A 57671-nucleotide genomic window follows, 5' to 3' on the forward strand; every position below is an offset into this window, starting at 1 on the left:
CCTTGGTGAAAAAAGAGGAATTGAAACAAAAAGCACTGGAAATCGGCCGTGTGCCGACACACTTAAAGCTGGAAATTGAAGATTATGGTGATGAACGGAAAAGGTCGTATTTTTGCTGGATAGATCCGCAGGATGAACACAAAGGGATCATCGTAGAGCTTGGACCGGACGGACAGCTGGAAGGGCTTTCTCGAGATGTTGAGCCTGAAAGCAGTGAGAAGCTGTCCGAAGACCAAATAGAGGATATCTTGATTCAGTTCGTGAACTCTCATTATCCTGAAGCTCCGTCTGCGTTTGTCCGTGAAGAAAATGATGAGGCATTTGATGACAAAGTAAGGTTTTCATATGTTCAAATGGAAGACGGACTGCCGCTTCCTATGAGCGGTTTTATGGCTGATGTCTCCTTATCAGGGGAGGTGGTGTATTTTCGGTATTACGGAAAAGCGTGCAATATAATCAAGCCGGAACAGGTCGTAGATGAAAAAGAAGCAATGGCTTATTTCAAGAAAGATGTAGATGTCACTCTCCTATTTGAGATCCTTCATCGCTCTGTCTACAAAAACGGAGACGATCAGCCGCATTTGGTGTATGAGTTTGAAAAGGCGGGCATTGCTGTACCTGCAGATGTAAGTGAAGAGAAAGAAATATGTGATGATGATTACGTGGAGTCAGAAAGCTTTCCCCTTCCCTTATTCGAAGACATTCACGAAAATGCAGACCCTGGCAGCATGATCGGCTTGAACAGCGGACTGGTAAAAGTAAGGGAAGCAGATATAGGAAGTGGAAGAATCGGGATCGTCTGGCGGAATCCGGATGTTCCTGTGTATCAACCGGCGGATAAAAGCATGGATAGCTGGTTTAGAGGACGGGTTCACCAAGTGCTGAAAACCACCCATAACAAAGAAACCGGAAAACTCGAAGGTGTTATGTCGTTTATAGACGAAAAAGGGCCGAATACCGTAAGCGAGGAAGAGTGCGAAAAAATCGCCATTCGTTTTCTGTTCGCGTTATTCCCGAATGCTGATCAATATTTTAAGATCAAATACGATAAACAGGGTGAAGAAGGTTCGTCAGCCGGCTTTACGTTTGACGTGCACTGTAACGGAGTTCCGCTTCGGTTTGGGCAGGTCAGAATCTGCGTCAGCCGCCAGACTGGGCGCATTACCGTTTATATGGGACCGGACATTGACCCTGAAGTGCTCAAAGCTGTTGACCCAGTTCCATCCATTTCACCGGAACAAGCCAAGTCTATCTTTTGGCGCCATTTTAAAGTGGAGCTTGGCTGGGAGAGAGAATACGGAGAAGATGAAGAAAACAGCTATCGTCTCGTCTACAAGCCGGTATATCCGAGATTGATTGATGCCTATACTAGTGAGGCTGTCATAAGTGCATTGTAAAACAGTCAAAAGTCACATATTTTCGGCGTGTGTACTGGCTGATGCATGAAAAAAGTAATAGAGAGAATGTGGAAATCCAGTTTCCTTAATAGAAAAGGACCTTTCTTCACTTTAAAAGAAGAAGGGTCTTTTTATATAATAAACAAGGTTCTCTTTGTCGTAGACTCTTTGAAAGGATGACTTCATTGGTAAACAAACAGCTGAAAAAGAAGGCGCAAGAGATCGGAAATGTACCGCCGCACTATGAGCTTGAGATAGAAGATTATGCTCAAAAACAAAAGAAGAAGGGGCATGCATACTTCATTTGGAAGGACCCTGAAGATCCGGAAAAGCAAATTATCGTAGAACTCGCGAGCGACGGCGCTTTGCTCACATTTTCAACAGCCGCCGGCCTCGAGCAGGACAAAAAGCTCCCAGATGCCGAGCTGAAGCTGACAGCTCTTCAGTTTGCCGCAGCCCACCATCCGGCCACATTTATGAAATTTCATTTTCAAGCCAAGGAAGAACGAGGGCATCACATCCGGTTTGTTTATACAAAAAAACAGCTGGGCCTCTCGCTCCCCAATTCAGGATTTTTAATAGATATCACACGCAGCGGACAGATTGTCCATTTTTTATATTACGGAGAAGGGAACAAAGCCGACATCCCAAAGGAATTCGTAGAGAAAGAGAAGGTCATTTCTCATTACGTCAATACAATGTCTTTACGGCTTATGTATGACGTCATTGATGATGAACAATTGCCCAGACTCGTCTATGAACCGATTTTGCCGGGTTACAACTATCCAGCGGATGTAGACGAAATTGTGCCTGACCAGCACATATCGGATGAAAGAACGGAAAACGGGGCGCCTCTCCCGCCGCTTGAAAAAAAAGAAGAAACCGATATATATGAAATGCTGGGACTTACTTCTGATATGAAAAAAGTCGGTGAAAGGGACTTCGGAGATGAACTTGGAAGCACTTGGCGCAAAGGTACTGCACCCGAGCGGAAGGATTTAAGCATAGGAAGCTATTTTGCAACGAGAAATAAAAATACAATCAAAATGAAGACTGATAAAAAAACAGGGAAATTAAAAGCAGCTATTTCCTTCATGGACAATCAAGTTTCCGGCCAATACTCAACGGAAGAATGCCAAGAGACAGCGCTTCAGTTTTTGTACGCGCTCTATCCAAGAGCAGATGAGTTTTTCAGAGTGAACCCAATCCGAATCGATGAAAGAGGCAGGGTCCGCAATCATTTTTCTGTCTGGTATAAAGGAATACCGCTGCGGTTCGGTGCTGCCCGCATCATTGTCAACCCGGAAACCGGAAAAATTGACGCTTTTATGGCTCCGGATATAGACCCAGAGCTATTAGAAACAATCAACCATAAACCGGATGTTTCAGCCGACGAAGCGAGAGAAGCATTTTTATCTGCGTTTGATGTGAGGCTGGAGTGGCAGCCTGATTTTTCAGCAGGCAGCCATCAGCATTATAAGCTTGTGTATAAGCCGATTTATCCTCCATATATTGACGCGCATAAAAGAAAAAAGAAGAGGCTGTGAGGGTGTCTAGTCAGGTATCATTTGCAAGTGGGGGTAATCCTTGAACCGTTCCCAATCCCCGCCCCACTCAAATCCGAGTTTTTTAGCGATGGTGACGACCTCCAGCCAATCTGATTTCCCGTTTTGATTGCCGTCGTAATCCATATCCCATAAGATGCTGCCATCCTTTTTCTGAAGAGCGAAATCAATCGCCAAACCATAATTATGATACGATTCCCCTCCTTTTGCGTAGGTGACAATATTCCCTTTTTTTGTGCGTCCTTGCTTATATAATTCGTCTTGTTCCTTGAAGGATCTGAATCCTTCAGTAATCACGATCGAGATGCCTTTATTTGATGCGGCAGCCTTGAGGGTGTCGGCATTCTGCTTCACAATCGGATCAAGAGCGGAAGGAACAGGCCTGTCCTGCAGAGCGGTTTGAGAGTGCCATGCGTGCCGCACATATGAAAAACAAAGGTCCGCCACAAACAGGAGGCATAAGATGAAAGATGTTTTTGCTATTAATTTCATACCGTTCTCACTTTCTCATGAGTTGCTGAATGTTATGTTTTAAGCCATTGACTCTCTCTAAAAGAGACTAGCTATGATAAAATATAACATAAATAGTAGCAGGAGGAAGGAGGCAGATCATTGAGAGCAAAGATTCCATCTGAAGAAGTGGCGGTAAAACTAAACGAATGGTATAAACACATTCGTGCGTTTGAAGCAGATCAAGCAGAAGCATTAAAGCAGGAGATCGAGTACGAATTAGAAGACATGGAAGAAAATCAGGATTTACTATTATATTTTTCTTTGATGGAATTTCGGCATCGGATCATGCTGGACAAGCTGATGCCGGTGAAAGACAGCGACACCGAGCCTCCGTTCTCTGACATGCTGAATGAAATTGAAAGCAATCAGCAAAAACTGACGGGCTTATTAGAATATTATTTTTACTATTTCAGAGGGATGTACGAATTTAAGCAGAAAAATTTCATTTTAGCCATTGATCATTATAAGCACGCCGAGGAAAAGCTGGAGTATGTGGAAGATGAGATTGAAAAAGCTGAATTTCTTTTTAAGGTCGCAGAAGTGTACTATCACATCAAACAAACGTATTTTTCGATGAATTATGCAAGCCAGGCGCTTGATATCTATACGAAATACGAACTGTACGGCCGCCGCCGCGTGCAGTGTGAATTTATCATTGCCGGAAATTTGACGGATGTCTATCATCACGAAAAGGCGCTCAAGCACCTGTGCAGCGCTTTGGATTATGCCAGTCAGCTTGAGGAAGCATACATGATTGCTGCGGCTCATTATAACGTAGGCCACTGTAAGTACAGCTTGGGAGATCTTAGCGAAGCGGAGGGCTATTTTAAGAAGGCCGCCGCCATTTTTGAAAAGCACAAATTTCAGCAGACCGTTCAAGCTGTATTTTCACTGACACATATCTACTGTAAAGAAGGAAAATACGACAAAGCAATAGAGACGTATCAACACGGGGTTACAAGCGCGGCAGAATGGGCGGATGACATGTACTTAACAAAATTCCGCCTTATTCATGAGCTTTATCTTGGCAGCGGCGACAGGAAGGTGCTCGAAGAATGCTTTGACCTTTTGGAATCCCGCCAGCTTTTCGCTGATGCAGAAGAGCTGATGCAGGACGCGGCAGAACGCTTCAATCAGCAGCAAAATTATGAGTCCGCCGCTTTCTTTTACCGCAGGCTGATGGACATAAAAAAGACACTTGCCGAGCAGCGCTTCCAATAAGTGATGGCAGAGAACCGAAAAGGTTCTCTGCTTTTTTTATGCTGTTTTCAACCCGGGAAAACAGGGTATTTTCCAGTACACAAAGGAAAATCAGAGGAGGAAATCATTGATGTATAAAGATTTAATCGGGAAAACAGCCATCGTAACAGGCTCTTCAAAAGGAATCGGGAGAGCCATTGCGGAACGCTTTGGACAGGAGAAAATGAATGTGGTTGTGAATTATCACAGCGACCCGTCAGGAGCCAATGAAACAGTGGACATCATTAAGCAAAACGGAGGAAAAGCCGTCGTAGTCGAAGCGGATGTGTCAAAGGAAGAAGGGATTCAGTCGCTAATGGATGCCGCTTTGGAGCACTTTGGCACGCTTGATGTAATGGTGAACAATTCAGGCTTCAACGGTGCAGAAGCCATGCCGCATGAGATGAGCCTTGAAGATTGGCAAAGAGTCATTGATGTAAACGTAACAGGGACCTTTATGGGGGCAAAAGCCGCGCTCAATCACATGATGAAGAACAATATCAAAGGAAACGTGCTCAATATCTCAAGTGTTCATCAGCAGATTCCGCGCCCAGTCAATATTCAATACTCAACTTCTAAAGGCGGCATCAAGATGATGACGGAAACGCTGGCGCTTAACTATGCAGACAAGGGAATTCGCGTCAACGCAATAGCACCGGGCACCATCGCCACAGAGTCCAACGTCGACACGAAAAAAGAAGAAAACAGACAAAAGCAATTGAAAAAAATTCCGATGAGAGCCTTTGGACAACCGGAAGAAGTGGCGGCTGCAGCGGCTTGGCTCGTATCGGGAGAAGCGAGTTATGTGACCGGTACAACACTGTTTGTCGACGGCGGAATGACACTCTATCCGTCTCAGCTCGAGTAGAAAGAAAAACAGGGGGAGTGCGGGATGAAAAAAGACTGGTGGAAGGATGCAGTCGTTTATCAAATATATCCTAGAAGTTTTCAGGACAGTAATGGAGATGGGATCGGGGATTTGCGGGGAATAATTTCTCGGCTGGACTACATAAAGGAGCTTGGGGCAGATGTGATTTGGATATGTCCCATCTATCCTTCTCCAAATGTTGATTACGGTTATGATGTAACTGACCATAAGACGATTATGGATTCTTACGGCACGATGGAGGATTTTCATGATCTGCTTGACGAGGTGCATCAGCGCGGCTTAAAGCTTGTCATGGATTTTGTCCTAAACCACACTTCAGTCGAGCATCCGTGGTTTAAAGAAGCGGAGCTGGACAAAAACAGCAAGTACCGCAGCTATTACTTATGGCGCCCCGGCACAAAGAACGGCCCGCCAACGGACTGGGTGTCAGACTACGGGCGTCCGGTTTGGCAATATGAGGAGCACACTGGCGAATATTATTTGCACATGAACGCCGTCAAACAAGCTGACTTAAACTGGGAAAATCCTGACGTTCGCCAAGCCGTATATGACATGATGAAGTTTTGGCTCGATAAAGGGGTCGACGGCTTGCGCATAGACCAGCTTCATCTGATCTCAAAGAAAGAGTTCCTTCCTTCATATGAGGACTACGTCAATCAGCGCGCAGAACCGAAACCCTTCCAGCCGAACGGCGAACGTATCCATGACTATTTAAAAGAGATGACAGATGAAGTATTTTCACAATACGATGTCATGTCGGTCGGCGAGGTTGGCTCTGTCACACCGGAGGAAGGCTTGACGTATACGGGAACTGATAAGCATGAACTGAATATGATTTTTCACTTTCAGCATATGGAGCTTGACCAGCAGCCGGGAAAAGCACATTGGGATCTGAAGCCCCTGGAGCTATCTGATTTAAAATCCGTATTATCAAAGTGGCAGAAGACGCTTGAACATAAAGGCTGGAATACACTATTTTGGTGCAACCACGACCAGCCGCGGATTGTTTCCCGTTTCGGAGATGAAGGGAGATATCGCAAAGAGTCCGCGAAAATGCTTGCCACTGTCCTTTATTTTATGAAAGGCACACCGTATATTTATCAAGGAGAAGAAATCGGCATGACAAACGCGCCGTTTATGAGAATTGAGGACTACAAAGATATCCAAACGATCAATATGTATCATAAACGGGTGTTTGAAAACGGCTATGATCCTGAAGAAGTGATGGCTTCTATCTTGGCCAAAAGCCGGGATCATGCCCGGACGCCGATGCAATGGAGCAGCGGGAAGAATGCCGGATTCACGGATGGTACGCCATGGCTGAAGATCAATCCGAACTATACATCCGTCAATGCTGAGGAAGCGGAGGCAGACCCCGATTCCATTTTAGCCTATTACAAAAAGGTGATCAGCCTGAGAAAGCAGTATGCAGATCTCATAAAAGGAAGCTACGATCTCTTGCTCCCAGATGATCCGCAGCTGTTTGTATACGTTAGAGGGAATGGCAACCAGCAGCTTTTGGTGGTAAATAATTTTTCAAAAGAGCAGGCTGTATTCCACTGGCCGGAGCTTTGCAGCAAGGACCAGGCGTCCCTTCTTCTCAGCAATTATAAAAACAGTGATATTGCTGATGAAATGGTGTTTCAGCCTTACGAGAGCAGAGTATATCTTTTGAATGAAAGAGAATAAGAAGTCAACCCGGCGCAGTTTGCCGGGTTTTTCAGTACATATATTTGCGCTGTAAACGGAAATAATAAAAACATAACGTTAACATAAAATTAATCTTGCAAAACGTAATGACTTCGGTTTATTATTATATAGGATTACAAAATCGTTATCATTTTGATTTAAAGTCATTGTGAAAAAGAGGGGATATTCGTTATGTTTAAAAAATGGAGCGGTTTGTTTGTGATTGCAGCGTGCTTCTTATTGGTCGCGGCATGCGGCAACTCATCAACAAAAGGGTCAACGGATTCAAAGAGTGATAAACTGCACATTGTCACGACGTTCTACCCGATGTATGAATTTACGAAACAAATTGTGAAAGATAAGGGCGATGTGGATCTATTAATTCCATCTTCAGTCGAACCGCACGACTGGGAGCCGACGCCGAAGGATATTGCAAGCATTCAGGACGCAGATTTGTTCGTTTATAATAGCAAATACATGGAAACCTGGGTTCCTTCAACCGAAAAAAGCATGGGCCAAGATCACGCGGTTTTCGTAAATGCGAGCAAAGGCATTGATTTAATGGAGGGCTCTGAAGAAGAACACGAACATGAGCATGAACACGAACACGGAGATCACGAAGAGCATGAACACAGTCATGAAATGGACCCTCATGTATGGCTCAGCCCTGTTTTAGCGCAAAAGGAAGTTGAAAATATTACTGCGCAAATCGTGAAGCAAGACCCAGATAACAAAGAATACTATGAGAAAAATAGTAAAGAATATATTGCAAAACTGCAGGATCTTGATAAACTATATCGTACAACCGTAAAAAAAGCGGCGAAAAAAGAATTTATCACACAGCACACAGCTTTTGGCTATTTGGCAAAAGAATACGGCCTGACTCAGGTTCCGATTGCGGGGCTTTCTCCTGAACAAGAGCCGAGTGCAGCTGACTTAGCAAAACTGAAAACGTATGCCAAAGAGCATGACGTGAAAATCATATATTTTGAAGAAGTTGCATCCTCCAAGGTTGCAGATACGCTAGCCAGTGAAATCGGCGCGAAAACAGAAGTGCTGAATACGCTGGAAGGCTTAAGCAAAGAAGAACAGGATAAAGGTGTAGGGTACATCGACATCATGAAACAAAACCTCGATGCCCTGAAAGATTCACTATTGGATAAATAAAAAGATAGTGTGCGCCGGAGGGTGCACACTATTTCTTTGTGAGAAAGGAAGATTGACATGAATCTCGTCTCATTGAAAGATATCGTGTTTGGCTATTCCCACACGCCTGTGTTGGATAAAGTATCTCTTGATATTGAAAGCGGCGAGTTTGTCGGCATTACAGGACCAAACGGCGCTTCTAAATCAACGCTGATAAAAGTGATGCTCGGCATGCTGAAACCGTGGGAAGGCACAGTAACAATCAGTAAAAAGAATGCAGACGGCAAACGTCTCACTATAGGGTATGTCCCGCAGCAAATTTCTTCATTTAATGCAGGTTTTCCGAGCACCGTGCTTGAGCTTGTCCAATCCGGCCGGTACACAAAAGGGAAATGGTTTAAACGTTTGAATGAAGAAGATCATATCGAAGTAGAAAAAGCCCTGAAAATGGTGGAAATGTGGGAGCTTCGCCATCGGAAAATCGGTGACTTGTCGGGCGGCCAGAAGCAGAAAATCTGTATTGCCAGAATGCTTGCCAGCAATCCCGATCTCTTAATGCTGGACGAACCGACCACAGCGGTTGATTATGACAGCAGAAAAGGGTTTTACGAATTCATGCACCACTTGGTGAAAAATCACAATCGCACAGTTGTGATGGTCACTCATGAACAAAATGAAGTACAGCAGTTTTTAGATAAAGTGATTCGATTAGAGAGAGGAGAAAAAGGCGGATGGAAATGTTTGACTTGGAATTCATGCGACGAGCTTTTCTAGCAGGCGGCATGATCGCCATCATGGCCCCGATTCTAGGGGTATACCTTGTGCTTAGAAGGCAGGCCTTAATGGCTGACACACTCTCGCATATTTCACTGTCGGGTGTGGCCATCGGCTTTTTCCTCAGCACCAATATTACCGCGGCGAGCATAGTCGTTGTGACCGTCGGCGCGGTCGGAATTGAATACATGCGGCGGGCATATCGGACATACTCGGAAGTATCGATTGCCATTTTAATGGCGGCGGGTCTGTCCTTCGCGATGTTTTTAATCAGCCTTTCGAAAGGCGCGGCCACTATGAGCATTGACCAGTACTTATTCGGGTCGCTCGTGACGGTTAACCAGCAGCAGGTCTATATTATCGGCATCATTACATTGTTGATCCTGCTCTATTTTATCGTATTAAAAAGGCCGCTTTACTTGCTGACATTTGATGAAGCAACAGCCAAAACGTCCGGAATCAATACAAACATTCTGTCGATGTCATTCAGTATTGTCACTGGTCTTGCGATCTCAGTTATTATTCCGATTATCGGTGTACTTCTCGTATCGGCACTGCTCGTATTGCCGGCAGCTTTCGCCATTAGAATCGCCAAAGGCTTTAATATGGTATTTATGTCAGCCATCCTCATTTCCTTATTCAGTGTATTTATGGGGCTGACATCGTCTTATCAGCTCGGCACACCGCCAGGGCCTTCCATTACCCTGCTATTAATTGTTCTGCTCTTGATCGGATTTGCAGTTCAAGGGATATGGACGTTTATCAAAAAAGAAACCCAGCGTAAAAAAGGGCGCAGGTAAAAATAAAAAGCAGTTTTTCCTTCAGGAAAAACTGCTTTTTTTATAGAAATAACTCTGCAAGACGCTCATATGATTCTTTTTTCGCCTCGAAGTCAAACACATTGCAAAGAACCATCATTTCATTTGTTTCATAGCGGTCAGCCAGCTCTAGAAGCTGCTGTTTTACAGTGCTTGGAGAACCGATGACCATGCGTTTTCTGTTTTCTCGTATTTGGTTTTTATCTGATTCGGTATAGTGGTATGCTTTCGCTTCCTCAATGCTTGGCACCCTGCTGTCCAAGCCTTTCCCGACGCGAAGAAGCCACAAATCTTGGCTTAACGCGAGCTCCTCTGCCTCTTCATCTGTTTTTGCGCAAATGACAAAGATCGTAAACAGTGCGGCTGGAGATGTGAAATGGGCTGATGGCTGAAAGTTTTCACGATAAACGCGAAACGCGCTTTCCCCTCGTTCGGGGTTGATAAAATGTCCAAATACATATCCGATTCCCTGATGGGCCGCTCGCCTTGCGCTGTTTTCCCCCAATCCAAGCACCCAAAGCTCCGGCACTGTATCAATAAGAGGCGCTGCTTTGATCCCGGCATACGGATGCCCGGCGGGAAGCGAATCGGTCAGAAAATAAGAGACATCCTGAAGCTGTCTGTTAAAATCGGTTAAGCTTTTTTTGATGCCGTCGGTTAAGGCGAGCCGGGTTTTCGTCGTTCCGCCCGGCGAACGCCCGAGGCCGAGGTCAATCCGGTTCGGATACAAGGCCTCAAGCTGGCGAAAGGTTTCGGCCACCTTAAACGGGCTGTACTGAGGCAGAAGCACACCGCCAGACCCGACACGAATCTTGTTGGTGTGAGCCGCGATGCGTGCGATCATAATTTCAGGTGCCGTGCTTGCCAGTCCTTTCGTGCTGTGGTGTTCGGCAAACCAATAACGCTTATAGCCCCACTCTTCACTTCGTCCAGCCAGCTCAACCGAATGCTGAAGGGCTGTCACGGGGCTTTCTCCTTTAGAAACAGGTGCCTGATCAAGTATGCTTAAATGAATCAAAAGGCCGCTTCCTTTCCGTTGCTTTTTAGAATGTGATACAAGAATAGGCAAAATGACTCGCTCACGTCAAATGGTTTGTTTAAGATCCGTCATTCATATGATTTGCTAAAGATATATCAAATATGGGAGATTTTTTTCGAGGATTTTCGTCAATTATTCTAAACTTTTACGAAACTTTGATATAATAAAAAACGTATATATTAATAATTTACGGCATTCAAGTTACGTTTGTACGTAAAAATAAATGTGACTATCTTCACATTTCGATGATTAGGAGTGAATCGTGTGGCAATTTCTTTAGAAAAAGGTCAGCGAATTGATTTAACAAAAGGAAAAGCGGGCCTGTCAAAATTGATGGTCGGTCTCGGCTGGGACCCTGTTTCATCAGGCGGCGGCTTTTTTGGAAAGCTGCTCGGCGGAGGCGGACCAAATATTGACTGTGACGCATCAGTGCTGATGCTGGAAAACGGCAAGTTCACTGATAAGAAAAATGTCATTTATTTTGGAAACCTGAAAAGCCGCTGCGGCAGTGTCAAGCACACAGGTGACAACCTGACAGGCGACGGAGCGGGCGATGATGAGCAGATTTTAATTGATTTGGCGAAAGTGCCTGCCAACATTAATAAGCTTGTATTTGTTGTGAATATTTATGATTGCGTAAGAAGAAAACAGGATTTCGGCATGATTCAAAATGCTTTTATCCGTGTTGTTGACCAATCAAATCATGAAGAAATGCTCAAATACAATTTGAAAGACAATTATGCCGGCAGAACAAGCCTGATTACGGCTGAAATCTACCGCCAGGACGGCGAGTGGAAATTCGCGGCGGTCGGCGAAGGCACAAACGATACGAGATTAGAAGATATTGTCAACCGATACGTATAAAAGAAAAAGGAGTGGATGAAACATGGCAATTTCATTGGCAAAAGGACAAAAAGTAGATTTAACAAAAACGAATCCGGGTCTTTCAAAGGTTGTTGTCGGTTTGGGCTGGGATACGAATAAGTATGACGGCGGACATGACTTTGATCTTGACTCAAGTGTGTTTCTTTTAGATGCGTCTGGAAAATGCGCATCTCAAAATGATTTTATTTTCTATAACCAGCTTGAAGGCGGAAACGGTTCAGTCGTTCATTCAGGCGATAACCTGACAGGCCTTGGCGAGGGTGATGACGAGAATGTAAAAGTCAATCTCAGCGCCGTACCTGCCAATATCGACAAAATCTCATTTGTTATCACGATTCACGAAGCGGAAGCGCGCAGCCAAAACTTTGGACAAGTGTCAAATGCGTTTGTGCGCATTGTCAATGAAGAAACAAATGAAGAGCTTATTCGTTACGATCTTGCGGAAGATTTCTCTATTGAAACGGCAATTATCGCTGGAGAGCTTTACAGACATAACGGCGAATGGAAATTCTCCGCTATCGGCTCAGGCTACCAAGGCGGTCTTGCCCGCATCGCAACAGATTACGGCTTGCAAGTCGGTTAAGACATATTACGAAGAGCAGAAAGGAGAGAGGCAGTATGGCCATTCAATTAGCAAAAGGACAGCGTGTGGATTTAACGAAAACAAATCCGGGACTCACAAAAGCGGTGATCGGTTTAGGCTGGGATACAAATAAGTACTCAGGCGGACACGATTTTGACCTGGATGCTTCAGCCTTTTTAGTGGATGCGCATGATAACTGCGTGAATGATCTCGATTTCGTCTTCTATAATAACCTTGAGCATCCGAGCGGCGGTGTCATCCATACGGGTGACAACCGCACCGGAGAAGGCGACGGAGATGATGAGCAGATCATCGTTGATTTTTCAAAAATCCCTGCTCACATTGAGAAAATCGGCATCACAGTTACCATTCATGACGCGGAAGCACGCAGCCAAAACTTTGGACAAGTGTCAAACGCGTTTGTACGCGTTGCAGATGAAGAGACTCAGAATGAGCTTCTTCGCTTCGATTTGGGGGAAGATTTCTCCATTGAAACAGCCGTTGTCGTATGTGAGCTGTACAGACACGGAAACGAGTGGAAGTTCAATGCGATCGGCAGCGGTTTTTCCGGCGGCCTTGCTTCATTATGCCGGAACTACGGTTTGCAGGTGTAAGCGAGTGACAAATAAAGCAGTCACCGTTTTGAATTAATAGGAGGAAAAAACTTGGAATTTTTACATCACATCATGTCTACGTATGCTTCATTTTTCGATTGGGAAATGTGGGGGGAAGTTCTGACTGATCCGGTTTCTTGGGGTCTGATCGGTTCCCTTGTTGTGCTGGAAGGCCTTTTATCGGCCGATAACGCGTTAGTTCTTGCGGTAATGGTGAAACACCTTCCGGAAAAACAGCGTAAAAAAGCGTTAACGTATGGTTTATTCGGAGCATATATTTTCCGATTTATTTTCATCGGACTCGGTATGCTTCTCATTAAATTCTGGTGGATCAAGGTGCTTGGCGCGCTTTACCTGGCTTGGCTCGTCATTAAGCACTTTTGGATCGGAGAAAAAGAAGAGGAAGCAGACGGTATTAAGAAAAATTCTTGGATGGTCCGTACATTCGGTATCTTCTGGGCAACTGTTATTTCAGTTGAACTGATGGACCTTGCCTTTTCTGTGGACAGCATCTTGGCCGCGTTTGCGGTATCTGAAAAAGTATGGGTTCTTCTGATCGGCGGTATGCTTGGTATTTTAATGATGCGTACAGTGGCAAAAGTATTCCTTGTGCTGATCGATAAAATCCCTGAGCTTGAAAACACAGCATTCGTGTTAATCGGAATTATCGCGCTGAAAATGGCAGGGAGTGCTTTCCATTATGAAATGCCGCATTCTGTATTCTTCATTATCATTATCGCTGCATTTGCGGTAACATTTATCATTCACTATATCAACAAACAAAAGCAGGTGCGCGAACAAACAGCTGCGTCAAAAGAAGAATAAAACAAAACAAGGAGGGAGTTTCATGTCCTTCCTTTTTTGTTACAGAAAAGAGGGTGACTGGTTTGCGGTATTTTCACTATTTATCAGCGCGTCAAGAAGAGCATGTATTTTATCAAGTGCCGAAACAGGTCACGAAAGAGGCGCCGAAAAAGTGGCTTGAACAAGCGCTGGGAGCCCTATTATATATGCCTGCAACCCGCCACGACATCGGCGCTATGATTACTGAACAAAAATACGAGGACCTTACGTCCGTTGTGTTCTGCTTAGAGGATGCGATTGGGGATCATGAAGTCGAGCAGGCTGAACATAATCTTAACATTCAGCTTGAGCGTATAGAACAGGCAATTCAGCAAAACAAAATAGAACCGGAAAATCTTCCGCTCATGTTTGTAAGGGTGCGTTCTCCGAAGCAGATGCAGGAGCTGGCCGGCCGCTTAAAGCACCTTCTCCATTTGTTAACCGGTTTTGTGTTTCCGAAATGTTCAGGAGTCAACGCCCGTGACTATGCGGAAACGCTGAAAAACATCTCTCGCGATAGGAGAGCGCCGATTTATGGAATGCCGATTTTAGAAACGCCCGATTTGCTTTCAAAAGAGACGCGGACAGAGGCTTTCGGAGAGCTGAGTGCGGTACTGCATCAATATCAGGACTTGATTTTAAACGTGCGAATCGGTGCGACTGATTTGTGCGGGTTATACGGCATCCGGAGAAAGCCGGGGCAAACCATCTATGATATTCGCCTGATTGCTGATTTTATGGCAGATGTCATCAATTATTTCGGCCGGACGTTTGTTGTTTCTGGACCGGTCTGGGAATATTTCCAGGCAACGCAAAAGCCTCACCTTCTATCAGGACACCAGCCTGCTGAGCTGAATGAGCATGTCAAAGGTTTGGTGAAGGAAACAGAGCTTGATATCGCTAACGGGATTCACGGGAAAACGGTCATTCACCCGTCTCAGCTTAAAGCGGTAAACAGCCTGTATGTTGTATCAAAGGAAGACTATATGGATGCGTTAAGCATTATTCATCACGGAAACGGTTCAATCGGTGTGATGAAAAGCCATTTTTCCAACAAAATGAATGAAATGAAGCCCCATATGAAATGGGCTGAGAACATCATAATAAAATCAGAAATCTATGGGGTGTATCATGAAAACCGATCTTTCTCCGATTTGCTCAACGAACAGCAAACCACTTCAAATATTGGACAATATGGCGGTTGATCTGTCGGTCACTGACAATCCGCTTTCTATTCCGGAGCAAGTCTTATTTGAAATGGCGGCGCGTGTAAACAAAAAAAGGGGTTTTTTATTTGTCAGCAAAGTGCTGGGAAAGCATATTCCAGTTCATCCGCTGAAGCCACTTTTGGCGTCAGGGCTGCTTGCTTTGGAGTACGCTGAACGAAAAACGGGGCGTGAGCTGAAGGAGAAGGCTGACATTCTGAACGGGTTTCTTTCAGGAACGGACAGCGGCCTTCGTAATGCTTATCGAACATTGCAAAAGCAGCGCGTGGCACTAGAGGGGGCGCCGCTTGTGATCGGGTTTGCGGAAACGGCGACAGCACTTGGACACGCGGTTTATGACTGCATTGAGAATGCGTCGTATGTCCATACAACACGTGAACAAATACGAAACAACGAGCCTTCCATTACATTTGTCGAGGAGCACTCCCATGCGACCGACCAGCTGTGCTATGCGGAACCTCATATGATCAACAACAATTGCCCGGTGATTCTCGTGGATGATGAAATCACAACAGGAAAAACCGCATTGCATATCATTCGGGATATACAATCGAAATTTCCCCGCAAAGAATACGCTGTTTTGTCTTTATTGGATTGGCGGACTGAGGAACACAAACAAGCTTATGCTGAAGCGGAACGGGAATTAGGGGTTACCATATCAACAACAGCTTTACTGTCTGGGCGCATTTCCTTTAAGGGAGAGCTTTTGTCAGAGTCCATCTATGATTACAAACCGAAGCCGCAGGAATCAGCAATAAACAGAACAGACATCGACTTGTCCGGCTTCTTTGCAACCTTACCCTATCAGCCGGCCACATTCGCAGACGAGCATTTTTATGTGAAAGAAACAGGGCGATTTGGCTTAAAGGCGAGTGACAGGCAGGCCGTTCACGAGGCCTGCCGCCTAGCTGCGCAGCATGTGGAACAATATCGGAAGGGGAGAAGAACGCTTGTGCTCGGAACGGGAGAGCTGATGTACATCCCTATGAACATCGCAGCGCATCTTCACGGCTCTATTTCTTATCACTCTACTACCCGCAGTCCGATTCACCCTGTTGCCAAAGAGGGCTATGCTGTGCAAAACGGATATTCATTTATGAATCCCGAAGATGAGGAGGTTCGTCATTTTATCTATAACCTCCCCGCCGGAGCGTATGACGAAGTCTTTTTCTGTCTTGAAAAGACCGTTTCGGATGAGGCGTTACAGCCGATTTTTCATATATTCAAAGAAAAAGAAGTGCCGCATATCCACATTGTAACCCTTTCAGGAAAGGCGTGATCTGAATTGACAGAGATAATTGACCGGATTGGAAGCTATCCGAAGGAGGATGTCACCTTTCTATTAAAAGATTTGTCCGCCGTTTCGATTGAAAAAAGCACGGAAGAACGGGAACGGTCGATTCAAAGCGGCACCCATTACTCTGAGATGCTGCCGATCGAATATAAGCCGACAGATGAGTATATGAAACTGTTTTATGCCTCGCTTGATGACAGTAAACAGAAGGTTGCGTTGGCGGCCGGAGCTGTGGCGGAGCAGCTTTTCGCCAAACACGGCAACGATACGGTTTTGTGCAGCCTGGCAAGGGCGGGCACGCCGATCGGTGTATTGATCAAACGGTACATCAAAATGAAGTATCACATCTCAGTTCCGCACTACAGCATATCGATTATTCGGGACAGAGGAATTGATGAAAACGCCTTGCAGTATATGCTGAAGCATCATCCAGACGGAAAGATCGCTTTTATCGACGGCTGGACAGGCAAAGGCGCTATTACAAAAGAACTGAACCGATCCATCCAACAGTTTAACCAGCGCTGGAATACGAGACTTTCCTCAGAAATTGCGGTGCTTGCCGATCCGGGTGATTGCGCGGACATCTACGGAACGAAGGAGGATTTTCTGATTCCGAGTGCCTGCTTGAACTCTACAGTATCGGGTCTTGTCAGCCGCACGGTCTTAAATGAAAAATGGATCGGGCCGGATGATTTTCACGGGGCGAAATATTACCGTGAGCTGAGCGAAGAGGATGTTTCTGTATTCTATATTGAAACGATAGCCGAGCAATTTCCGTCTATTTTTAAAGAAGCAGAACGCCTGGCGATTGGCTTGCAGCGCGCACGTATGAAACCGGATTGGAGCGGCTTGGTTTCCATTGAGACGATCCGAGAGCAATTTGGCATCAACAATACGAACCTGATCAAACCGGGAGTCGGAGAAACGACCCGTGTGCTTCTTCGCAGAGTGCCTTGGAAAATACTAATTCAGCCTGGCGCTGAAGAAACGCTGAAACATATTCTTTTACTGGCAAAGGATCGGGGAGTGCCTGTAGAAGAATACGAGAACATGTCTTACAGCTGCTGCGGGCTGATTCGTCCGGCGGAGAAAAGCCTATGAACGCGTTTGCCAGCGATTTAGACAGAACATTAATTTATTCAAGGCGCATGATCGGCACGCCCGATAAGGAAGCCGGGATTGAGCTGATTGAAACATTAAATGGGCGGGAGCTTTCTTATATTTCCTCAGCCGTAAAAGAACATATAAATCAGATTCAGAAGGATCACTATTTTATTCCCGTCACCACGCGTACAAACGAACAGTATAAGAGAATCCTATGTTTCCAGCAGGACATTGTGCCGGAATATGCGGTGACAACAAATGGCGGGTGCATCTTAAAGGACGGCGAGCCTCTGAAAGAGTGGGACGAGCTGATGAAAGAGGAGCTGACGTCGTGTCTGCCGATCGAGGCCATGCTGAGGGAAATTGCAGGTCTCTCGTTATCAGATGCGGTAAAAAGAACCCGAATCGCCCATCACTATTTTGTGTATCTCATTTTACATGAGGAAAAAATACCGTACATCGATATATCCGCTGTGAAAAAGTGGGGAGCCGATAAGGGCTGGCAAGTATCCCTGCAGGGGCGAAAGCTTTACTTTATTCCCAATCCGCTTAATAAGTGGAAAGCGATCGAATACCTGAAATCCAGGCTTTCTCTTGATGAAATCTATACGGCTGGAGATTCTCTGCTTGACCTTGAACTGATCCGGGAAGCCGATTTTGGCATCGCACCCGCGCACGGCGAGGTATTAAGTCACGATCCGAAACTTCGCAAAACGGCTGCAAGCGGCATGCTGGCGGGAGAAGAAATCACAGCGTTAGTTTTATCGCAAATATCCAAATTAAAACACGTATAAAACACAAAAAAAACCAGAAAGGAGGATATGATGAGACAAGAAGAGTTAACTATCCATAAAGCTGTTCCGGCTCATGGCGATTGGAAAAGTATGCTGTTTCAGCCATTGCCGGAGCGGGATCACTATGAGAATGAACAAGGTCTTTCTTTTTCGCGGCTTGCCGGGCAAATACTGGGCACGCCCATTGATGAGACCGACTACTTTAACGAGCTGTATGATCTTTCTGTAAACGATCATATTTATGTCCTGAGCGAAACGCTTGATAAAACAATTGCTCCCGAAACATTTCAGGCGCTTCAGCATATTCATTCCATCAATCAGCAGGAAAAAGGCCTTTCGGTCAGCCGCTTTGTCGCCTTTCTGGACGGGGAACAGCTGATTGCGAAGCATTCCAATCCCATGTTGCACCGCCATATAAGAAAAGCACTGATGACGCTGTTACATACCTTTGCCGAAAATCATGAGCAGGGACTGAATCACCCTGATTTTCGCAGAGTGCTTCTTGATGTTTCAAAGTTTTCCTTGAACCACCTGAATCCTTGGCTGGAAAAAGCCGATATAGAGCGGGAGATGCCGAAGGTGGTCTGGTATGGAGACGCGACGAAAAGTCAGCTGTATTTCTTATATTACTTGATGCTTGTCGGCTGTGATGTCCTATTGTTCCATCCCGCGGGAACCGATCAGCTGACGCTCGTTGATCCTAAGCAGGAGCTAAGCTTCACGGAAAAGCTTCCGGATGTCTCAGACCTTCAGCCATTCCCGAAAGAAAAACCTGACCGTAAATCAACGGTGGCGTATCGATCGACAAAGGAATTTGAGCATGTGCTGAATCACGAGGAATCCATGCTGTACAAGCCTTGGCAGTTCAGAGATCACACACCGGTTTCCGTGACGCTGAAAACGACCTATGATGAACTGTTTTTAATTGCGAAAGAACGTGCGTTTATTCGCCCGAATTTTAAAGCCGATAAACACTCGATCGACATTCCGAATGTGTTTGCCAAAATTATGGGCGTGTCGAAGGACAACAAAGAATATTGGAACAGACTTCATACAATGGCGGATTATCCGGAAACAGAAATGGTTCGAAGCTTTCCGCTTACAGAAGAAATCAGATCGAACTATCAATTTCATTACAGCCACGCGCTTGATCATGAAGGAAACATTGATCCGGAAAAGCTGATCGCAAGCAATGTATGGCAGTACAAACAGCTTCCGGCAGGCATTCAGACCGCGATCGCCAAAACGATCTCGAGAATGTGCAGACACCCGCGGCTGAAGGCATTGCATCAGGAACAGGTCAAGGATGTTCAGATCTACTTGTTTAAACAAACAACAAACCTTCCCGCTAACCTGCTGAAATTGATTCAAATGTTCGACTATGCGCAGACCGTTCCGAAACTGGTGCTGTATCATACGGAAATGAACGGTGAGCTCACACGATCAGACGCCGCAGCCCTGCTGTTTTTGAATGAAATCGGCATTGATATCGTCATTTATAATCCTCCCGGACATCAAGACATTGAGCATTATATCGAAGAGGATCAGTATGATATTCACTGGCTGGACGACATGGTGTTTCAGCAGGACTATAAAGAGCCCTCGCTCGTGAAAAGGCTGTTCAGAACGATTACCCAAAAGTAAGGAGAGAAGAAAAGCATGACAACAGAAAATCAAAATCCGCTTGTTCTCGATAAAAACGAAGAAATTTCTCAGCAAAAGGCAGACGATATCCGCCTGCAGCTCCGCCAGGAACCAGAGGTGCAGCGCCTCGCCCAGCAAATTGACGTGAAAAACCAAATGGAGCTGCTGGAGTACGGAAAGGAGCCGGCTGTTGAAATTTCCAAGTTCTCTGACCGCATCTTGGGGATGATGAAAACAACAAGCGTGACAGATTCAGGCACGATGCTGACTCAGCTTGGAAAAATCATGGACCGCTTTGACAAAAATGATTTTGACGAACCCAAGGGACTGATGGCCAAAATCTTTAAACGCGGCGGCAGCATGATTGAGAAAATCTTTAAAAAGTATCAGACGCTTGGCGGAGAAATTGAAAAAATCAACGTTGAGATTTCCAAGTATAAAGATGAGATGACAAAAACAAACTACACGCTAGATGAAATGTATGAAAACAATATCAACTATTACATGGAGCTTGAAAAATACGTTGTTGCCGGTCAAATGAAGCTGGAAGAGATGCAGTCAATCCTTCCTTCCTATGAAGAAAAAGCGGCAAGCGGAAACCAGCTTGCGCAAATGCAGCTTGATACGCTGCGCAACGGCATTCAGGCACTTGAGGAACGTGTTTATGATCTTGATATGGCGCGAATGGTGGCGCTTCAAACCGCACCGCAGATCCGTCTCCTTCAGCGCGGTAATGCTAAGCTGATCGGCAAGATCAACTCTGCTTTTATTATCACGATTCCGATTTTCAAAAACGGCATTATTCAGGCCGTTACAGTGAAACGCCAAAAGCTTGTGGCTGACTCTATGAGCGAGCTTGACCGCCGGACAAACGAGATGCTGAAACGCAATGCGGAGAACATCTCGAATCAGAGTGTTGAAATTGCCAGAATGGCCGGCAGACCGAGCATTGATATAGAAACGATCGAATCCTCTTGGAACACGATTGTCAGCGGCATGCAGGAAACAAAACAAATCGAAGAAGAAAACAAACGCCTCCGGGAAGAGGGCGCAAGACGAATTGCCCAGCTGCAGGATAATATTAAAAAAGCAGCATTACAGCAATAAAAAGATCCCCGCTTGTGAATCATAAGCGGGGTTTTTGATTGACATCAATTAGGTAATGACAATGTGTAAAGACAGGTGTAAACTTAAACGGTAATCATTTTGCATATCAGAGGTGTTGGCTATGGGAAAACAACAGCCTATATCCCAGCGTAAGCTGCTGGGTGTCGCCGGTTTAGGGTGGCTGTTTGATGCAATGGATGTCGGAATATTATCGTTTATTATCGCCGCGCTCCACGTGGAGTGGAATCTTTCGCCCGAGGAAATGAAATGGATCGGAAGCGTGAATTCCATCGGCATGGCTGTGGGTGCGTTTTTGTTTGGATTGCTGGCTGATCGAATCGGCCGTAAAAAAGTATTTATCATTACCCTTTTATGCTTTTCAATCGGAAGCGGGATATCAGCTTTCGTCACAAGCTTATCGGCATTTCTCATTCTGCGTTTTGTAATTGGGATGGGACTTGGCGGCGAACTGCCTGTCGCTTCAACGCTTGTTTCGGAAGCGGTTGTGCCTGAAAAACGGGGCCGGGTCATTGTGCTTCTCGAAAGCTTTTGGGCTGTGGGCTGGCTGGCAGCCGCGCTTATTTCCTATTTTGTCATTCCAAGCTTCGGCTGGCAGGCGGCTTTGCTTTTAACCGCACTGTCGGCATTTTATGCGCTGTACTTGCGGACAGGATTGCCTGATTCGCCGAAGTACGAATCGCTTTCTATGAAAAAGAAATCGGTTTGGGAGAGCGTTAAAAGCGTTTGGGCGAAACAGTATGTACGGCCGACGGTGATGCTGTCGATCGTCTGGTTCTGCGTTGTCTTTTCTTATTATGGCATGTTTTTATGGCTGCCGAGTGTGATGCTGTTAAAAGGATTCAGTATGATTCAAAGCTTTGAATATGTTCTGCTGATGACGCTTGCTCAGCTTCCGGGCTATTTTTCGGCTGCGTGGCTGATCGAAAAGGCGGGCCGGAAATGGATACTGGTCATTTATTTGATCGGAACAGCGGGAAGCGCGTATTTCTTCGGAACGGCAGATTCCTTAGGTCTGCTGCTGACGGCTGGAATGCTGTTATCCTTTTTTAATCTGGGCGCGTGGGGCGTGCTGTATGCCTATACACCGGAGCAATACCCAACAGCGATTCGCGCGACAGGATCAGGAACCACAGCAGCGTTTGGAAGAATCGGCGGCATTTTCGGCCCGCTGCTCGTCGGAACACTCGCCGCCCGCCATATTTCGTTTTCAGTGATTTTTTCGATCTTTTGCATTGCCATTTTACTGGCGGTCGTGTGTATTTTGATTATGGGGAAAGAAACGAAACAAACTGAGCTTGAATAAACAAAAGCACCTCATCATGAGGTGCTTTTTACATGGAAACCGGCAGCTTGCGGTTTGTTTTTTCTGCTTGTTTGATTTGAAAAAGCAACTTATTTTTCCAGTAAAGGAGCTTGAAGTCATAAGAGGAAGAAGGATTTTCGATTTAATAAAAGCGTTTTCAATAAAAAAGGCTTAATTTTACCTGTAAAATATAATAATAAAGGAGGATTACAGAGTATTTAGAAGCATAATTAAGGTCTTGGGGTCACAGGGATGTTTATCATGAAATGGTACAGAATAAAAGAGAATATGCGGTTTGTGTGTGTTGTTACATAAGTGTTACGGTAATAAAGATTGCTTAATATGGAGGGAAAATATGAGTGTAGATGAGAAACCGATTAAGATAAAAGTCGAGAAAGTCTCTAAGATTTTTGGGAAACAAACCAAGAAAGCAGTTCAAATGCTTGCCGACGGAAAAAATAAAAAAGAGATCCTGAAAGCAACCGGATCAACCGTTGGGGTTAACCAAGCAGATTTTGATGTATATGATGGTGAGATATTTGTCATCATGGGTCTATCAGGGAGCGGTAAATCAACTTTAGTACGGCTGTTAAACCGGCTTATTGAACCGACTGCCGGAAACATTTACATTGATGGTGACATGATAACAAATATGTCTAAAGACCAGCTCCGGGAAGTCCGCCGGAAAAAAATCAGTATGGTCTTCCAAAAGTTCGCTTTGTTCCCGCACAGAACGATACTTGAAAACACAGAATACGGACTGGAGCTTCAAGGTGTAGACAAACAGGAGCGCCAGCAAAAAGCGCTTGAGTCGCTTAAACTTGTCGGACTTGAAGGATTTGAACACCAATACCCTGACCAGCTTTCGGGCGGGATGCAGCAGCGTGTCGGCCTTGCCCGCGCTTTGACGAATAATCCGGACATCCTTCTGATGGACGAAGCGTTTAGTGCGCTTGATCCATTAATCCGTAAAGACATGCAGGATGAGCTTTTGGATCTGCATGATAATGTCGGAAAAACGATTATTTTTATTACGCACGACCTGGATGAAGCGCTTCGCATCGGCGACAGAATCGCGCTGATGAAGGACGGAAACATCGTTCAAATCGGCACGCCGGAAGAAATCCTCATGAATCCATCCAACGAATATGTTGAGAAATTCGTTGAGGACGTTGATTTGTCTAAAGTATTAACTGCCGGCCACATTATGAAGCGCGCTGAAACGGTGCGGATTGATAAAGGGCCGCGCGTTGCATTAACACTGATGAAAAACCTAGGGATTTCATCTATTTATGCAGTCGATAAACAAAAACAATTGTTAGGTGTCATTTATGCGGCTGATGCGAAAAAAGCAGCCGAGTCTGATTTATCCCTTCAGGATATCTTGAATAAGGAATTTACGACTGTACCAGAGAATACGTATCTGACTGAGATTTTTGACGTTGTTTCTGACGCGAATATTCCAATTGCGGTTGTAGATGAAAAGCAAAGAATGAAAGGGATTGTCGTAAGAGGCGCGCTGATTGGCGCACTTGCAGGCAATAACGATTATATCAATGTTGAAGGCACTGCTGAGCAAACACAAGATCCTTCTGTACGGGAGGTGAAGTAAATTGGATAGACTGCCTAGAATACCTTTAGCAGACATCATTGACCGTTTTGTTGACTGGATTACGATAACGTTTGGCGGATTCCTCGATGGAATCGCAAATGGCTTGGCCATTTTTGTAAACGGGATTGTAACCGGGCTTGGATTTATTCCTTCTATTTTGTTAACGATTATTTTCGCAGCTCTTGCATGGTGGATCAGTACGAGAGGAATTGCGCTGTTTACTTTAATTGGCTTTCTCGTTATTGACTATTTAGGATATTGGGACCCAATGCTGCAAACGTTAGCGCTGGTTGTCACGTCCGTCATTATTTCAATTGTGGTCGGTGTGCCGATCGGAATTTGGGCATCTCAGAAAGAAACGGTTCGCCGTATCGTAACGCCTATCCTTGATTTAATGCAGACAATGCCTGCTTTCGTATATCTTTTGCCGGCAATTTTCTTCTTTAATATCGGTGTTGTGCCGGGTGTTGTTGCGTCTGTTATCTTCGCAATGCCGCCGACAATCCGTATGACGGTTCTCGGTATTAAACAAGTGCCTGCGGATCTGATTGAAGCAACTGAAGCGTTTGGTTCTACAACAGCTCAGCGTTTGATTAAGGTTCAGCTTCCGCTTGCAACAAAAACCATTCTTGCCGGGATCAACCAAAGTATCATGCTTGCATTATCAATGGTTGTTATCGCAGCAATGGTCGGTGCGCCTGGGCTAGGTTCAGAAGTATACAGCGCCGTTACACAGCTGAAAACAGGGGTCGGTGTAGAAGCAGGTATCGCTATCGTTATCGTTGCGATTACGCTCGACCGTATTACACAAAATATTAAAGTGAAGAAGAAAAGCAGGGGGAATGCCTGATGTTTAAAAAAATCATCGGTATCGGTGTTTCCGCCATGCTTGCACTCTCACTTGCGGCTTGCGGATCAGAAAACGACGAAAATGCGTCCGCGGCTGAACAGGTGAACAAAACGATCATCGGGATTGACCCCGGTTCAGGTATTATGAGCCTGACTGATCAAGCGTTGAAGGATTATAACCTGAACGACTGGACACTGATTTCATCGTCAAGCGCTGCTATGACTGCTACGCTCAAAAAGTCATACGACCGGAAGAAACCAATTATTATCACAGGATGGACTCCGCACTGGATGTTCTCCAGATATAAATTAAAATATCTTGATGATCCGAAAAAAACTTACGGCAGTGCTGAGGAGATTCATACGATCACCAGAAAAGGCTTCAGCAAAGAACAGCCGAATGCCGTTAAGCTTCTGAGCCAGTTTAAATGGACGCAAGACGACATGGGTGAAGTGATGATCAAGGTGGAAGAAGGCGAGAAACCTTCCAAAGCCGCTGCTGATTATGTGAAGAAGCACAAGGATCAAATCGCGGAGTGGACCAAAGGCGTGCAAAAGGTGAAGGGAGACAAAATCAACCTTGCCTATGTGGCGTGGGACAGTGAGATTGCAAGTACAAACGTTATGGGCAAAGTCTTAGAAGACTTGGGCTATGACGTGAAACTCACTCAGGTAGAAGCTGGTCCGATGTGGACGGCGATTGCGACGGGAAGCGCGGACGCATCCCTTTCCGCATGGCTGCCGAATACCCATAAACCATACGCTGTCAAATATAAAGGCAAATATGATGATGTAGGCGTCAGTATAACTGGCGTGAAGATGGGTCTTGTTGTGCCTCAATATATGAAAAACGTCAACTCAATTGAAGATCTGAAGAAATAATGAAGAAAGCAGCCTGTTCGCAGGCTGCTTTTTTGATTTAAGAAGCATTGGCTGATGCGAGTGTATCGGCTTTTTGGAACGTTTTTAACACAGCGTTTGCTAAAATGTGAATCCCGGTAAACATCGCGTTTCTGTCAAAGGTCATATGCGGGTGATGGAGTCCTGGCTGAAGTCCGCAGCCGAGGCCAAGCATGGTCGTTTTAAGATTCGGCACTTTCACGGCATAAAAATGAAAGTCTTCACCGCCGGTTGTGACAAGCGGTTTATCGAGCTGATCAGCTCCGATAACGTCTGTGATCGCTTCAGCCATAATGCCTTCAGCTTCTTTATTTTGCGTTGCTGCCGGAAGGCTGTGTTCTTTGTGAAGTTCAATTGTCGCATCGAATGCCGCGGCAGCCGCTTCGCAGGCTCTTTCTGTTTCTGCGATCAGCGTCTCCATGGCTTCATTTGTTTGCGCCCGCAGGTCAAGGCTGAAGGTCGCTTTTCCGGGAATGATGTTGGAGCTGTCGCCGCCGGCTTGAAGCTTTGTCATTTTGACTGTGTGCGGAATTTTCGGATCGATGTGAATCAGTCCCAGCTTATGGACGAGGAATGCCGCGATTTCGATGCTGTTTTTGCCAAGGTGCGGCCGCGCGCCATGAGCTTCCTCTCCAATGATTGTGCCTTCGATGTGCTGGCTTGACCCGTGCAGAATGGATGGGGCGCAGCGTCCGTTTTGGGTTTCCTGAATTGGACGGACGTGGACGCCATACAAATAGTCGACGTCATCAAGCACGCCTTCTTCTATCATTTTTAGAGCGCCGCCGCCTTTTTCTTCTGCGGGCTGAAAGATAAAACGGATCGTTCCGCTCGGAAGCTGCGGCTGTTTTTTCAGCAGCATTAACGTACCTAAAGCCATTGTCATATGCGAATCATGTCCGCAGGAATGATTGGCGCGAAATGTGCCGTTGACCTCCTGCCATAATGCATCAATGTCAGCACGGACAGCTACAACAGGCGAACCCGAGCCCATTTCACCGACAACTCCGGTGCAATCTGAAAACGTGCGCGTGCGGCACCCTGCATCTTCGAGTTTTTGTTTAAGAAATGCAGTTGTCTCATATTCTTTCCAGCTGACTTCTGGATTGGCGTGAAGATGTTCAAAGATGTCCATTACGGTTTGTTTCATTTCTTCTGAGAGTTTTTGCATGGGAGAAAAACCTCCTTCTTTCCTTTTTTTATATTGAAACAGGTAGATAGGCTGTTTATAATATAGCACATATTTATATTTTTCAGAATAATAGGTATTTTCTAAAAAGAGGGGATGGATCGAAATATGAGTATGCCAGCAGCCGAAACACAGCCGAAGAAAAAACGTACCGCCTTTAACATGCCTGACGCCTATGTCCTCTTATTTATCATCGCTTTCATGTGCGCCGTTGCTTCGTATATTGTGCCGGCGGGAGAATTTGACCGTGTGACGAAGGGAGAGGTTACCACTGCGGTGCCGGGAAGCTACCATTCAATTGAACAGTCTCCGGTCAGCCTGATCAGCTTTTTCACTTCTCTTCAGGATGGGATGGTCGGCTCAGCCCCTATTATTTTTCTGATTTTATTCACAGGCGGCACGATCGCTATTTTAGAAAAAACAGGTGCCATCAACGGACTGATTTACAATGTCATCAGCAAGTTCCGCACAAAGCAATTATTATTTATTTGTATTGTCGGTGCGTTGTTTTCTGTTCTTGGAACGACCGGAATTGTCGTGAACTCAGTGATCGGATTTATCCCCATCGGCCTTATTGTCGCACGCTCCTTAAAATGGGACGCGGTCGCGGGTGCAGCTGTTATTTATATAGGCTGCTATGCCGGGTTTAACTCTACCGTTTTATCACCGTCCCCGCTTGGCTTATCGCAATCGATTGCGGAGCTGCCTCTGTTTTCGGGGATCGGCCTTCGTGTGGTCATATACATATGCTTTTTGCTGTCTTCTATCATTTATATCTATTGGTATACAAGAAAATTAAAGAAATCAAAGGATGCCAGCGTGCTAGGCACAAACTGGTTCCCGGCGGCAGGATTGAGCGATGCGAATCAAGAAGAAGATAAGTCTGTCCCCTTTACCGTTCGCCATAAGCTGATTTTGGGAGTCGCGGGTTTGTCACTGATCGGATTTTTGTACGGCGCATTGAAGCTTGGCTGGTCAGATTCCCAAATGGCTGCGACATTTATTTTTATTTCGGTCCTTGCCGGATTCATTGGAGGACTTGCGGCAAACGATATTGCCAAAACTTTTATTACCGGCTGTCAGAGTCTAGTATACGGTGCGCTGATTGTCGGGATGGCGCGGAGCATTTCTGTCATTCTTGAAAATGGAAAGCTGCTGGATACAGTCGTCAATGCTTTGGCTTCGGTGTTGGACGGATTCAGTCCGATGGCCGGCGCAATCGGCATGTATATCGCCAGTGCTTTGCTTCATTTTCTCATCTCTTCAGGATCGGGCGAAGCGGTTGTGTTCATTCCGATTTTGGCACCGCTCGCTGATTTGATGGGAATCACGAGACAGGTCGCGGTGGAAGCGGTTATGCTTGGAGAAGGGGTTGTCAACTGTGTGAACCCGACGTCCGGCGTTTTGATGGCAGTGCTTGCCGCCAGCGGAATTCCGTACGTCAAGTGGCTTCGGTTTATGCTGCCGCTCGCTCTGATTTGGTTCTTAATCGGGCTTGTGTTTATTTGTATCGGTGTCTTGATCAATTGGGGGCCGTATTAAACATTGCTGCCCGCCGGCTTGTACGGCGGGCTTTTCATTTATTCGTTGCAGAAGCGCAGGCTGTTATTGTAACATGTAAGCCATAAGCCATTCGTAAAAGTGCGGGAGGAAGGTCATGAATAATCTGCATAACAGACTTTCAGGCGTGAATGGGAAAAATAAGAGAGTAAAAGAAAAAGAACAAAAAATCTGGTCGGAGATCGGCATGTTAGCCGGGGCGATTGCGCTGCTGGATGTGATCATCCGCGGCATTATGTTTGAATTTCCGTTTAAAGAATGGGTCGCGAGCCTTGTGTTTTTGTTCATTATCATCTTATATTACTGCATCAGGGCATCTGCTTCTGGAATGCTGATGCCGAGAATAGACACCGAGAAAGAACTGCATAAACGGGTGAAGCAGCAGTTCACAGAATCAATAGCTGTCGCCTTTGCGGTAGTGGTGCTTACGATGTATGACAGGGGGATTCCCCATACATTCTTCGCTTGGCTGAAAATGTTTCTCTTATTTATCGTCTGCGGCGGCGTTCTGTTTCTGCTACGATTCGGGATCGTGAAGCTGTCTTACAGAAGATCGGTAAAAAAGGAGTCTAAGAAGAAATCATCATAGAGGATGGTTTCTTTTTTTGTTCATAAATCAGACAAATCTTTTCTCTTGCAAAAGTTTGTGAAATGTTGCACAATATAAATGTGAAATACTTCACAAACAGTCATCGAAGAAAAACATACCCTGGAAGGATGATTAATGATGAATAAACATGTAAATAAAGTAGCTTTAATCGGAGCGGGTTTTGTTGGAAGCAGTTATGCATTTGCGTTAATTAACCAAGGGATCACAGATGAACTTGTGGTCATTGATTTAAATAAAGAAAAAGCAATGGGCGATGTAATGGATTTAAACCACGGAAAGGCGTTTGCGCCGCATCCGGTCAAAACATCTTTCGGAACATATGAAGACTGCAAGGATGCTGATATTGTCTGCATTTGCGCCGGAGCAAACCAAAAGCCTGGTGAGACACGCCTTGAATTAGTAGAAAAGAACTTAAAGATCTTCAAAGGAATTGTCAGTGAAGTCATGGCGAGCGGATTTGACGGCATTTTCTTAATCGCGACAAATCCGGTTGATATCCTGACTTATGCAACATGGAAATTCAGCGGCCTGCCAAAAGAGCGAGTGATCGGAAGCGGTACAACACTTGATTCTGCGAGATTCCGTTACATGCTGAGCGAATACTTTGGCGCAGCGCCTCAAAACGTGCACGCGCATATTATCGGTGAACACGGCGATACTGAGCTTCCTGTCTGGAGCCACGCAAATGTCGGCGGTGTGCCTGTCGGTGAACTCGTTGAGAAAAACGATGCGTACAAACAAGAGGAGCTAGACCAGATCGTAGATGACGTGAAAAACGCCGCTTACCATATCATTGAGAAAAAAGGTGCGACTTATTATGGTGTTGCGATGAGCCTTGCCCGCATTACAAAAGCCATTCTTCATAATGAAAACAGCATTTTAACTGTCAGCACCTATTTGGAGGGACAATACGGCGCAGATGACGTATACATCGGCGTTCCGGCTGTCGTAAACCGCGGAGGTATCGCAGGCATCACTGAGCTGAACTTAAATGAGAAAGAAAAAGAACAGTTCCTTCACAGCGCAGACGTCCTTAAAAATATTTTAAAACCTCATTTTGCAGAACAAAAGGTCAACTAATCGCAACTATAGAGTAAAGGGCTGATTGTCAATGTGGGAGCAGTTGTATGATCCGTTTGGAAACGAGTATGTGAGCGCACTTGTGGCGCTCACTCCGATTCTCTTTTTTCTCTTAGCTTTAACCGTTTTTAAGATGAAAGGCATTCTTGCGGCATTTCTTACCCTAGCCGTCAGCTTTTTGGTTGCCGTTTTGGCATTTCATATGCCGGTTGAAAAAGCCGTTTCTTCTGTTTTATTAGGCATCGGAAGCGGTTTGTGGCCGATCGGCTACATTGTCCTGATGGCAGTGTGGCTCTATAAAATCGCTGTGAAAACCGGGAAGTTTACCATTATTCGTTCCAGCATTGCCGGCATCTCGCCTGACCAAAGATTACAGCTATTATTAATCGGTTTTTGTTTTAACGCATTTTTGGAAGGTGCGGCCGGCTTTGGTGTTCCGATTGCAATCAGTGCGGCGCTGCTCGTCGAACTTGGCTTTAAACCGTTAAAGGCGGCTGCGCTCTGCTTAATTGCGAACGCTGCCTCTGGAGCCTTCGGCGCGATCGGGATACCGGTGATTACAGGCGCGCAAATTGGAAACTTGTCTGCTCTTGAATTGTCACGGGCATTGATCTGGACACTGCCGATCATTACATTTCTGATTCCGTTTTTACTCGTGTTCATATTAGACCGGATGAAGGGGATCAAACAAACCTGGCCTGCCTTGCTGGTTGTCAGCGGACTGTATACAGCGGTTCAGACGCTGACAATGGCTGTGCTCGGACCGGAATTAGCTAACATTTTGGCGGCGCTGTTCAGTATGGGCGGGCTAGCGCTCTTCCTGCGTAAGTGGCAGCCGAAACAGATTTACCGTGAGCAGGGAGCCGGAGAAGCTAGTGAGAAAAAAAGATACAGCGCGGCAGACATTGCCAAGGCGTGGTCACCTTTCTACATTTTAACCGCGGCGATTACCATCTGGAGCCTTCCTGCCTTCAAAGCGCTTTTCCAAGAAGGCGGACTGTTGTATCAAACAACGCTTCTTTTGAAAATGCCTTTTCTGCATCAGCAAATTATGAAGATGCCACCAATTGTACCATCTGCCATGCCGTTAGATGCAGTCTTTAAAGTTGATCTGCTGTCAGCGACCGGTACAGCGATTTTAGCGGCGGTCATTGTTACGGGACTGTTCAGCAAAAATTTCTCTTATCGGGATGGTTTCAGTTGCTTGAAGGAGACGGGGAAGGAACTGTGGATGCCAATTGTCACGATCTGCTTTGTGATGGCGTTTGCCAATCTGGCCAACTTCGCGGGGCTTAGCTCTTCCATCGGGCTGGCACTGGCGAAAACAGGCGATTTGTTCCCGTTTGTCAGTCCTGTTCTCGGCTGGATCGGCGTGTTCATTACTGGCTCAGTTGTCAGCAATAATGCGCTGTTCGGTCACCTGCAGGTCGTCACCGGTGCGCAGATCGGGGCCGGTTCTGATTTGCTGTTAGCCGCAAATACGGCGGGCGGGGTAATGGCGAAGCTCGTTTCTCCGCAATCTATCGCCATTGCCGCTGCCGCGGTCGGCCAGACAGGGAAGGAATCAAAGCTGTTTAAACGGACAGTAGCGTACAGCCTGATTCTGCTATTGATCATCTGCATATGGACATTTATTCTAGCAAGATTAGGTGTTTAATAGAAAAAAGCAGTACACCCAGGGTGTACTGCTTTTTCATTAATTTGCTTTCTTCGTCATTTCCTCAGTTGTTTTGACTCTTGTTTTTCCCATAAACAAAACGGTAATCGCCGCGAGAACAATTGGAATCAAAGCAAGTAAAAAGACATATGTGATGCTTGAGGACATGGCGTCGATGATCCGGTTCAGAATTGCAGCAGGGATCTGTGATCGTGTGCCGGCTTGGAAAATCGCTTGCGGATCACCGATATTCTGTGGCGCGCCTGAGCCGGCGGAGCCTTTCATCCCGCTGAAGGCGTCGCTTAGCTGGTTTGTGAACACGTTTGTCTGAACCGTGCCGAAAATCGTGACACCGAGCGTCATGCCGAATGATCGCAAAAATGAATTGGTGGAGTTGGCCGTTCCCCGAAAACGAGGTTCTAAATCATTCATGGATGCTGCTGGGAGCAGCGAGAAGTTAAAGCCTACGCCGAAGCCTGAAATCATCATAAAGACAGTCAGCCATACGCGTGCTGTGTCCGGCGTCATATTGGAAAGCAGCAGCATGCCGATAAAGAAAGCTGTGACGGAAATCAGCATGAGATTGCGGAAGCTTGCCTTCGTTTGGAAGATTCCACCGATCATACTTCCGATCACGGATCCGATCATCATCGGTGTCAGAATAAAGCCTGCGCTCGTCGCTGAGCTGCCGTATACTGCCTGTACGAAAATCGGAATAAACACTGCTAAAATAATGAATGTTCCGCCATAAAGAAAAGCGAGAATCTGCGCTGTGGCAAACAAGCGGTTCTTAAACATCCAGAAGGAGATAATCGGTTCTTCCGCTTTTCTCTCCACAATAAAAAAGGCAATAAAGAAAACCGCGAAAATGATAAACAGGCCAATGATTTGTATCGAATTCCAGTCGTATGTTTTGCCGCCGAGCTCAAGTGCGAACATCAGGCACACAATGGATACGACTAAAGTAATTGCGCCGCCCCAATCAATTTTCTGCTTTTTATGCTCCAGCGATTCTTTGTAATAGCGGATGATGAAAAACAATGACAGTGCGCCGATAGGGACGTTGATGTAAAACACCCAGTGCCAGCTGATAGCGTCTGTGATAATAGCGCCTAACAGCGGGCCGAGAACACTTGATAATCCAAATACAGCGCCGAACATGCCCGACATTTTTCCGCGCTTTTCCGGCGGAAATAAATCAAAGATGATCGTAAAGGCAATCGGCAGGAGCGCTCCGCCGCCAATCCCCTGAATGGCCCGGTAGATGATTAGCTGGTTCATGGTTTGTGCAATTCCGCATAATGCCGAACCGATTAAGAAAAAAATAAGTCCAAACAGGAAAAAACGTTTTCGGCCGTACATATCGGAAAGCTTGCCGTAAATCGGCATCCCAGCCATGACTGCCACCATATAGGATGCAGTCACCCAAGCGAATTTATCAAAGCTTCCAAGATCCGCTACAATGCTGCCCATCGCGGTGGCAACAATTGTATTGTCCATCGCGGACATTAAAATGCCCAGCAAAAGACCAAGAACCACAAATTTAGTGGAAGGATTTTTTGCGGCTGTTGTATCCATTTATTCTACCTCCTCTACCTTTTTTAAGTAAGGTTTGATATCATGATAATAGTTTGATTATTAATTATCTCGATTATCAAGATAAATTTGATTTTATAGGGAGGACTGTCAGTTGTCAACAAGAAATTCCAGAAGTGAGTTGGAAAAGGCCGCCATTCAGATTTTTCGGAAATTGGGCACTAGAACCATTCTGTTTCATCAGGCGGCTGCTCAAGCTCTCGGTCTGTTTCCTACCGATTTGAAATCAGCTGACATATTAAATGAAGCAGGACCAATGACGGCCGGTGAACTGGGGAAAAAAACGGGACTCAGCACCGGTTCCGTTACGGCGCTTGTTGACCGGCTGGAAAAAGCGGGGTATGTGGCTCGTGAAAGGGACCCGAACGACCGCAGAAGAGTGATTATCGTGCCCCTTACCGCTTCTAAACAGCATGTGAAGGATTTGTTCCGTTCACTGTCAGAGTCCACGATGGATCTGTGCCGCGAGTATACGGAGGAGGAATTGGAACTGATTTTCGGTTTTATCGGCAAAGCCTCCGATATTATGGAGGAAGAGCTTGACCGGTTGAAACAATAGGTGATTTTTGTGCATAGCTTGGCCCGTTCCCGAATAAATTGTACAAGTTGAGTAAGAGAGGGGAGTACGGGCCGGTGAACACTTTTTTGAGTTATATTGTGCTGGGGCTGTCCTTGTCTGCGCCTGTGGGACCTGTCAATGCGGCGCAAATCGATAAAGGCATTAAAAATGGATTTTGGCATGCGTGGATTTTTGGTTTAGGCGCCATGACTGCTGACGGACTGTATATGATTTTCATCTATTTCGGACTGTCACAGTTTCTGACCGCTCCATTCGTAAAAACGTTTTTGTGGCTCTTCGGCTTTTTTGTACTGACCTATACCGGTATTGAAACGCTGAAGAATATCAGGGAAGCGATGGATGTACGCAGCTCGAAGGGGAAGCCGTCCTACAGAAAAACATTTGCATCGGGTTTTCTCATTTCACTGTCCAATCCACTGAGCATCCTGTTTTGGCTTGGGATTTACGGGAGCATTCTTGCGAAAACGGCTGAGACTTACAATGTGAATCAGCTACTCATTTATAGTTCCGGCATTATGATCGGTATCTTAATCTGGGATTTTTGCATGGCCATTGCAGCCAGCACTTTCAGAAACCTGCTTAATGAAAAGCTGTTAAGGGGCTTGACCGCAATCGCGGGCATATCTCTTCTTGTATTCGGGTTTTACTTCGGTTATCAGGGCATCAAAGAGTTATTGGGCTGATGCATGAAAGGACAGTCACCTGCCGCCTTCCATTTTAATATAGTATCCAGATGATACTGGAGGTGGATCAATGGTGAAAGGGATTTACACCAAAAGTTTTCTGGAACGGAATCAAACTGAGTTCCCGGAATGGCAAAGAATCGCTTTTGAGCTATTGGCAGAAACTGTAGCGGATGACGCGGATACGTTTCCGTGCATTCCCGGCCGCCAGGCGTTTCTGACTGATCAGCTTCGCATTGCTTTTGCCGGAGATCCGCGGGAAAACCGTACAGCGGAGGAACTGGCGCCACTGCTTGCGGAGTACGGCAAAATATCGCGGGACACAGGAAAATACGCATCTCTCGTTGTGTTGTTTGATACACCGGAGGATTTGGCTGAGCATTATTCCATTGAGGCGTATGAAGAGCTGTTTTGGAGCTTTTTAAATAGACTGAGCGAACAAGATGAAAAAGAGTGGCCGGCAGATATGCCGGCCGATCCAGAGCATTATAAGTGGGAGTTTTGTTTTAACGGCGAGCCGTATTTTATTCTGTGTGCAACGCCGGCTCATGATGCGAGGAGAAGCCGAAGCTTCCCTTATTTTATGATCACGTTTCAGCCAAGATGGGTGTTTGAAAATCTAAATGATTCAACCCCATTTGGCCGAAACATGAGCAGGCTGATCCGATCCCGTTTACAGGCTTACGATCAAGCTCCGATTCATCCGCATTTAGGCTGGTACGGAGGAAAGGATAATCGGGAATGGAAACAGTATTTTCTCCGGGATGATGAAAAACAGGTATCAAAATGCCCGTTTTCATATTTAAAGAACATGTTTAACAAAATGAAATAGTTCACGAGCTGGCAGGGCGGTCTTTATGTCCCTGCTTTTTTTGATAAATCAAGGTGACAACGGCAATGACAGCTAGAAATCCCAAGCTGACAAAAAATCCGGGTCGGCTTGATTTTTCAAACAGCGTGCCGGACACAGCCGCCGCGATCAGAATTGTCGCCAAATAAATTTGCGTTTTCGCCATGGCTGCCGGATTGGTCAGCTTTTTGCTAGAGAACAGGATAAACAGCCAAGTGTATAAAAGCATAAGACCGGCCGCTGTTGTCATGTGCTCGTAAATATTTTTAGGCAGCACTAAAGACAGTACGATAGACACGATAAGCCCCGCAAATGTTAATCCGAGCGCGGGCCAGCATATTTTTTTGCCTTCTTTTAGAGTAAAGCATTTCGGCGCGTCGCCGTCATCGGCCATCGTACAAAGCAATGTTGTCACAGCAAAGAGTGAAGCGACAAGGGTCGAGAAGCCCGCGATAATAAAAATGCCGTTGAAAATATCAAGAATCACTTCGAGATGAAATCCTTTTAAAGACGTAATAAATGGGCTGTCCTGTTCTGTAAACTTGTGTAAAGGAACTAATAGCAAAGCGAGCCCGATTGAAATGATATATATAATCGCCAGCGTTGCCAGCATCAGCTTGCCTGACTTTGAGGCTTCCTCCGGCTTCTTTAAATGAACCGTCATGAGCCCCATAACTTCAATTCCGCCAAACGCGTAAAATGCATAAATAAGGCCTGTCCACAGCCCCATAGCTCCGAATGGGAAAAATTCTTTTGTCTCATTCGGAATCTGCACCTCCGGCTTTCCGCCTGACAATATGCCGCACAAAGCCAGAATGGCAATAACGATAAACATGAAGATAGCGGCAGTTTTGATAACAGCCAGCACGTTTTCTGTTTTTTCAAAAACAGAAAGTCCGGTAAAAATAATGAGAAGCCCAAGTACAGCGTAGATGGAGGCAAATACCCACAGCGGCACTTGGGGAAACCAATGCTTCGTAAATAACGAAATGGCTGTCAGCTGGCTTCCGGTAATCAGCATTTCAGATGACCAGTACACCCAGCCGTTGCTGAAGCCGGCCCACCTTCCGAATGCTTTTCTCGCATATGAACAGAACGAGCCCTTTTCAGGGTGTTTTGCCGATAGTTTGGCAAGCTGTTCGAATACAAAATACGTGCCGATCGCCGCAATGAGAAATGATAATAGAACGGAAAATCCGCTTTTTACAATTGCGATGCTGGAACCGAGAAAAAATCCTGTTCCGATTGTGCATCCAATCCCGATTAATGAAAGCTGCCACCAAGCCAGATTTCCTTTTTCTTGGTCTTTTTTTGTTTGACTCATTTACATTCAACCCCTTTTATCTAAGGTTAGATTGCAACCCGCGCAAGGCTTATATGCATCGGATTTTTGCCTCTTTTTACATGGAGGCGATGGCAAACGTTCATACTAAATAAAAAAAGGAGCGAAGCGGATGACAAAGCAATATATCGTTCAGCCGAAGAAAGGGCTCGGCCTGAAGCTGAAAAAGGGCCAGATTTTGAAGGTGGTTGATGTAGAGGGGCAGCAGGTTGCTGATTTTGTGGCGTACCATGCAAAGGATTTTTATGAGCATCTTGACCAGGGAGCGACCATTGATGCCAATCATTCCATTCATGTGAAGGTCAACGATCATATTTACTCTAATTTGTATAAACCGATGCTGACGCTCATTGAGGATACGGTCGGCAAGCATGACCTGCTTCTGCCCGCCTGCCGTCCTGACATGAACAGGCTCTTATACGGAAAACAAAAGGACGAGTTCCAGGATACGTGTTATGACAATATGAACCGGGCGCTTGAGCAGTTCGGCGTGCCGAAGCCGCATATGCATTATCCGTTTGCGATTTTTATGAATACTGTTTTAGATGAAAAGGGGAACCTGTCTGTGGAAACGCCCCTGTCAAATGCCGGGGATTACGTCAGACTCAGGGCGGAGATGGATTTGATTGTCGCGTTTTCTTCCTGTCCGATTGAAAAAGGAAAGTGCAATGGCGACAGTGTGACGTCCATACGGGTTGAAGTCAGCTGATCTCACTTATTCACTATGAAATAAGACCTGTGCTATAGTTAATATGGATACATAACAGTTATGATTCATTTTCATCGATTTAGGGAAATGATTCAGTAAATAAGCAATAATGTACAGGAGGAATGATTGGGATGAGCATGCAGGAAAAGATTATGCGTGAATTACATGTGAAGCCCTCAATTGATCCAAAGCAAGAAATTGAGGACAGAGTCAATTTTTTAAAACAATATGTAAAGAAAACCGGCGCTAAAGGACTTGTGCTTGGCATCAGCGGCGGCCAAGATTCCACACTTGCGGGAAGACTGGCTCAGCTTGCAGTGGAAAGCATTCGCGAGGAGGGCGGAGACGCTCAATTTATCGCGGTCCGTCTTCCGCACGGCACACAGCAGGATGAAGATGATGCCCAGCTCGCTCTGAAGTTTATCAAGCCGGATAAATCATGGAAATTTGACATTCAATCAACAGTCAGCGCTTTTGCAGATCAATATCAGCAAGAGACAGGCGATAAGCTGACAGACTTTAATAAAGGAAACGTAAAAGCGAGAACGAGAATGATTGCTCAATACGCGATCGGCGGCCAAGAAGGCCTTCTTGTGATTGGAACAGACCATGCGGCCGAAGCCGTGACTGGTTTCTTTACGAAGTACGGTGACGGAGGCGCAGATCTTCTGCCGCTGACAGGCTTAACAAAGCGTCAGGGAAGAAGCCTGCTGAAAGAGCTGGGTGCACCAGAACGCTTATACTTAAAAGAACCGACTGCTGATCTGCTGGATGAAAAGCCGCAGCAGTCCGATGAAACTGAGCTAGGCATTTCCTATGATGAAATTGACGATTATCTCGAAGGAAAAGAAGTATCGGCGAAAGCGTCAGAAGCGCTGGAGAAACGCTACAGCATGACGGAGCATAAGCGTCAGGTCCCAGCTTCTATGTTTGATGACTGGTGGAAATAACATGATAAAAAGCCCACTCTCGTAGTGGGCTTTTTATTTATTGATTCCTTTACATGTATCAGGGACATATTTTCAAAACGTCTTTTATTTGATGCGGATATGGTTCAGCTTCACCATTAATCTGTCAGTGAACCTTCGCAGGCTGCCTCTCGAATCAGGCTCAAGCGGCAGATTTGCTTGGGAAGCAATTGTTTCTGCGACCTGCTGAATAGACATTTGGTCTGTATGGAGATGTTCTGTGAAGAGGCTATCAGACAGGCTGTTGAGGCAGCGGTCGATTTGCTTTGCGGCCCAGGAGTTTTTCCCTTCCGCTCTGGTGCGCAGGCGTTTCAGCAATGTTTCCTTTGAAGCCAGCAGGGTAAAGTGATGAATTATCCGGCCGTCCTGTCTCAGCCTGCCAATAATGTCATCGAAGTATTGATCGTTCGTAATGGTCATAGGCACAATGATGATGCCCTGATATGTATCTGACAAATAGGAAAGCATGCTGTAATTGAATTCCCGCCACAGCGGGTAGCTTTGAAAGTTTTCTTCAGCGATATCCGGCGGTATCATTGAACGCATCGCGAACCCCATCTTTTCAGGATCATATACGTAAGACGGTTTCAGCCTTCTATGCAGTTCAAACGCCGTTTGTGTTTTTCCGGAACCGAACGCCCCGTTTATCCACACGATCATCGTGATTTCCCCCTTTTTGTTTATGATACATAAAAAGACCCTTCGATCGAAGAGTCAGCGGGAAAAAACAGCCGTATATTCGCGGAGCGATTCTTTTATATGCGTGAAGGCATGTTCTCCAAAATACTCAAGAGAAACAAAACCATCATATTGTCTGTTTATCAGTTCTTTTAAAAATGCTTTTTGATCAAGATCTCCTTGAAAAATCGGAGTGGGTTCGCTTAGATACCAGTTCTCAAAATTCCAGCGATAGTTTTTCAAATGGATATGGCTGATCGTATGAAAGGTTTTTTCTAAAGCCGGCAGCTGGTCAATTCGGTTCACGTGCAGATTTGACCCGTCAAAAATCGTTCGGAGTCTCGGATGGGCGACATCCTTCAAAAATGTTAAAGCAGCTTCAGGTGTATCGGCATACGTATCGTAATGAATTTCCAGACCGATATTTACCTCATAGCCGTCTGCCATTTGCGCAGCCTGCTGAAATTGCTCAACCGCACGCAGCCATTTTTCTGGCGACGTTCTGTTTGACGCCTGATTCCCGGCAAATACGCGAATGAGCGGGCTGTGAAGCTGTCTCGCCGCCCGAAGCCCTTTTCTCACTGCTTCTTTTGTCTCTTCTTCTCCTTGTGTCACAAAATCGGTGTATAAGCTGACCGCGGGCACCTTCAAATTATGTTGCTGCAGCAGAGTATAAAGGTCGTCCAGCGGCCCGAAGTCCTGTTCATACTGTTCGATGTGGCCGTACCACAAATCAATCCCGTCAAAGGACTGCTCCTTCGCAAAGGAAATGACGTCCATTATATTTTGCTTTTTACACCCGGTTGTACAAAAGCTTAATTTCATCTCAATCCCTCCCGTCATCTTTTTCCCTGATGAAAAACGGATAAACGCAGATAGAGGAAGGGTGTTTTTAATCATTTAATGCTTTTTTGCGTCGAAGTATTAAATTATGTCTGAAAATGTTGTACAATGAATTTCATCCGACCAAGAAGGTTGAACGCAAAAAAGAAACGGAGCCGGCTGCTCAAAAACGACGTTTCGTCTATTGCGTTTTCTCATGTTTTATTGTAGGAAAGCTTGAACGGATGACGATGAAATAGAGAAAGCCCGAGCCGGTACCTATATAAATATTCGCAAAATCAGCATATAATGAAGATAAACTTTCATTCCTTAGGAGGATTTCGCCGAAGATGAACGCTAAACGAGCCATCCCAGTAAGAGAAAGAAATATCGTCCTGATTGGATTCATGGGTGTAGGAAAAACGACAATCGGCCAATTGGTCGCTAAGAAATTATATAGAGATTTTATCGATATTGACCAAGAAATCGAAAAGGATTTCAACATGTCGATCCCTGAGATGTTTGAAAAAAAAGGTGAGGACTTTTTCCGGAAAACAGAAAAAGAATATATCCTGAATCTATGCCATCATACAAGATTTAAAATTGTCTCACTTGGCGGAGGCTCTTTTAAACAAGAGGAAATCAGAAAGTGCTGTCTCGAACATTGTCTGGTGCTTCACCTCGATCTGTCTTGGGAGAACTGGAAGCAGCGCGCGAATTTGCTGATCGAAAGCCGCCCGGTGCTGCATAATCGGTCAATGGACGAAATGGAGCAGCTGTTTAACGAGAGAAAAGTCATTTATGATAAGCACAATTCAAAAGTGGAAACAGACAACCTTGCTCCCGAAGAGATTGCAGATTACATTGTGGAGACGCTAAAAATCGGCTGGGATCTTTATCAGCCAATGTAAAAGCCGTGCGGGATGCACGGCTTTTTTTTATCGCTTTACGCCTTGGATGAATATCGTTTTTAAGCAAAAGGATTCAGGCTTTCCGTTTTGTGTCTATGGGTCTTCGTCAGACGCTGTCTGAAAGTGTACATTCACAGCGGCTTTTCCGCAAAAGATGAAGCAACGTCAACCATTCCCTGCGTCGCATCAATGCCGATGCATTCTTGGACATAAGGGGCAAATGCCAGCACCGTATGGCCCGCTCCCGCTCCGCATCAAGCACTTGCTGCTCTGCACGGCATTCCGCAAATTTGATCAGCATCGTTAAATCCCATCAGCAAATACCTTCTCATCACGATACATCACAGCGTTTTTGAAAACGGAGTTTCGTTTGGCCAAATGAACCAGCTCTTTCATCTTTGTTTGTTATGATATGGATGATGTTAACAATTTCTGTTATGATCATTTTTATATCTTGGACGAAGCGGCGGAGCACCTTCATATAGCCCAGCCTTCTCTCAGCCAGCAAATCAAGAAGCTGGAGACGGAGCTGGGGCTTACTCTTTTTCACAGGTCACACGGCTCTGTTACGCTGACACCGCACGGCCGCCATCTCATTGAAAAGGCTGAGGACATCATTCGATTAAGGGATGACTTGCTGGTGAAGATGCAGGCAGGACTGGGGCACAAGCTTTCGATCTGTAACAGGGAGATATACCTTTCCCCCCGGCTTCTGAAGCAGTTTTTGGCGCATTATCCCCATGTGGAGGTTCAGCTTATCGAAAAAGACCCGGCTGCCTTAGAGGAGATAACGGCAAAGTGAGAGGTTATCCTTGCCGATTGAGGACGAGAGGTTCTCCATCGAACCCTTGCTTACTGAGCCGATCGTTCTTGCCGTATCAAAGGAAAAACAAAGGTGGATGCCGCTCGAAATGACTGCACTGATTGATAAAGCGCTGGAAGGTGAGGGGAGCCGGAAGCCGTGCGTGCCGCTTGAGATGGCAAAGCACGTTCTTTTTATTTTGCTGAAGGAGGGCTACGGTTTTCGCCGGATGGTACTTGACCTATGCGCGGAAAGCGGCTTTAAGCCACTCGCGGCGTTTATAACGAGCTACATCGTAACCGCGCAATCCCTTGTCGCAAACGGTTTGGGGTAACACTGGCCCAAATATGGTCAATAGGGACAAAGATCCGGGTGTCATCTATTTATCGCTTCAATCCGCGCCTTCACGCACTCTTGTTTTTGTATTTTTAAAAAACCGCTATGTCAGTCTGACCGCACAGGCCTTTATGGAATTTAGCCGGGAATCGGTTAAACAAACGTTTGATCAAGAAGAGTGAGTATGGTGTTCAAGGATAGAAGCCTATTCATCACAAGAACGAGTTCACATCGAGGGATTGAATCAGAAAACAGATGTTAAAAAATTTAGAAAATAGATTCAAAACGTGATAGTATAAAATAAACTAAATCTTATTAAACAAAGGAGAATAATCGGAAATGCAACTATTCGATATGCCGCTCGACCAATTGCAAACGTATAAACCTGACAAAACTGCCCAAAAAGATTTTTCTGAGTTTTGGAAGTCCTCTTTGAATGAGCTTGCCGAAGTTCAAGCAGTTCCTGACTTACAGCCGGTTGATTATCCTGCTGATGGAGTGAAGGTATACCGCCTTACATATAAAAGTTTTGGAAATGCCAGCATTGCCGGTTGGTATGCGGTGCCTGACAAAGAAGGCCCGCACCCGGCGATCGTCAAATATCACGGCTACAATGCAAGCTATGACGGAGACATTCATGAAATGGTCAATTGGGCTCTGCACGGATACGCTGCGTTCGGCATGCTTGTCCGCGGCCAGCAGGGCAGCGAGGACACCAGTATTTCTCCGCACGGACACGCATTGGGCTGGATGACAAAAGGAATTCTTGATAAAGATACATACTACTACCGGGGAGTTTATTTGGACGCCGTCCGCGCGCTTGAAGTCATCAGCAGCTTTGATGAAGTCGACGAAACAAGAATCGGCGTGACAGGCGGAAGCCAGGGCGGAGGCATAACCATTGCGGCCGCTGCTCTGTCAGATATTCCGAAAGCCGCTGTTGCTGATTATCCTTATTTAAGCAATTTCGAGCGAGCCATCGATGTGGCGCTTGAACAGCCGTATCTCGAAATCAATTCCTTTTTCAGAAGAAATGGCAGCCCGGAAACAGAAGAGCGGGCCATGAATACACTAACGTATTTCGATATTATGAATCTGGCTGACAGGGTGAAGGTGCCTGTACTGATGTCGATCGGGCTGATTGACAAGATTACGCCGCCTTCTACTGTGTTTGCGGCCTATAACCATCTGGAGACAGAAAAAGAGCTGAAGGTGTACCGCTACTTTGGGCATGAGTATATCCCTGCCTTTCAAACGGAAAAGCTTGCCTTTTTTAAGCAGCATCTTAAAGGCTGACAGACGTGAAGAGCCGCCGCATCATCGGGCGGTTTTTTTCTGCAGACAGCCGGAATGAGAAAAGACGGGAGACGAATATATATGAAACAAAGAATCATTGATGAACTAAAACGAATTGAGCAAGAGTACAGCGTTAAAATCGTGTATGCCGTTGAATCAGGGAGCCGTGCTTGGGGATTCCCATCGCAAGACAGCGATTATGATGTCCGCTTTATTTATGTGCCGAAAAAGGAGTGGTATTTTTCAATTGAGCAGGAGAGGGATGTCATTGAAGAGCCGATTCACGACTTGTTGGACATCAGCGGCTGGGAACTGAGAAAAACGCTCCATCTATTCAAAAAATCAAACCCTCCGCTGCTTGAGTGGCTGTCCTCAGACATTGTGTATTACGAAGCCTTTACGACCGCAGAGCAGCTGAGAAAGCTGCGAAGCACAGCGTTTAAGCCTGAAGCCAGTGTGTATCACTATATCAATATGGCAAAAAGAAATGTCAAGGATTACCTGCAAGGGCAAGAGGTGAAAATCAAAAAGTATTTTTACGTGCTGCGGCCGATACTGGCGTGTAAGTGGATTGAAAAGCACGGAACCATTCCACCGATGGATTTTACTGTTTTGATGAATGAATTGATTACGGAACCCGAACTGAGAGCAGAGATGGAAACCTTGCTTGGGCGCAAAAGAAAAGGTGAAGAACTGGATCTTGAAGCAAGAATTCATGTGATTCACCAGTTCATTGAAACAGAGATTGAAAGGATTATGGAGGCGGCGAAAACGCTGAAAATCATCAAAAAAGATATCACGCCTGAGCTGAATCGGTTGCTTTTGAATACTGTTGAAGAAGTGTGGAATGATGGAGGAAGCTGATGTTTCATGTCGCTCCCCTCTCCATATTTCGACAGGAAGTCCCCCGACTTTCTAACTATCTGATTGTGAGAAACCCACAAAAATAATCAGAATCTTTGTATTTTGAGAATATTGTGAACGGAGGTTTTGTCCATTTACAATAAACTCATACAAATACTTCTTAGATTGCGGGGTGTTGAGGTTGGAAGTGATCACAAGAGATTTTTTCTTGTTTTTATCCAAAAGCGGCTTTCTCAATAAGATGGCGAGAAACTGGGGAAGCCGGGTAGCAGCGGGTAAAATTATCGGCGGGAATGATTTTAACAGTTCAATCCCGACAATTCGACAGCTTAACAGCCAAGGCTTGTCAGTTACTGTCGATCATTTAGGCGAGTTTGTGAACAGCGCCGAGGTCGCAAGGGAACGCACGGAAGAATGCATCCAAACCATTGAGACCATTGCGGATCAGCAGCTGAACTCACACGTTTCTTTAAAGATGACGTCTTTAGGTCTCGATATAGATATGGATCTGGTGTATGAAAATATGACGAAAATCGTCCAGACGGCCGAGAAGCATAAAGTCATGGTCACCATAGACATGGAAGACGAGGTCAGATGCCAGAAAACGCTTGATATATTCAAGGATTTCAGAAGGAAATATGAGTATGTAAGCACGGTGTTGCAGGCCTATCTGTACCGCACGGAAAACGATATTGACGATTTGGATTCTTTGAAACCGTTCCTTCGTCTTGTAAAAGGAGCATATAAGGAATCAGAAAAAGTGGCTTTTCCGGAAAAAAGCGATGTCGATGAGAACTACAAAAAAATCATCCGAAAGCAGCTCTTAAATGGTCACTACACAGCGATTGCGACACATGACGATAAAATGATCGATTATACAAAGCAGCTTGCCAGGGAAAACGGCATTTCCAATGACATGTTTGAATTCCAGATGCTGTACGGCATGCGGTCGCAAACCCAGCTCAGCCTCGTAAAAGAAGGTTATAACATGAGAGTCTACCTGCCTTACGGAGAGGATTGGTACGGCTACTTTATGAGACGCCTGGCAGAACGTCCGTCAAATATTGCATTTGCCTTCAAAGGAATGACGAAGAAGTAAAAAAGGAGAGATTACAATGACAACACCTTACAAACATGAACCATTCACAAATTTCCAAGACCAAAACAACGTAGAAGCGTTTAAAAAAGCGCTTGCGACAGTAAACGAATATTTAGGAAAAGACTATCCGCTTATCATCAACGGTGAAAGAGTGGAAACAGAAGCGAAGATCGTTTCCATTAACCCGGCTAATAAAGAAGAGGTTGTCGGCAGAGTCTCAAAAGCTTCTCAAGAGCACGCTGAGCAAGCCATTGAAGCGGCGGCTAAAGCCTTTGAAGAGTGGAGATACACGTCTCCGGAAGAAAGAGCGGCTGTCCTGTTCCGCGCGGCTGCCAAAGTCCGCAACAGAAAGCATGAATTTTCCGCTTTGCTCGTGAAAGAAGCAGGGAAGCCTTGGAACGAGGCAGATGCTGATACTGCTGAAGCGATTGACTTCATGGAATATTATGCACGCCAAATGATTGAACTGGCAAAAGGCAAACCGGTCAACAGCCGTGAAGGCGAGAAAAACCAATATGTATACACGCCGACTGGTGTAACAGTCGTTATTCCGCCTTGGAACTTCTTGTTCGCGATTATGGCGGGAACAACAGTAGCGCCGATCGTTACCGGTAACACAGTTGTTCTTAAACCTGCGAGCGCAACGCCTGTTATTGCTGCGAAATTCGTTGAGGTTCTTGAAGAATCCGGCCTGCCAAAAGGCGTTGTGAACTTTGTTCCTGGAAGCGGAGCGGAAGTCGGTGACTACCTTGTTGACCATCCAAAAACAAGCCTTATCACGTTTACGGGATCAAGAGAAGTCGGTACGAGAATCTTCGAACGCGCGGCAAAAGTTCAGCCAGGCCAGCAGCACTTAAAGCGTGTTATCGCTGAAATGGGCGGTAAGGATACGGTTGTTGTCGATGAGGATGCGGACATTGAATTGGCGGCTCAATCCATCTTTACATCTGCATTCGGCTTTGCGGGCCAAAAATGTTCTGCAGGTTCACGTGCTGTTGTCCATGAAAAAGTGTATGATCAAGTATTAGAGCGCGTTATTGAAATCACAGAGTCTAAAGTAACGGCAAGCCCTGACAGCGCAGATGTTTACATGGGACCTGTCATTGACCAGGGTTCTTATGATAAAATTATGAGCTATATCGAGATCGGAAAAGAGGAAGGCCGATTAGTAAGCGGCGGTACTGGTGACGATTCAAAAGGATTCTTCATCAAACCAACGATCTTCGCTGACCTTGATCCGAAAGCAAGACTCATGCAGGAAGAAATTTTCGGGCCTGTTGTCGCTTTCTCTAAAGTATCAAGCTTTGATGAAGCATTAGAAGTGGCGAACAATACTGAGTACGGTTTAACGGGAGCGGTAATCACAAACAACCGCAAGCACATTGAGCGTGCGAAACAAGAATTCCATGTTGGAAATCTGTACTTTAACCGCAACTGTACAGGAGCCATCGTTGGCTACCATCCATTCGGCGGCTTCAAAATGTCCGGCACAGATTCAAAAGCCGGCGGTCCGGATTACCTGGCACTGCACATGCAGGCAAAAACAATCAGTGAAATGTTCTAAAGCGGGACTAAATGGGCATCCTCCCTGCGGGGGTGTCCATTTCATCCATATACTATAAAAAAGAGGAGGAAGTGCTATAGAAAACACACAGCTGATTATTTCGATTTGTATTTATATGGCGGGGATGCTGCTGATCGGCTACTTTGCCTACAAACGTACGTCAAACCTGACGGATTACATGCTGGGAGGACGTTCCTTAGGTCCGGCTGTAACCGCTCTCAGTGCGGGAGCTGCCGATATGAGCGGCTGGCTGCTGATGGGGCTTCCGGGCGCCATGTTTTCAACTGGACTAAGCGGCGTTTGGATTGTGTTCGGGCTTTGCCTTGGAGCATGGGCAAACTGGCTCTACGTCGCGCCGCGGCTGAGAACATATACAGAAAAAGCGGGGAATTCGATTACGATTCCCGGATTCCTTGAAAATCGTTTCGGAGATCAAACAAAGCTCCTCAGACTGTTTTCAGGAATTGTCATTTTAGTCTTTTTCACATTTTATGTATCGTCCGGAATGGTGTCCGGCGGCGTCTTATTCAACAGCATCTTGGGGATGAATTATCACACCGGCTTGTGGATTGTGACTGGTGTTGTTGTCGCGTACACCCTGTTTGGGGGCTTTCTGGCTGTCAGCTGGACAGATTTTGTTCAGGGGATCATTATGTTTGCAGCACTTATTCTCGTTCCTATCGTTACGTTTTTCCACACCGGGGGAATAGGTGAAACAACTGCTGAGATCCGCTCTGTGGACCCTGATATGTTTAATATTTTTAAAGGAACCAGTGTTCTTGGCATCATTTCACTGTTTGCATGGGGCTTGGGCTACTTTGGCCAGCCGCATATCATTGTGCGTTTTATGGCGATTACATCTGTCAAAGAGATAAAAAGAGCACGCAGAATTGGAATGGGATGGATGATTCTTTCGGCAGTCGGCGCAGTGCTGACAGGTTTGGGCGGAATCGCTTATTACCATCAGCGGGGCATGTCATTGAAGGACCCGGAGACCATATTTATCCAATTAGGAAATATTTTATTCCACCCAATTATTACAGGGTTTCTAATTTCTGCGATTTTAGCGGCCATTATGAGTACAATTTCTTCCCAGCTGCTTGTTACGTCAAGCTCCTTGGTAGAGGATTTGTATAAGTCGATGTTCCGGCGCTCAGCTTCTGATAAAGAACTGGTGTTTTTGGGCCGTCTGGCTGTGCTGGCTGTTTCAATTGTCGCGTTAGTTCTGGCTTGGGAGAAAAACAATACCATCCTTGGGTTGGTCAGCTACGCGTGGGCGGGCTTCGGTGCATCATTCGGGCCGGTTGTACTGCTCAGTCTGTTTTGGAAACGAATGACCAAATGGGGGGCACTCGCCGGCATGATTGTGGGAGCAGCAACTGTAATCATTTGGGCGAATGCCGGTCTTTCGGGCTTTCTGTATGAAATGATACCTGGTTTTGCTGCGAGTCTGTTGTCGGTCTTTTTCGTCAGCGTATTGACGCAGGCTCCGTCACAAGATGTTACAGACCAGTTTAAAGACTACCAAGATACGATGTCACAATAAAGATCGAAAGGAGGAGGAAGGGGATGTCCCTTTTTCCTCTTTTCTCCTTTTAAGACCGTTGTTTTTTCTTTTGGAAACAAACGTATTTTTTTCTATACAAAAAGACCCCGTATGGATATGATTAAAGTAAAAAAAAAGTATAGGAGAAAAAGGTATGGAAGAGCTTTTAGAGAGAGTTTTTTCATTTTCAGATGTTGATAAGCTGATTGACTTTATCAGCTATGAGCTGCAAAAACCAGTGATACTGGAAAGCGCGGATTTCTTTTTGTTAGCCTACAATTCTTACTATATTAACCATTTTGATTCTGCAAACCAGCAGACTATTTTTTCAAAAAAATGTCCGGTTCAGATTTTTGAGAGGTTTTTGAAGGACGGGATCATTGAAAAGCTGAAAACAGAACCTGAGCCTTTTCGCGTCAATAAAATTGAGAGCATTGGGTTAAATCAGAGGGTAGTCGTGAGTGCAAAGCATAAAGGGGAAGTCATGGGCTACATCTGGATTCAGGAACTGGATCGTGATCTGACAGACGAAGAGCTCGACTTTTTGTACGAGACCTCCTTCCATGTCGGAAAAATTATTTATAAAGCGAACAAGCTGAAACAGGAAAAGGAAGAAAGAGCTGAGGACCTCATCAAACGGGCTATCTATCAGCAATTTATTTCTGAAAAGGAGCTCAGGCGGGAAGCTGAGAGAATTAACACCGTGCTGCCTTCTGTGTTTTCAGTTGTCATCCTGCACGCCGCGAATGGGGATGGGGAAGCGGTGGAAGATTTAAAGGAAAATATCAGGTCTTACCTGAATTTGCGGGATAAAGTCAGTCATGTCTTAACGATAGAATCAAATATTGTCATCGTCGTAGCGAGTTTTTCCCAAAAAAGCTCCGCCTCCTCAGCAGCTGCTGAATTCATTAACAAGCTGTTAACACATTTTCACTTTCAAAAAATTCCTACCCCTATCTATATCGGTATCGGAAACGAATATGACCACATCTTAAAGCTCGGCAAAAGCTATACAGAAGCATTGGAAGTCATTAAAGCCGCAGAAATAACCGGCAACCAGGAAAACATTCCATATGAATATGAGAAGCTCGGTATTTATCGTTATTTAGAAAGCATTGAACAGAAAAATGACTTTTTGGAATACGAGAATAAGGATTTAGCCTTACTAAAAGCAAAAGACCAAGAAAGCAGCACCGAGCTGCTGAAGACGCTGGAAATTTATCTCCTCAACAACTGCAAAACAAAACCAGCCGCGGAACAGCTGTTTATTCACCAAAACACATTAAATTACCGCATCAAGCAGATTCTTGAGATGACATCCATCGATTTAAGCGATTTCAGAACGCGATGCCAGCTCTATCTTGATTTGATGCTGATGAAAAAGAAATAAAAAAGAAACCAGTACTTGTACTGGTTTCGTCTTCAATTAAAAGCCTCTGTAAACATACGGATCATCAGGTTTTTTTATGGTGTTCCAGTCTGTCACTTTCACGACAGGAAGGGTGGATTTGAATGGCTGATAATATTCTGAGGCAAGAGTGCCCTTAATTTGAACCCATTCATCATCCTTGATGTTTATGTCCTTCGGAAACTCCACAAGCATCCCGTACACGCCGGAATCAGCGATACAGTGAATAATGCCAAACCGCAATACGAACAGCTGGTTTTTGTTAATCGCGTTTCCTTTATACGCAAATCCATGAAATTCAATCGTCCGTCCGAGAAATTCGCCTGGATAGTTATAAATGGTTTCCATGCCTTTTAAGAAATCATCATCGGTCAGAGAAATCTCTTTTTTACCAGAATATTTTTTATACAGCTGTTTCATCTGCTTGTTATAGCTGTCTTGCGCATAATAAAGGCTGGCATCAGGCCGCAGATACTGGGTTTGGGAGTAGTGGTCTCCGCTTTCCATGGCCTTAAACGAGAACCCTTTTGTTTTGACGATAGATGAGTCAAGTGTCGCAATCGGAAAAAAGATGCCTGACACCAAAGGAAAAAGAAAAACAAGATAAATAAAATACCGCTGATAAAATGGTTTGTTTTGTTCATGGTCATGCTCGTGATCATGGCCGCAGCCGCAATCATCGTCATGATGATGCCCGCCTTTTTCAGGCGATTTGACAAACAAATACGCTTGAACAGCTGTCAAAATGGCCAGCAGGAAGATCGCAATAAAGGACAGATAGGAATATTTCATATTGATATATTTTGTTAGATTTCCTGAGGTATGCAGATGATAAAAGAAAAATGTAAATCCCATCAGCACCAATAGACGAAACATCCAATCACCCCTTTACAAGTAGTGATCCCGCTAAGACGATCACGACAATATACGTAATCAGCAGGAAAACAAATCGTTTTTTGAAGGCCGCGAGCATCATCAAGAGATTCTTAATATCAACCATCGCACCGAAGACGAGAAAGGCGATGAGCGAGCCTAAAGAAAATGTGCTGCTGAAGGAAGACGCAATAAATGCATCCACTTCTGAACAAAGCGACAAAACAAACGCCAGACCCATCATCACGAGGGAAGAAGATACATCATTCTGGCCAATCGCAAGCAGAGTGGATGTTTTGACGTACGTCTGCATCGCGGCTGCGATAAAGGCGCCGATAATTAAATATTTCCCCACGGAGAAAAATTCATCAATGGCGTGACGCAAGGTCCCTCCCAGCTTTTGAAACAGGGTGTGGTGATGATGATGGTGATGCCCGGCTTCATCGGGCTTTAACAGCTGGTTATCCTTAAATTGATAGGATAAGATGATGCCAATAATCACCGAGACAGCCAGCGCCAGCCCGCCTCGGTAAAAGACAACGCTCCATCTATTCCCGAACGCAATATACGTAGAAAACAAAACAATGGGATTGATGATAGGAGCGGTCAGCATAAAAGCAACGCCCGCATGCAGGGGAACCCCTTTTAGCAGAAGCCGCCTCGTAATCGGGATAATGCCGCATTCGCAGGCGGGAAATAAGATGCCGGCAAGCGCACCAAATAAGACTGCGAGAAACCGGTTTTTCGGCATGATCCTTGCAATCATTTCTTCAGAAACAAACATTTGAATGATTCCGGACAGAATGACGCCAATCAGAATAAACGGAATGGCTTCTATTAAAATACTGATAAAAATAGAATTCAGCTGAAGAAAAGACGATTGTGCTGTCACAATAAAACCTCCGCTCATGGTAAGCTGCCTCTGATTATATCACGAAAAAAGGCACTGATTGTTTGACGGAAGAGGAGGAAGGATCGTTTCACCTTGTTTAGGATTCCATGAATTCAAGTATGATTCTATCTGTTTCAGCAGCTTCTTTCCCGAGCCAAATCAGGTGTCCCCATGAGTGAAGCAAACAGAGAACAGCGTCAGGAATATGTTCTTTTGCATAATGTGCATGTGACTTGTCGATAAATCCATCATAAACACTTTGCATAATCAGTACGGGGCATGAGATGGCCTGCAGCTCTTTTGAAGAGATAGAGGCTGTTTGTGACAAGTCGAGCTGAAAGCCTTCACCTGAGCGCTGCCGGCTGTTCATTTTCCGAAATGCTTCTATGTCTTTTTCATCCATCATGGACTTGATTCGCTGAAACGATAGTGTGCTGAATTGTGGGCTCATGGCTTGAAACATGAAACGCGGGAAGGCGTTATTTAGAAAAGAAATCAGCTTCCATATCCATTTTTCCACCGGTGGGCGGAAGAGGATTTTCCCCATTTTATATTCAGTATCTTTGGGGGTGAGCCATTCCTTGGTGACCGCGGATTGCAGGGTTAGAGTGTTTACCCTTTCCGGATAATGTGAGGCAAAGCATATGCCGCTCGGCCCTCCTGCTGAGATGGCCACCACATGGACACTGTCGACTTGTAAATGATCTAATAAATTCACATAGAAACGGCAGGCGTCGGCAAGACTTTTTCCAATCACTTTTGAAGTCCGTCCATAGCCGGGCCTTGAAGGAGTGATGATGGAATATTCATGCTCAACCAGCGCCGTGTACCCGAATTCCTCGTAACAATTTGAATGCCCGCCATGCATGACAAGAATGGGGGTTCCACTGCCTGTTATAGAATATTCCAGTTTGTGTCCTTCGAAAGTGATCGTTTCGACTTGTCTTTTCATCTGTTTCTCCCATTTGTTTTCTGCCTATTATAGAGTTTTCAACAATTTACCACAAGGAGAAGAAATGAATAAACAAAGGCTCGGGAAATATGATATACTTTGTATTGATATTCATTCTCAATTAAACGTTATAACATTAATGATAGATTTGGAACGGGAGGCAGGACGGATGGCTGAAAATCAAGAGGTGTATGACGTCACGATTATAGGCGGGGGGCCGATCGGGCTGTTTACGGCTTTTTACTGCGGCATGCGGGAGCTGAAAACGAAAGTGATCGAGTTTTTGCCGCGGCTCGGGGGAAAGGTGTCTTTATTTTTCCCTGAGAAGATGATTCGCGATATTGGCGGGATACCGGGGATTGCCGGTGAGAAGCTGATCGAACAGCTGAAGGAGCAGGCGGCGACGTTTGACCCTGATATTGTGCTGAATCAGCGAGTGACCGGATTTGAGCGTCTGGATGACGGAACCATGGTGCTGACTAGCTCTGAGGGGGAGAAGCACTATACAAGAACCGTTATTTTGGCTGTCGGCATGGGCACGCTGGAGGTCAATGAGTTTGACAGCCAGGATGCAAGCCGGTATGCAGGAAAAAATCTTCATTATAAAGTGGAGAAGCTTGATGCGTTTAAAGGCAAACGGGTCGTGATATCTGGCGGGGGAGATACTGCGGTCGATTGGGCTAATGAGCTGGAACCGATTGCGGCGTCTGTTACTGTCGTGCATCGCAGAGAGGAATTCGGCGGACTGGAAAGCAGCGTGACGAAAATGAAGCAGTCATCTGTGCGGGTGCTTACTCCTTATCGGCTTGAACATCTTATCGGCACAGATGAACGCATCGAAAGCGTCACCGTTTGTCATGCGGCGTCTGGACATCCCGAGGAAATCGAGCTTGATGAGCTCATTATTAATCACGGGTTTAAAATTGATCTCGGCCCGATGAAGGATTGGGGTCTCGAGATTGAAGAAGGCCGGATTAAAGCTGACAGACATATGCGGACAAATCTTCCGGGCGTGTTTGTTGCGGGGGACGCGGCTTATTATGAAAGCAAGCTCAGATTGATTGCCGGCGGTTTTACAGAAGGCCCGACTGCCGTCAACAGTGCGAAATCTTATCTGGACCCTCAGGCGGAAAATATGGCGATGTATTCCACCCACCACAAAAAATTGGTTCATAAATAAAAAAGCCCTTTGGAAAAGGGCTGTTCATCAGCTGTGGAGGAGCTTTTTCTCCACTTGCTCATTTTGTATAAACGCAAATAATTGCTTATGGTCTTGTACGGCAGTAAACCCGTATGCAGCGGCGGGCGTGTCGTCGCCTATACAGATGACAGGGGGGCGGCTTGCGGACGGTTCTGTTGAAATGCCGATTTCTTCTCCCGCGCTGATCAATTGCTGAGCGGACAGCTTGCTGGGGCAAATGATCATGTGCAGAGGAGACTCACTGATCGTACGCTCGGTCATGCGGGTGAATCGCTCATCTATGACGTTTTCATGGGTGATATAGCACAAACAGGACTCTGATTTCTGCATTTCTTCTACTGAATGACGGCTGCCGACAATCAGCTTTTTAGGTGAATTGTGATGGTGCTCGGATATGATGAAGCCGCGTTTTATAAGCTCTGCCTTTCCTGCTTCTGACGCTGCACTCAGGCGTGCGGTCAGCTGGCGAATGTCGATTTGTTTGGATGCGAGGACTTGAAAAAATTCGCAAACCGCACGGCGTGATGTGAAGAAAATATCTTCGAAGGTGCTGATCTGTTCTAGAATATCCCCGTTGACAGGCATTTTTTCAGTTCGCCATTTCGGCCATTCGATGACATCGGCTCCATATTCGCGCAGCTTGTATGCCAGTGTATGCTCATCTTCGTTATGAGTGACTACCATCATATGCTGCCCGATGAATGGTTTGCTCTCAAACCAGCTGTGTGTTTGAACGTTTACAATATCACCGATGACGATAATGGCGGGATTTGTGATTTGCTGTTCCTGTATGTTTTGATGGATATCCTGCAGCGTTCCTTTTACGCTCCGCTGGCGGCCCCACGTTCCCCATTGAATCACGATGACAGGGACAGAAGGAGATTTTCCGTACTCGATGAGCTGCTGGCAAATAAATGACAGGTTTTTCACACCCATGTAAAACACAAGCGTTTGAACGCTTCGGGCAAGCCCTTCCCAGTCAAGGTTCGGCGTGCCTTTTAAGGATTTATCATGTGCGGTAATCATGGCGAAGGACGAAGCGAAATCCCGATGCGTGACGGGGATTCCTGCATACAGCGGCGCGGCGATTCCCGAGGTGATGCCCGGCACCATTTCATAGCGGATGCCATGCTGGTGGAGCGCGTCTGCTTCCTCGCCGACTCTGCCAAATACGCTGGGATCTCCGCCCTTCAAACGGACAACGGTTAATCCCTCCGACGCTTTTTCAATTAGCAGGGCATTGATCTCTGCCTGTTTCATAAAATGGCGGTCCGGCAGTTTTCCGCAATAAATGAACTGGCAGTCAGGTGATGCGTATTCGAGCAGCTTTGGGTTTGCGAGCCGGTCATACAAAATGACATCCGCTTCCTCCAGCGCTTGTTTTCCTTTTATGGTGATGAGCCCTGGATCTCCAGGTCCGGCGCCCACAAAATATACGATTCCGTTTTTCATGATCATGTCATCCTTCCGTCACTGTAAAAAATGAAGGATCACTTTGAAAGTGATCCGGTCTTTGATCAATATACGAGATAAACGTGTTCTCCTTCGATCAGCGTTTCGTATGTTTTGACACAGCCGTGATCCGGCTCTTGAACGATTCCGTCTTCCAAGGAGATTTTCCAGTCGTGCATCGGACAGAAGACATATTCGCCGCTGACGATACCTTCTGCAAGGACGCCGCCCTTATGGGGACAGCGGTTTTCAATGGCGCGGATGCTCCCGTTTGAAAGCTTAAAGACCGCAAGCTCCTTATCTTCAATATACACTGTTTTTCCTAATTGTTCAGGCAATTCTTCGATTTTTCCGATACATACTTTTGTGACGTCTTTGTTCACCATGTCCATTCCTCCTCAATGTTTGTTTCTGTCATTATGATGTGGTCACGACATTTTCAAATAATTCTTTAGAGGTTTGTTTATCTTCCAGGAAGTCCTTCCACGGATCTTTGTGGACAGAGAGCGTTTCATTCATTCGGTCGTTCAGCTCCTGCCGTTTTTCCGGATCGTTTAGAACATCTTGGACATGGGATAAACCGACGCGCTCCAGCCATGCGGACGTGCGTTCTAAGTAGTTTGCCGTTTCCCGGTAGTATTGAAGGTAAGCGCCTGCGTATTCCAAGACTTCTTCATTTGTTTTCACCTTCATCAGCAAGTCGCCGGCACGCAAATGGGTTCCGCCGTTTCCGCCGACGTAAAGCTCCCAGCCACCGTCGATGCCGACCACGCCAAGGTCTTTAATGCCGGACTCCGCACAGTTCCGCGGGCAGGCAGATACGGCCATTTTCACTTTATGAGGCGTGTTGAGTCCTTCAAATGTTTTCTCAAGGTCGATGCCTAGGGCCATGGAGTCTTGTGTGCCAAAGCGGCAGAATTGTTCGCCTACACATGTTTTTACCGTGCGGAGTGTTTTTCCGTACGCGTAGCCTGACGGCATATCAAGATCGGCCCATACCTTTGGCAGGTCTTCTTTTTTCACGCCGATCAAGTCAATTCGCTGGCCGCCTGTCATTTTGACGAGCGGGATCTCGTATTTATCGACGACATCAGCGATTTTGCGAAGATCCTGAGAGTTGGTTACACCGCCGTACATCCGCGGTACGACAGAGTAGGTACCGTCTTTTTGAATATTGGCGTGCATCCGTTCATTAACAAAGCGGGATGTTCTGTCATCCTCATATTTTGACGGATTGATCATGCCTAAGTAGTAGTTAAGAGCCGGACGGCATTTGGAACAGCCTTCTGGCGTTTTCCAGCCGAGCACGTTCATGACTTCTCTTGTATGTGACAGCCCTTTGGCTTTGATTTCTTCGACTACCTCATCTCTCGACAATGAGGTGCAGCCGCAAATCGCTTCTTTTTGGGCTGATGCGTCAAAGTCTGATCCCAGCGTATACTGAAGGATATCTTCTACGAGCGGCTTACAGCCTCCGCATGAGCGGGACGCGCCGGTGCAAGCTTTGATTTCATCTGTTGATGAACAGCCCTGTTCCTGAATGGCTTGAATAATTGCTCCTTTTGACACACCGTTACAGCCGCAGATGATTTCATCATTGCTCATGGCAGCGGTCAGACTTGTGCCCGCTTCTTGGTTGAGAGGCTGTAAAATTGAGATTTTAGAGGTTTCAGAGATATCTGCCTCTTTTTGAATCATCGAAAACAGGCGGTTGCCCTCACTGCTGTCGCCGAATAAAACAGCTCCGACAATCTGATTGCCTCGCAGCACGACTTTTTTATAAATGCCATCCTGTTCATCAAAGACCTTAATCGCTTTTTTCTCGTCTGATTCGTGAAAGTCACCGGCAGAAAAGACCTCGACTCCTGATACTTTCAGTTGTGTGGAGAGAACGGAGCCTTCATAAGGTTTCGTTTCAACACCGCAGATATGGTTAGCGAGCACTTTCGCCTGTTCATAGAGCGGCGCCACGAGTCCGTATGCGATTCCTCGGTGCTCGGCGCATTCACCGACCGCATAAATGTGCGGGATTTCGGTTTGCATATAATCATTGACAATAATGCCGCGGTTGACTGGAATGCCGCTTTCGGCCCCAAGCGCTGTATTCGGGCGGATGCCGACGGCCATGACGACTAAATCGGCTTCAACGCTTGTGCCGTCTTTGAATCTGACGCCCTCGACCCGGTCATCTCCGAGAATTTCTTCTGTTTGCTTTTCAAGCAGAAAGGTCATTCCTTGTTTTTCTAATTCGTTTTGCAGCAGGCGTCCGGCCGTTGCGTCAAGCTGGCGTTCCATCAGGAAGG

General features: G+C 45.8%; 52 protein-coding genes and 2 pseudogenes (2 of these 54 only partly in view). 40 read left to right on the plus strand and 14 right to left on the minus strand.

Translation table 11 applies throughout. The annotated features are described in order from the left end of the window. Both HC660_RS01605 and HC660_RS01610 read left to right on the plus strand, forming a co-directional pair. On the plus strand, positions 1 to 1397 hold the 3' portion of the coding sequence (locus HC660_RS01605) for a YcdB/YcdC domain-containing protein (RefSeq protein WP_168749350.1). It extends 22 nt beyond the left edge of the window; only the last 1397 of its 1419 coding nucleotides appear in the window; its start codon lies off the left edge, out of view; it ends in the stop codon at positions 1395 to 1397. Positions 1398 to 1582: 185 nt separating this feature from the next. Further along, positions 1583 to 2944, plus strand: a complete 1362-nt coding sequence (locus HC660_RS01610; RefSeq protein ID WP_168746868.1) for a YcdB/YcdC domain-containing protein — start codon at positions 1583 to 1585, stop codon at positions 2942 to 2944. 6 nt (positions 2945 to 2950) lie between these two features. Here the strand turns inward: HC660_RS01610 and HC660_RS01615 are convergent, their stop codons facing one another. Further along, positions 2951 to 3454 (minus strand): peptidoglycan L-alanyl-D-glutamate endopeptidase CwlK, encoded by a 504-nt coding sequence (locus HC660_RS01615; RefSeq protein ID WP_168746869.1) that lies wholly within the window; start codon positions 3452 to 3454, stop codon positions 2951 to 2953. Between the two features lie 120 nt (positions 3455 to 3574). On the opposite strand from HC660_RS01615, the gene HC660_RS01620 reads away from it, so the two are divergent. The 6 genes from HC660_RS01620 to znuB all read left to right on the plus strand — a co-directional run bounded on the left by HC660_RS01620 (position 3575) and on the right by znuB (position 10012). After that, positions 3575 to 4696 (plus strand): Rap family tetratricopeptide repeat protein, encoded by a 1122-nt coding sequence (locus tag HC660_RS01620; RefSeq protein ID WP_010332918.1) that lies wholly within the window; start codon positions 3575 to 3577, stop codon positions 4694 to 4696. A 109-nt stretch (positions 4697 to 4805) separates the two neighbouring features. Continuing rightward, a complete protein-coding gene (locus HC660_RS01625; protein WP_168746870.1) occupies positions 4806 to 5582 on the plus strand; it encodes an SDR family oxidoreductase in 777 nt (258 codons plus the stop codon). Positions 5583 to 5606: 24 nt separating this feature from the next. Further along, positions 5607 to 7292, plus strand: a complete 1686-nt coding sequence (locus HC660_RS01630) for a glycoside hydrolase family 13 protein (RefSeq protein ID WP_168746871.1) — start codon at positions 5607 to 5609, stop codon at positions 7290 to 7292. Between the two features lie 192 nt (positions 7293 to 7484). Continuing rightward, positions 7485 to 8459 carry a metal ABC transporter substrate-binding protein gene (locus tag HC660_RS01635; protein ID WP_168746872.1) on the plus strand — a complete coding sequence of 325 codons (975 nt, stop codon included), beginning with the start codon at positions 7485 to 7487 and terminating at the stop codon, positions 8457 to 8459. A 57-nt stretch (positions 8460 to 8516) separates the two neighbouring features. Further along, positions 8517 to 9212, plus strand: coding sequence for a zinc ABC transporter ATP-binding protein ZnuC (gene znuC, locus HC660_RS01640; protein ID WP_010332922.1), 696 nt, complete (start codon positions 8517 to 8519; stop codon positions 9210 to 9212). Further along, the gene (gene znuB / locus HC660_RS01645; protein WP_010332923.1) at positions 9170 to 10012 is read left to right on the plus strand and encodes a zinc ABC transporter permease ZnuB; all 843 of its coding nucleotides are present in this window, start codon (positions 9170 to 9172) and stop codon (positions 10010 to 10012) included. The genes znuC and znuB overlap by 43 nt, the downstream gene beginning before the upstream one ends. A gap of 40 nt (positions 10013 to 10052) precedes the next feature. Here znuB and HC660_RS01650 read toward each other — a convergent pair whose 3' ends face one another. Continuing rightward, on the minus strand, positions 10053 to 11048 hold the full coding sequence (locus HC660_RS01650; protein WP_010332924.1) for an LLM class flavin-dependent oxidoreductase: 996 nt from the start codon (positions 11046 to 11048) through the stop codon (positions 10053 to 10055). Between the two features lie 285 nt (positions 11049 to 11333). Between HC660_RS01650 and HC660_RS01655 the strand changes: the two genes are divergently transcribed. From HC660_RS01655 to HC660_RS01720, 14 genes are all read left to right on the plus strand, one after another. Next, a complete protein-coding gene (locus HC660_RS01655; RefSeq protein ID WP_010332925.1) occupies positions 11334 to 11933 on the plus strand; it encodes a TerD family protein in 600 nt (199 codons plus the stop codon). Positions 11934 to 11955: 22 nt separating this feature from the next. Next, positions 11956 to 12537, plus strand: a complete 582-nt coding sequence (locus HC660_RS01660; protein WP_010332926.1) for a TerD family protein — start codon at positions 11956 to 11958, stop codon at positions 12535 to 12537. Between the two features lie 35 nt (positions 12538 to 12572). Continuing rightward, entirely contained in the window at positions 12573 to 13151 is a 579-nt protein-coding gene (locus HC660_RS01665) for a TerD family protein (protein WP_010332927.1), read from the plus strand. A gap of 51 nt (positions 13152 to 13202) precedes the next feature. Continuing rightward, entirely contained in the window at positions 13203 to 13976 is a 774-nt protein-coding gene (locus tag HC660_RS01670; RefSeq protein WP_010332928.1) for a TerC family protein, read from the plus strand. A 62-nt stretch (positions 13977 to 14038) separates the two neighbouring features. Continuing rightward, positions 14039 to 15199: an HpcH/HpaI aldolase/citrate lyase family protein gene (locus HC660_RS01675; protein WP_168746873.1), complete on the plus strand. Its 1161-nt coding sequence runs from the start codon at positions 14039 to 14041 to the stop codon at positions 15197 to 15199. Further along, a complete protein-coding gene (locus HC660_RS01680) occupies positions 15189 to 16499 on the plus strand; it encodes a phosphoribosyltransferase family protein (protein WP_168749352.1) in 1311 nt (436 codons plus the stop codon). Before HC660_RS01675 ends, HC660_RS01680 begins: the two co-directional genes overlap by 11 nt. 6 nt (positions 16500 to 16505) lie before the next feature. After that, a complete protein-coding gene (locus HC660_RS01685) occupies positions 16506 to 17615 on the plus strand; it encodes a cysteine protease StiP family protein (RefSeq protein ID WP_168746874.1) in 1110 nt (369 codons plus the stop codon). Further along, positions 17612 to 18412 (plus strand): HAD family hydrolase, encoded by an 801-nt coding sequence (locus HC660_RS01690; RefSeq protein WP_168746875.1) that lies wholly within the window; start codon positions 17612 to 17614, stop codon positions 18410 to 18412. Before HC660_RS01685 ends, HC660_RS01690 begins: the two co-directional genes overlap by 4 nt. A 30-nt stretch (positions 18413 to 18442) precedes the next feature. After that, positions 18443 to 20056, plus strand: a complete 1614-nt coding sequence (locus HC660_RS01695; RefSeq protein ID WP_168746876.1) for a YceG family protein — start codon at positions 18443 to 18445, stop codon at positions 20054 to 20056. Positions 20057 to 20071: 15 nt separating this feature from the next. Then, positions 20072 to 21163, plus strand: coding sequence for a toxic anion resistance protein (locus HC660_RS01700; RefSeq protein WP_010332934.1), 1092 nt, complete (start codon positions 20072 to 20074; stop codon positions 21161 to 21163). Between the two features lie 121 nt (positions 21164 to 21284). Next, positions 21285 to 22487 (plus strand): niacin permease NiaP, encoded by a 1203-nt coding sequence (niaP, locus tag HC660_RS01705; RefSeq protein WP_168746877.1) that lies wholly within the window; start codon positions 21285 to 21287, stop codon positions 22485 to 22487. Positions 22488 to 22842: 355 nt separating this feature from the next. Further along, entirely contained in the window at positions 22843 to 24099 is a 1257-nt protein-coding gene (gene opuAA / locus HC660_RS01710) for a glycine/proline betaine ABC transporter ATP-binding protein OpuAA (protein ID WP_010332936.1), read from the plus strand. Position 24100: 1 nt separating this feature from the next. Next, positions 24101 to 24949 carry a glycine/proline betaine ABC transporter permease subunit OpuAB gene (gene opuAB, locus HC660_RS01715; protein ID WP_010332937.1) on the plus strand — a complete coding sequence of 283 codons (849 nt, stop codon included), beginning with the start codon at positions 24101 to 24103 and terminating at the stop codon, positions 24947 to 24949. Further along, the gene (locus HC660_RS01720; RefSeq protein ID WP_010332939.1) at positions 24949 to 25830 is read left to right on the plus strand and encodes a glycine betaine ABC transporter substrate-binding protein; all 882 of its coding nucleotides are present in this window, start codon (positions 24949 to 24951) and stop codon (positions 25828 to 25830) included. Before opuAB ends, HC660_RS01720 begins: the two co-directional genes overlap by 1 nt. 37 nt (positions 25831 to 25867) lie before the next feature. Here HC660_RS01720 and HC660_RS01725 read toward each other — a convergent pair whose 3' ends face one another. After that, the gene (locus tag HC660_RS01725; protein ID WP_168746878.1) at positions 25868 to 27019 is read right to left on the minus strand and encodes a M20 peptidase aminoacylase family protein; all 1152 of its coding nucleotides are present in this window, start codon (positions 27017 to 27019) and stop codon (positions 25868 to 25870) included. A 126-nt stretch (positions 27020 to 27145) separates the two neighbouring features. Here HC660_RS01725 and HC660_RS01730 point away from each other — a divergent pair, with 126 nt between their 5' ends. From HC660_RS01730 to HC660_RS01745, 4 genes are all read left to right on the plus strand, one after another. Next, entirely contained in the window at positions 27146 to 28579 is a 1434-nt protein-coding gene (locus HC660_RS01730) for a YfcC family protein (protein WP_168746879.1), read from the plus strand. Between the two features lie 115 nt (positions 28580 to 28694). Continuing rightward, positions 28695 to 29186, plus strand: a complete 492-nt coding sequence (locus HC660_RS01735; protein WP_168746880.1) for a DUF6773 family protein — start codon at positions 28695 to 28697, stop codon at positions 29184 to 29186. A 135-nt stretch (positions 29187 to 29321) separates the two neighbouring features. Then, a complete protein-coding gene (locus HC660_RS01740) occupies positions 29322 to 30287 on the plus strand; it encodes an L-lactate dehydrogenase (RefSeq protein ID WP_168746881.1) in 966 nt (321 codons plus the stop codon). 31 nt (positions 30288 to 30318) lie between these two features. Continuing rightward, positions 30319 to 31944, plus strand: a complete 1626-nt coding sequence (locus tag HC660_RS01745; RefSeq protein WP_168746882.1) for an L-lactate permease — start codon at positions 30319 to 30321, stop codon at positions 31942 to 31944. Between the two features lie 39 nt (positions 31945 to 31983). Here the strand turns inward: HC660_RS01745 and bmr3 are convergent, their stop codons facing one another. Then, positions 31984 to 33522 carry a multidrug efflux MFS transporter Bmr3 gene (gene bmr3 / locus HC660_RS01750; protein ID WP_010332945.1) on the minus strand — a complete coding sequence of 513 codons (1539 nt, stop codon included), beginning with the start codon at positions 33520 to 33522 and terminating at the stop codon, positions 31984 to 31986. A gap of 112 nt (positions 33523 to 33634) precedes the next feature. On the opposite strand from bmr3, the gene HC660_RS01755 reads away from it, so the two are divergent. The 3 genes from HC660_RS01755 (at position 33635) to HC660_RS01765 (ending at position 35635) form a co-directional block, all read left to right on the plus strand. Next, on the plus strand, positions 33635 to 34099 hold the full coding sequence (locus HC660_RS01755; RefSeq protein ID WP_010332946.1) for a MarR family transcriptional regulator: 465 nt from the start codon (positions 33635 to 33637) through the stop codon (positions 34097 to 34099). 74 nt (positions 34100 to 34173) lie between these two features. Further along, positions 34174 to 34803: a LysE family translocator gene (locus tag HC660_RS01760; RefSeq protein WP_010332947.1), complete on the plus strand. Its 630-nt coding sequence runs from the start codon at positions 34174 to 34176 to the stop codon at positions 34801 to 34803. 70 nt (positions 34804 to 34873) lie between these two features. Continuing rightward, positions 34874 to 35635: a YqcI/YcgG family protein gene (locus tag HC660_RS01765; RefSeq protein WP_168746883.1), complete on the plus strand. Its 762-nt coding sequence runs from the start codon at positions 34874 to 34876 to the stop codon at positions 35633 to 35635. Position 35636: 1 nt separating this feature from the next. Here the strand turns inward: HC660_RS01765 and HC660_RS01770 are convergent, their stop codons facing one another. Beyond that, positions 35637 to 36977, minus strand: a complete 1341-nt coding sequence (locus HC660_RS01770) for an amino acid permease (RefSeq protein ID WP_168746884.1) — start codon at positions 36975 to 36977, stop codon at positions 35637 to 35639. Positions 36978 to 37107: 130 nt separating this feature from the next. Here HC660_RS01770 and HC660_RS01775 point away from each other — a divergent pair, with 130 nt between their 5' ends. Both HC660_RS01775 and nadE read left to right on the plus strand, forming a co-directional pair. Beyond that, positions 37108 to 37704 carry a DUF1989 domain-containing protein gene (locus HC660_RS01775; protein ID WP_010332950.1) on the plus strand — a complete coding sequence of 199 codons (597 nt, stop codon included), beginning with the start codon at positions 37108 to 37110 and terminating at the stop codon, positions 37702 to 37704. A gap of 131 nt (positions 37705 to 37835) precedes the next feature. Next, on the plus strand, positions 37836 to 38654 hold the full coding sequence (gene nadE / locus HC660_RS01780) for an NAD(+) synthase (RefSeq protein ID WP_010332951.1): 819 nt from the start codon (positions 37836 to 37838) through the stop codon (positions 38652 to 38654). Positions 38655 to 38738: 84 nt separating this feature from the next. Here nadE and tmrB read toward each other — a convergent pair whose 3' ends face one another. Continuing rightward, on the minus strand, positions 38739 to 39332 hold the full coding sequence (gene tmrB / locus HC660_RS01785; protein WP_168746885.1) for a tunicamycin resistance ATP-binding TmrB: 594 nt from the start codon (positions 39330 to 39332) through the stop codon (positions 38739 to 38741). Between the two features lie 54 nt (positions 39333 to 39386). Further along, complete coding sequence (locus HC660_RS01790; RefSeq protein ID WP_168746886.1) at positions 39387 to 40175, minus strand: sugar phosphate isomerase/epimerase family protein; 789 nt, start codon at positions 40173 to 40175, stop codon at positions 39387 to 39389. A 347-nt stretch (positions 40176 to 40522) separates the two neighbouring features. Here HC660_RS01790 and HC660_RS01795 point away from each other — a divergent pair, with 347 nt between their 5' ends. Then, positions 40523 to 41083 (plus strand): shikimate kinase, encoded by a 561-nt coding sequence (locus tag HC660_RS01795; RefSeq protein WP_127696038.1) that lies wholly within the window; start codon positions 40523 to 40525, stop codon positions 41081 to 41083. Between the two features lie 140 nt (positions 41084 to 41223). Here HC660_RS01795 and HC660_RS01800 read toward each other — a convergent pair. Next, positions 41224 to 41463 (minus strand): annotated as a pseudogene (locus HC660_RS01800) (class I SAM-dependent methyltransferase); the annotation flags it as partial. Positions 41464 to 41495: 32 nt separating this feature from the next. On the opposite strand from HC660_RS01800, the pseudogene HC660_RS01805 reads away from it, so the two are divergent. The 7 genes and pseudogenes from HC660_RS01805 (at position 41496) to putR (ending at position 49980) form a co-directional block, all read left to right on the plus strand. Beyond that, positions 41496 to 42403: pseudogene (locus HC660_RS01805) on the plus strand (LysR family transcriptional regulator). 157 nt (positions 42404 to 42560) lie between these two features. Continuing rightward, positions 42561 to 43517, plus strand: coding sequence for a cephalosporin C deacetylase (cah, locus tag HC660_RS01810; RefSeq protein WP_010332956.1), 957 nt, complete (start codon positions 42561 to 42563; stop codon positions 43515 to 43517). Positions 43518 to 43598: 81 nt separating this feature from the next. Next, the gene (locus HC660_RS01815) at positions 43599 to 44381 is read left to right on the plus strand and encodes a nucleotidyltransferase domain-containing protein (RefSeq protein ID WP_168746887.1); all 783 of its coding nucleotides are present in this window, start codon (positions 43599 to 43601) and stop codon (positions 44379 to 44381) included. Positions 44382 to 44568: 187 nt separating this feature from the next. Then, positions 44569 to 45480 (plus strand): proline dehydrogenase PutB, encoded by a 912-nt coding sequence (putB, locus tag HC660_RS01820; RefSeq protein ID WP_081638229.1) that lies wholly within the window; start codon positions 44569 to 44571, stop codon positions 45478 to 45480. Positions 45481 to 45496: 16 nt separating this feature from the next. Continuing rightward, complete coding sequence (gene pruA, locus HC660_RS01825) at positions 45497 to 47044, plus strand: L-glutamate gamma-semialdehyde dehydrogenase (RefSeq protein ID WP_168746888.1); 1548 nt, start codon at positions 45497 to 45499, stop codon at positions 47042 to 47044. A 91-nt stretch (positions 47045 to 47135) separates the two neighbouring features. Further along, positions 47136 to 48590, plus strand: coding sequence for a sodium/proline symporter PutP (putP, locus tag HC660_RS01830; protein WP_168749354.1), 1455 nt, complete (start codon positions 47136 to 47138; stop codon positions 48588 to 48590). Positions 48591 to 48744: 154 nt separating this feature from the next. Further along, positions 48745 to 49980, plus strand: a complete 1236-nt coding sequence (gene putR, locus HC660_RS01835) for a proline utilization transcriptional regulator PutR (RefSeq protein ID WP_010332961.1) — start codon at positions 48745 to 48747, stop codon at positions 49978 to 49980. A gap of 36 nt (positions 49981 to 50016) precedes the next feature. Here putR and HC660_RS01840 read toward each other — a convergent pair whose 3' ends face one another. From HC660_RS01840 to HC660_RS01850, 3 genes are all read right to left on the minus strand, one after another. After that, positions 50017 to 50874: a TIGR03943 family putative permease subunit gene (locus tag HC660_RS01840; protein WP_168746889.1), complete on the minus strand. Its 858-nt coding sequence runs from the start codon at positions 50872 to 50874 to the stop codon at positions 50017 to 50019. A 4-nt stretch (positions 50875 to 50878) separates the two neighbouring features. After that, the gene (locus HC660_RS01845; RefSeq protein ID WP_168746890.1) at positions 50879 to 51763 is read right to left on the minus strand and encodes a permease; all 885 of its coding nucleotides are present in this window, start codon (positions 51761 to 51763) and stop codon (positions 50879 to 50881) included. A 97-nt stretch (positions 51764 to 51860) separates the two neighbouring features. Continuing rightward, entirely contained in the window at positions 51861 to 52715 is an 855-nt protein-coding gene (locus HC660_RS01850) for an alpha/beta fold hydrolase (RefSeq protein ID WP_168746891.1), read from the minus strand. Between the two features lie 169 nt (positions 52716 to 52884). On the opposite strand from HC660_RS01850, the gene HC660_RS01855 reads away from it, so the two are divergent. Beyond that, positions 52885 to 53895: an NAD(P)/FAD-dependent oxidoreductase gene (locus HC660_RS01855; RefSeq protein ID WP_168746892.1), complete on the plus strand. Its 1011-nt coding sequence runs from the start codon at positions 52885 to 52887 to the stop codon at positions 53893 to 53895. Between the two features lie 27 nt (positions 53896 to 53922). Here HC660_RS01855 and cobA read toward each other — a convergent pair whose 3' ends face one another. The 3 genes in view from cobA to nasD are tightly spaced (at most 59 nt apart) and all read right to left on the minus strand, a layout consistent with a single transcriptional unit that may run on beyond the window. Beyond that, a complete protein-coding gene (gene cobA, locus HC660_RS01860) occupies positions 53923 to 55374 on the minus strand; it encodes a uroporphyrinogen-III C-methyltransferase (RefSeq protein WP_168746893.1) in 1452 nt (483 codons plus the stop codon). A 59-nt stretch (positions 55375 to 55433) separates the two neighbouring features. Further along, complete coding sequence (gene nirD / locus HC660_RS01865; protein WP_010332967.1) at positions 55434 to 55754, minus strand: nitrite reductase small subunit NirD; 321 nt, start codon at positions 55752 to 55754, stop codon at positions 55434 to 55436. A gap of 31 nt (positions 55755 to 55785) precedes the next feature. Further along, a protein-coding gene (gene nasD / locus HC660_RS01870; RefSeq protein ID WP_168746894.1) for an NADPH-nitrite reductase crosses the window boundary here: on the minus strand, positions 55786 to 57671 show its 3' portion. Its footprint extends 532 nt past the window's final position; 1886 of the gene's 2418 nt are visible here — the last part of the coding sequence; the start codon falls outside the window, past its right edge; its stop codon occupies positions 55786 to 55788.

Source organism: Bacillus mojavensis, from assembly GCF_012648005.1.
Lineage (GTDB): Bacteria > Bacillota > Bacilli > Bacillales > Bacillaceae > Bacillus > Bacillus mojavensis.

Excerpts from the sequence above, each read along its gene's own strand:
- HC660_RS01615 (WP_168746869.1), bottom strand. The coding sequence starts at position 3,454 with ATGAAATTAATAGCAAAAACATCTTTCATCTTATGCCTCCTGTTTGTG.
- HC660_RS01625 (WP_168746870.1), top strand. The coding sequence starts at position 4,806 with ATGTATAAAGATTTAATCGGGAAAACAGCCATCGTAACAGGCTCTTCA.
- HC660_RS01630 (WP_168746871.1), top strand. The coding sequence starts at position 5,607 with ATGAAAAAAGACTGGTGGAAGGATGCAGTCGTTTATCAAATATATCCT.
- HC660_RS01635 (WP_168746872.1), top strand. The coding sequence starts at position 7,485 with ATGTTTAAAAAATGGAGCGGTTTGTTTGTGATTGCAGCGTGCTTCTTA.
- znuC (WP_010332922.1), top strand. The coding sequence starts at position 8,517 with ATGAATCTCGTCTCATTGAAAGATATCGTGTTTGGCTATTCCCACACG.
- znuB (WP_010332923.1), top strand. The coding sequence starts at position 9,170 with ATGGAAATGTTTGACTTGGAATTCATGCGACGAGCTTTTCTAGCAGGC.
- HC660_RS01660 (WP_010332926.1), top strand. The coding sequence starts at position 11,956 with ATGGCAATTTCATTGGCAAAAGGACAAAAAGTAGATTTAACAAAAACG.
- HC660_RS01665 (WP_010332927.1), top strand. The coding sequence starts at position 12,573 with ATGGCCATTCAATTAGCAAAAGGACAGCGTGTGGATTTAACGAAAACA.
- HC660_RS01680 (WP_168749352.1), top strand. The coding sequence starts at position 15,189 with ATGGCGGTTGATCTGTCGGTCACTGACAATCCGCTTTCTATTCCGGAG.
- HC660_RS01690 (WP_168746875.1), top strand. The coding sequence starts at position 17,612 with ATGAACGCGTTTGCCAGCGATTTAGACAGAACATTAATTTATTCAAGG.
- HC660_RS01695 (WP_168746876.1), top strand. The coding sequence starts at position 18,443 with ATGAGACAAGAAGAGTTAACTATCCATAAAGCTGTTCCGGCTCATGGC.
- HC660_RS01700 (WP_010332934.1), top strand. The coding sequence starts at position 20,072 with ATGACAACAGAAAATCAAAATCCGCTTGTTCTCGATAAAAACGAAGAA.
- niaP (WP_168746877.1), top strand. The coding sequence starts at position 21,285 with ATGGGAAAACAACAGCCTATATCCCAGCGTAAGCTGCTGGGTGTCGCC.
- opuAA (WP_010332936.1), top strand. The coding sequence starts at position 22,843 with ATGAGTGTAGATGAGAAACCGATTAAGATAAAAGTCGAGAAAGTCTCT.
- HC660_RS01720 (WP_010332939.1), top strand. The coding sequence starts at position 24,949 with ATGTTTAAAAAAATCATCGGTATCGGTGTTTCCGCCATGCTTGCACTC.
- HC660_RS01725 (WP_168746878.1), bottom strand. The coding sequence starts at position 27,019 with ATGCAAAAACTCTCAGAAGAAATGAAACAAACCGTAATGGACATCTTT.
- HC660_RS01730 (WP_168746879.1), top strand. The coding sequence starts at position 27,146 with ATGAGTATGCCAGCAGCCGAAACACAGCCGAAGAAAAAACGTACCGCC.
- HC660_RS01735 (WP_168746880.1), top strand. The coding sequence starts at position 28,695 with ATGAATAATCTGCATAACAGACTTTCAGGCGTGAATGGGAAAAATAAG.
- HC660_RS01740 (WP_168746881.1), top strand. The coding sequence starts at position 29,322 with ATGATGAATAAACATGTAAATAAAGTAGCTTTAATCGGAGCGGGTTTT.
- HC660_RS01745 (WP_168746882.1), top strand. The coding sequence starts at position 30,319 with ATGTGGGAGCAGTTGTATGATCCGTTTGGAAACGAGTATGTGAGCGCA.
- bmr3 (WP_010332945.1), bottom strand. The coding sequence starts at position 33,522 with ATGGATACAACAGCCGCAAAAAATCCTTCCACTAAATTTGTGGTTCTT.
- HC660_RS01765 (WP_168746883.1), top strand. The coding sequence starts at position 34,874 with ATGGTGAAAGGGATTTACACCAAAAGTTTTCTGGAACGGAATCAAACT.
- HC660_RS01770 (WP_168746884.1), bottom strand. The coding sequence starts at position 36,977 with ATGAGTCAAACAAAAAAAGACCAAGAAAAAGGAAATCTGGCTTGGTGG.
- HC660_RS01775 (WP_010332950.1), top strand. The coding sequence starts at position 37,108 with ATGACAAAGCAATATATCGTTCAGCCGAAGAAAGGGCTCGGCCTGAAG.
- nadE (WP_010332951.1), top strand. The coding sequence starts at position 37,836 with ATGAGCATGCAGGAAAAGATTATGCGTGAATTACATGTGAAGCCCTCA.
- tmrB (WP_168746885.1), bottom strand. The coding sequence starts at position 39,332 with ATGATCGTGTGGATAAACGGGGCGTTCGGTTCCGGAAAAACACAAACG.
- HC660_RS01790 (WP_168746886.1), bottom strand. The coding sequence starts at position 40,175 with ATGAAATTAAGCTTTTGTACAACCGGGTGTAAAAAGCAAAATATAATG.
- HC660_RS01795 (WP_127696038.1), top strand. The coding sequence starts at position 40,523 with ATGAACGCTAAACGAGCCATCCCAGTAAGAGAAAGAAATATCGTCCTG.
- cah (WP_010332956.1), top strand. The coding sequence starts at position 42,561 with ATGCAACTATTCGATATGCCGCTCGACCAATTGCAAACGTATAAACCT.
- HC660_RS01815 (WP_168746887.1), top strand. The coding sequence starts at position 43,599 with ATGAAACAAAGAATCATTGATGAACTAAAACGAATTGAGCAAGAGTAC.
- pruA (WP_168746888.1), top strand. The coding sequence starts at position 45,497 with ATGACAACACCTTACAAACATGAACCATTCACAAATTTCCAAGACCAA.
- putR (WP_010332961.1), top strand. The coding sequence starts at position 48,745 with ATGGAAGAGCTTTTAGAGAGAGTTTTTTCATTTTCAGATGTTGATAAG.
- HC660_RS01840 (WP_168746889.1), bottom strand. The coding sequence starts at position 50,874 with ATGTTTCGTCTATTGGTGCTGATGGGATTTACATTTTTCTTTTATCAT.
- HC660_RS01850 (WP_168746891.1), bottom strand. The coding sequence starts at position 52,715 with ATGAAAAGACAAGTCGAAACGATCACTTTCGAAGGACACAAACTGGAA.
- HC660_RS01855 (WP_168746892.1), top strand. The coding sequence starts at position 52,885 with ATGGCTGAAAATCAAGAGGTGTATGACGTCACGATTATAGGCGGGGGG.
- cobA (WP_168746893.1), bottom strand. The coding sequence starts at position 55,374 with ATGATCATGAAAAACGGAATCGTATATTTTGTGGGCGCCGGACCTGGA.
- nirD (WP_010332967.1), bottom strand. The coding sequence starts at position 55,754 with ATGGTGAACAAAGACGTCACAAAAGTATGTATCGGAAAAATCGAAGAA.